The organism is Pseudogracilibacillus sp. SO10305 (assembly GCF_037072005.1).
Lineage (GTDB): Bacteria > Bacillota > Bacilli > Bacillales > Amphibacillaceae > Pseudogracilibacillus > Pseudogracilibacillus intestinigallinarum.
The window spans coordinates 173,015-230,685 of the sequence record NZ_JAXHDE010000001.1 but is presented as its reverse complement, the minus strand read 5'-3'; the positions used below and the strand labels follow the sequence as shown (position 1 = coordinate 230,685).

At 34.0% G+C, this 57,671-nt stretch carries 64 protein-coding genes and 1 pseudogene (1 of these 65 cut by a window edge); 64 read left to right on the top strand and 1 reads right to left on the bottom strand.

All coding sequences use genetic code 11. The features are described from left to right. The first annotated feature begins 43 nt into the window (after positions 1–43). From smc to codY, 23 genes are all read left to right on the top strand, one after another. Positions 44–3,598, top strand: a complete 3,555-nt coding sequence (smc, locus tag SPD45_RS01235) for a chromosome segregation protein SMC (RefSeq protein WP_336265760.1) — start codon at positions 44–46, stop codon at positions 3,596–3,598. A 17-nt stretch (positions 3,599–3,615) separates the two neighbouring features. Further along, positions 3,616–4,602, top strand: coding sequence for a signal recognition particle-docking protein FtsY (ftsY, locus tag SPD45_RS01230; RefSeq protein WP_336265759.1), 987 nt, complete (start codon positions 3,616–3,618; stop codon positions 4,600–4,602). Next, the gene (locus tag SPD45_RS01225) at positions 4,602–4,928 is read left to right on the top strand and encodes a putative DNA-binding protein (protein ID WP_336265758.1); all 327 of its coding nucleotides are present in this window, start codon (positions 4,602–4,604) and stop codon (positions 4,926–4,928) included. Before ftsY ends, SPD45_RS01225 begins: the two co-directional genes overlap by 1 nt. A 13-nt stretch (positions 4,929–4,941) precedes the next feature. Further along, positions 4,942–6,285, top strand: a complete 1,344-nt coding sequence (gene ffh / locus SPD45_RS01220; protein WP_336265757.1) for a signal recognition particle protein — start codon at positions 4,942–4,944, stop codon at positions 6,283–6,285. 83 nt (positions 6,286–6,368) lie between these two features. Further along, on the top strand, positions 6,369–6,641 hold the full coding sequence (rpsP, locus tag SPD45_RS01215; protein ID WP_336265756.1) for a 30S ribosomal protein S16: 273 nt from the start codon (positions 6,369–6,371) through the stop codon (positions 6,639–6,641). Between the two features lie 14 nt (positions 6,642–6,655). Continuing rightward, the gene (locus tag SPD45_RS01210) at positions 6,656–6,883 is read left to right on the top strand and encodes a KH domain-containing protein (RefSeq protein ID WP_336265755.1); all 228 of its coding nucleotides are present in this window, start codon (positions 6,656–6,658) and stop codon (positions 6,881–6,883) included. A 205-nt stretch (positions 6,884–7,088) separates the two neighbouring features. Then, positions 7,089–7,478: a YlqD family protein gene (locus SPD45_RS01205; protein WP_336265754.1), complete on the top strand. Its 390-nt coding sequence runs from the start codon at positions 7,089–7,091 to the stop codon at positions 7,476–7,478. Positions 7,479–7,482: 4 nt separating this feature from the next. Next, positions 7,483–7,992, top strand: a complete 510-nt coding sequence (rimM, locus tag SPD45_RS01200) for a ribosome maturation factor RimM (RefSeq protein WP_336265753.1) — start codon at positions 7,483–7,485, stop codon at positions 7,990–7,992. Beyond that, a complete protein-coding gene (trmD, locus tag SPD45_RS01195) occupies positions 7,992–8,732 on the top strand; it encodes a tRNA (guanosine(37)-N1)-methyltransferase TrmD (RefSeq protein WP_336265752.1) in 741 nt (246 codons plus the stop codon). The genes rimM and trmD overlap by 1 nt, the downstream gene beginning before the upstream one ends. Positions 8,733–8,864: 132 nt before the next feature. Continuing rightward, positions 8,865–9,209, top strand: a complete 345-nt coding sequence (rplS, locus tag SPD45_RS01190) for a 50S ribosomal protein L19 (RefSeq protein WP_336265751.1) — start codon at positions 8,865–8,867, stop codon at positions 9,207–9,209. Positions 9,210–9,338: 129 nt separating this feature from the next. Continuing rightward, the gene (gene lepB / locus SPD45_RS01185) at positions 9,339–9,899 is read left to right on the top strand and encodes a signal peptidase I (RefSeq protein ID WP_336265750.1); all 561 of its coding nucleotides are present in this window, start codon (positions 9,339–9,341) and stop codon (positions 9,897–9,899) included. Positions 9,900–9,912: 13 nt separating this feature from the next. Further along, positions 9,913–10,749 (top strand): ribosome biogenesis GTPase YlqF, encoded by an 837-nt coding sequence (gene ylqF, locus SPD45_RS01180; RefSeq protein ID WP_336265749.1) that lies wholly within the window; start codon positions 9,913–9,915, stop codon positions 10,747–10,749. Between the two features lie 202 nt (positions 10,750–10,951). After that, on the top strand, positions 10,952–11,722 hold the full coding sequence (locus tag SPD45_RS01175; protein ID WP_336265748.1) for a ribonuclease HII: 771 nt from the start codon (positions 10,952–10,954) through the stop codon (positions 11,720–11,722). A 16-nt stretch (positions 11,723–11,738) separates the two neighbouring features. Then, positions 11,739–13,556: a hypothetical protein gene (locus SPD45_RS01170; protein ID WP_336265747.1), complete on the top strand. Its 1,818-nt coding sequence runs from the start codon at positions 11,739–11,741 to the stop codon at positions 13,554–13,556. Then, entirely contained in the window at positions 13,553–13,816 is a 264-nt protein-coding gene (locus SPD45_RS01165; protein WP_336265746.1) for an EscU/YscU/HrcU family type III secretion system export apparatus switch protein, read from the top strand. Before SPD45_RS01170 ends, SPD45_RS01165 begins: the two co-directional genes overlap by 4 nt. A 110-nt stretch (positions 13,817–13,926) precedes the next feature. Continuing rightward, a complete protein-coding gene (gene sucC, locus SPD45_RS01160; RefSeq protein ID WP_336265745.1) occupies positions 13,927–15,087 on the top strand; it encodes an ADP-forming succinate--CoA ligase subunit beta in 1,161 nt (386 codons plus the stop codon). A 56-nt stretch (positions 15,088–15,143) separates the two neighbouring features. Beyond that, positions 15,144–16,046: a succinate--CoA ligase subunit alpha gene (gene sucD / locus SPD45_RS01155; RefSeq protein WP_336265744.1), complete on the top strand. Its 903-nt coding sequence runs from the start codon at positions 15,144–15,146 to the stop codon at positions 16,044–16,046. Positions 16,047–16,265: 219 nt separating this feature from the next. Continuing rightward, complete coding sequence (gene dprA / locus SPD45_RS01150; protein ID WP_336265743.1) at positions 16,266–17,135, top strand: DNA-processing protein DprA; 870 nt, start codon at positions 16,266–16,268, stop codon at positions 17,133–17,135. Between the two features lie 183 nt (positions 17,136–17,318). Next, positions 17,319–19,394 carry a type I DNA topoisomerase gene (topA, locus tag SPD45_RS01145; RefSeq protein ID WP_336265742.1) on the top strand — a complete coding sequence of 692 codons (2,076 nt, stop codon included), beginning with the start codon at positions 17,319–17,321 and terminating at the stop codon, positions 19,392–19,394. A gap of 207 nt (positions 19,395–19,601) precedes the next feature. Further along, positions 19,602–20,525: a tyrosine recombinase XerC gene (gene xerC, locus SPD45_RS01140; protein WP_336265741.1), complete on the top strand. Its 924-nt coding sequence runs from the start codon at positions 19,602–19,604 to the stop codon at positions 20,523–20,525. A 40-nt stretch (positions 20,526–20,565) separates the two neighbouring features. Continuing rightward, on the top strand, positions 20,566–21,111 hold the full coding sequence (gene hslV, locus SPD45_RS01135; RefSeq protein WP_336265740.1) for an ATP-dependent protease subunit HslV: 546 nt from the start codon (positions 20,566–20,568) through the stop codon (positions 21,109–21,111). Between the two features lie 22 nt (positions 21,112–21,133). Further along, positions 21,134–22,516, top strand: a complete 1,383-nt coding sequence (gene hslU / locus SPD45_RS01130) for an HslU--HslV peptidase ATPase subunit (RefSeq protein ID WP_336265739.1) — start codon at positions 21,134–21,136, stop codon at positions 22,514–22,516. Between the two features lie 34 nt (positions 22,517–22,550). Next, positions 22,551–23,330, top strand: a complete 780-nt coding sequence (codY, locus tag SPD45_RS01125) for a GTP-sensing pleiotropic transcriptional regulator CodY (RefSeq protein WP_336265738.1) — start codon at positions 22,551–22,553, stop codon at positions 23,328–23,330. Positions 23,331–23,633: 303 nt separating this feature from the next. Here codY and SPD45_RS14365 read toward each other — a convergent pair. Continuing rightward, positions 23,634–23,832: pseudogene (locus SPD45_RS14365) on the bottom strand (transposase); the annotation flags it as partial. 413 nt (positions 23,833–24,245) lie between these two features. On the opposite strand from SPD45_RS14365, the gene flgB reads away from it, so the two are divergent. From flgB to SPD45_RS00915, 41 genes are all read left to right on the top strand, one after another. Then, positions 24,246–24,626 carry a flagellar basal body rod protein FlgB gene (gene flgB / locus SPD45_RS01115; RefSeq protein ID WP_336265737.1) on the top strand — a complete coding sequence of 127 codons (381 nt, stop codon included), beginning with the start codon at positions 24,246–24,248 and terminating at the stop codon, positions 24,624–24,626. Beyond that, positions 24,626–25,084: a flagellar basal body rod protein FlgC gene (gene flgC, locus SPD45_RS01110; protein ID WP_336265736.1), complete on the top strand. Its 459-nt coding sequence runs from the start codon at positions 24,626–24,628 to the stop codon at positions 25,082–25,084. Before flgB ends, flgC begins: the two co-directional genes overlap by 1 nt. A gap of 16 nt (positions 25,085–25,100) precedes the next feature. Continuing rightward, positions 25,101–25,400, top strand: a complete 300-nt coding sequence (gene fliE / locus SPD45_RS01105; RefSeq protein ID WP_336265735.1) for a flagellar hook-basal body complex protein FliE — start codon at positions 25,101–25,103, stop codon at positions 25,398–25,400. A 35-nt stretch (positions 25,401–25,435) separates the two neighbouring features. Then, positions 25,436–27,031 carry a flagellar basal-body MS-ring/collar protein FliF gene (gene fliF, locus SPD45_RS01100; RefSeq protein ID WP_336265734.1) on the top strand — a complete coding sequence of 532 codons (1,596 nt, stop codon included), beginning with the start codon at positions 25,436–25,438 and terminating at the stop codon, positions 27,029–27,031. A 12-nt stretch (positions 27,032–27,043) separates the two neighbouring features. Next, on the top strand, positions 27,044–28,057 hold the full coding sequence (gene fliG / locus SPD45_RS01095) for a flagellar motor switch protein FliG (protein ID WP_336265733.1): 1,014 nt from the start codon (positions 27,044–27,046) through the stop codon (positions 28,055–28,057). Further along, positions 28,050–28,796: a flagellar assembly protein FliH gene (fliH, locus tag SPD45_RS01090; protein ID WP_336265732.1), complete on the top strand. Its 747-nt coding sequence runs from the start codon at positions 28,050–28,052 to the stop codon at positions 28,794–28,796. The genes fliG and fliH overlap by 8 nt, the downstream gene beginning before the upstream one ends. A 1-nt stretch (position 28,797) precedes the next feature. Further along, positions 28,798–30,114: a flagellar protein export ATPase FliI gene (gene fliI / locus SPD45_RS01085; protein WP_336265731.1), complete on the top strand. Its 1,317-nt coding sequence runs from the start codon at positions 28,798–28,800 to the stop codon at positions 30,112–30,114. Next, complete coding sequence (gene fliJ, locus SPD45_RS01080) at positions 30,114–30,563, top strand: flagellar export protein FliJ (protein ID WP_336265730.1); 450 nt, start codon at positions 30,114–30,116, stop codon at positions 30,561–30,563. Before fliI ends, fliJ begins: the two co-directional genes overlap by 1 nt. A 4-nt stretch (positions 30,564–30,567) precedes the next feature. Next, on the top strand, positions 30,568–31,125 hold the full coding sequence (locus SPD45_RS01075) for a MotE family protein (RefSeq protein ID WP_336265729.1): 558 nt from the start codon (positions 30,568–30,570) through the stop codon (positions 31,123–31,125). Positions 31,126–31,159: 34 nt separating this feature from the next. Further along, complete coding sequence (locus tag SPD45_RS01070) at positions 31,160–32,419, top strand: flagellar hook-length control protein FliK (RefSeq protein ID WP_336265728.1); 1,260 nt, start codon at positions 31,160–31,162, stop codon at positions 32,417–32,419. Beyond that, on the top strand, positions 32,406–32,852 hold the full coding sequence (gene flgD, locus SPD45_RS01065; RefSeq protein ID WP_336265727.1) for a flagellar hook assembly protein FlgD: 447 nt from the start codon (positions 32,406–32,408) through the stop codon (positions 32,850–32,852). The genes SPD45_RS01070 and flgD overlap by 14 nt, the downstream gene beginning before the upstream one ends. Beyond that, positions 32,845–33,204, top strand: a complete 360-nt coding sequence (locus SPD45_RS01060) for a TIGR02530 family flagellar biosynthesis protein (protein WP_336265726.1) — start codon at positions 32,845–32,847, stop codon at positions 33,202–33,204. Before flgD ends, SPD45_RS01060 begins: the two co-directional genes overlap by 8 nt. Before the next feature lie 73 nt (positions 33,205–33,277). Then, on the top strand, positions 33,278–34,069 hold the full coding sequence (flgG, locus tag SPD45_RS01055; protein ID WP_336265725.1) for a flagellar basal body rod protein FlgG: 792 nt from the start codon (positions 33,278–33,280) through the stop codon (positions 34,067–34,069). A gap of 65 nt (positions 34,070–34,134) precedes the next feature. Further along, a complete protein-coding gene (locus SPD45_RS01050) occupies positions 34,135–34,353 on the top strand; it encodes a flagellar FlbD family protein (protein ID WP_336265724.1) in 219 nt (72 codons plus the stop codon). Continuing rightward, on the top strand, positions 34,346–34,765 hold the full coding sequence (locus tag SPD45_RS01045; protein ID WP_336265723.1) for a flagellar basal body-associated FliL family protein: 420 nt from the start codon (positions 34,346–34,348) through the stop codon (positions 34,763–34,765). The genes SPD45_RS01050 and SPD45_RS01045 overlap by 8 nt, the downstream gene beginning before the upstream one ends. A 30-nt stretch (positions 34,766–34,795) precedes the next feature. Beyond that, positions 34,796–35,788, top strand: a complete 993-nt coding sequence (gene fliM / locus SPD45_RS01040) for a flagellar motor switch protein FliM (RefSeq protein ID WP_336265722.1) — start codon at positions 34,796–34,798, stop codon at positions 35,786–35,788. Next, positions 35,788–36,945, top strand: a complete 1,158-nt coding sequence (gene fliY, locus SPD45_RS01035) for a flagellar motor switch phosphatase FliY (RefSeq protein WP_336266058.1) — start codon at positions 35,788–35,790, stop codon at positions 36,943–36,945. Before fliM ends, fliY begins: the two co-directional genes overlap by 1 nt. 21 nt (positions 36,946–36,966) lie before the next feature. Next, positions 36,967–37,329, top strand: coding sequence for a response regulator (locus tag SPD45_RS01030; RefSeq protein ID WP_336265721.1), 363 nt, complete (start codon positions 36,967–36,969; stop codon positions 37,327–37,329). 13 nt (positions 37,330–37,342) lie between these two features. Beyond that, positions 37,343–37,975, top strand: a complete 633-nt coding sequence (locus SPD45_RS01025) for a flagellar biosynthetic protein FliO (protein ID WP_336265720.1) — start codon at positions 37,343–37,345, stop codon at positions 37,973–37,975. Beyond that, positions 37,968–38,633, top strand: coding sequence for a flagellar type III secretion system pore protein FliP (gene fliP, locus SPD45_RS01020; RefSeq protein WP_336265719.1), 666 nt, complete (start codon positions 37,968–37,970; stop codon positions 38,631–38,633). Before SPD45_RS01025 ends, fliP begins: the two co-directional genes overlap by 8 nt. A 28-nt stretch (positions 38,634–38,661) precedes the next feature. After that, entirely contained in the window at positions 38,662–38,931 is a 270-nt protein-coding gene (gene fliQ, locus SPD45_RS01015; RefSeq protein ID WP_336265718.1) for a flagellar biosynthesis protein FliQ, read from the top strand. A 4-nt stretch (positions 38,932–38,935) separates the two neighbouring features. Next, positions 38,936–39,709 (top strand): flagellar biosynthetic protein FliR, encoded by a 774-nt coding sequence (fliR, locus tag SPD45_RS01010; RefSeq protein ID WP_336265717.1) that lies wholly within the window; start codon positions 38,936–38,938, stop codon positions 39,707–39,709. Between the two features lies 1 nt (position 39,710). Beyond that, positions 39,711–40,796, top strand: a complete 1,086-nt coding sequence (flhB, locus tag SPD45_RS01005; RefSeq protein WP_336265716.1) for a flagellar biosynthesis protein FlhB — start codon at positions 39,711–39,713, stop codon at positions 40,794–40,796. Between the two features lie 12 nt (positions 40,797–40,808). Continuing rightward, positions 40,809–42,839, top strand: coding sequence for a flagellar biosynthesis protein FlhA (flhA, locus tag SPD45_RS01000; protein ID WP_336265715.1), 2,031 nt, complete (start codon positions 40,809–40,811; stop codon positions 42,837–42,839). Continuing rightward, entirely contained in the window at positions 42,836–43,951 is a 1,116-nt protein-coding gene (gene flhF / locus SPD45_RS00995) for a flagellar biosynthesis protein FlhF (protein ID WP_336265714.1), read from the top strand. The genes flhA and flhF overlap by 4 nt, the downstream gene beginning before the upstream one ends. Beyond that, positions 43,944–44,804 (top strand): MinD/ParA family protein, encoded by an 861-nt coding sequence (locus SPD45_RS00990; protein WP_336265713.1) that lies wholly within the window; start codon positions 43,944–43,946, stop codon positions 44,802–44,804. The genes flhF and SPD45_RS00990 overlap by 8 nt, the downstream gene beginning before the upstream one ends. A gap of 6 nt (positions 44,805–44,810) precedes the next feature. Then, positions 44,811–45,869 (top strand): CheB methylesterase domain-containing protein, encoded by a 1,059-nt coding sequence (locus SPD45_RS00985; RefSeq protein WP_336265712.1) that lies wholly within the window; start codon positions 44,811–44,813, stop codon positions 45,867–45,869. A gap of 128 nt (positions 45,870–45,997) precedes the next feature. Continuing rightward, the gene (locus SPD45_RS00980) at positions 45,998–48,016 is read left to right on the top strand and encodes a chemotaxis protein CheA (RefSeq protein ID WP_336265711.1); all 2,019 of its coding nucleotides are present in this window, start codon (positions 45,998–46,000) and stop codon (positions 48,014–48,016) included. Positions 48,017–48,027: 11 nt separating this feature from the next. Further along, entirely contained in the window at positions 48,028–48,501 is a 474-nt protein-coding gene (locus tag SPD45_RS00975) for a chemotaxis protein CheW (protein ID WP_336265710.1), read from the top strand. 5 nt (positions 48,502–48,506) lie between these two features. After that, positions 48,507–49,148 (top strand): chemotaxis protein CheC, encoded by a 642-nt coding sequence (locus tag SPD45_RS00970; protein ID WP_336265709.1) that lies wholly within the window; start codon positions 48,507–48,509, stop codon positions 49,146–49,148. Further along, the gene (locus SPD45_RS00965) at positions 49,135–49,632 is read left to right on the top strand and encodes a chemotaxis protein CheD (protein WP_336265708.1); all 498 of its coding nucleotides are present in this window, start codon (positions 49,135–49,137) and stop codon (positions 49,630–49,632) included. The genes SPD45_RS00970 and SPD45_RS00965 overlap by 14 nt, the downstream gene beginning before the upstream one ends. Positions 49,633–49,651: 19 nt before the next feature. Continuing rightward, a complete protein-coding gene (locus SPD45_RS00960; RefSeq protein ID WP_336265707.1) occupies positions 49,652–50,422 on the top strand; it encodes a FliA/WhiG family RNA polymerase sigma factor in 771 nt (256 codons plus the stop codon). Positions 50,423–50,452: 30 nt separating this feature from the next. Continuing rightward, positions 50,453–51,790 carry a DUF342 domain-containing protein gene (locus tag SPD45_RS00955; protein ID WP_336265706.1) on the top strand — a complete coding sequence of 446 codons (1,338 nt, stop codon included), beginning with the start codon at positions 50,453–50,455 and terminating at the stop codon, positions 51,788–51,790. A gap of 99 nt (positions 51,791–51,889) precedes the next feature. Further along, positions 51,890–52,198 (top strand): hypothetical protein, encoded by a 309-nt coding sequence (locus SPD45_RS00950; RefSeq protein WP_336265705.1) that lies wholly within the window; start codon positions 51,890–51,892, stop codon positions 52,196–52,198. Between the two features lie 41 nt (positions 52,199–52,239). Continuing rightward, complete coding sequence (locus SPD45_RS00945) at positions 52,240–52,713, top strand: DUF6115 domain-containing protein (RefSeq protein WP_336265704.1); 474 nt, start codon at positions 52,240–52,242, stop codon at positions 52,711–52,713. A 156-nt stretch (positions 52,714–52,869) separates the two neighbouring features. Continuing rightward, positions 52,870–53,616 carry a 30S ribosomal protein S2 gene (gene rpsB, locus SPD45_RS00940; protein ID WP_336265703.1) on the top strand — a complete coding sequence of 249 codons (747 nt, stop codon included), beginning with the start codon at positions 52,870–52,872 and terminating at the stop codon, positions 53,614–53,616. Between the two features lie 106 nt (positions 53,617–53,722). Further along, a complete protein-coding gene (tsf, locus tag SPD45_RS00935; RefSeq protein ID WP_336265702.1) occupies positions 53,723–54,607 on the top strand; it encodes a translation elongation factor Ts in 885 nt (294 codons plus the stop codon). 159 nt (positions 54,608–54,766) lie between these two features. Then, the gene (gene pyrH / locus SPD45_RS00930) at positions 54,767–55,486 is read left to right on the top strand and encodes a UMP kinase (RefSeq protein ID WP_336265701.1); all 720 of its coding nucleotides are present in this window, start codon (positions 54,767–54,769) and stop codon (positions 55,484–55,486) included. Between the two features lie 2 nt (positions 55,487–55,488). Further along, complete coding sequence (gene frr, locus SPD45_RS00925) at positions 55,489–56,046, top strand: ribosome recycling factor (RefSeq protein ID WP_336265700.1); 558 nt, start codon at positions 55,489–55,491, stop codon at positions 56,044–56,046. A 190-nt stretch (positions 56,047–56,236) separates the two neighbouring features. Then, on the top strand, positions 56,237–56,995 hold the full coding sequence (locus SPD45_RS00920; RefSeq protein WP_336265699.1) for an isoprenyl transferase: 759 nt from the start codon (positions 56,237–56,239) through the stop codon (positions 56,993–56,995). A gap of 15 nt (positions 56,996–57,010) precedes the next feature. Then, positions 57,011–57,671 carry the 5' portion of a phosphatidate cytidylyltransferase gene (locus SPD45_RS00915; RefSeq protein ID WP_336265698.1) on the top strand. The gene runs 107 nt beyond the window's last position, so only the first 661 of its 768 coding nucleotides appear in the window; the start codon lies at positions 57,011–57,013; the stop codon falls past the right edge of the window.

Below are 57,671 nucleotides of genomic sequence, written 5' to 3'. Positions count from 1 at the left end.
CGAAAAAATGAATAGTAGATTCATTTAAATGAGGAGTAGATCTATGTTTTTAAAACGAATTGAAACGGTAGGATTTAAATCATTTGCGGATCGAACAACGGTTGAATTTGTGCCTGGAATTACGGCGGTTGTTGGGCCAAATGGTAGTGGAAAGAGTAATGTTATCGATGCTGTCCGTTGGGTATTAGGAGAACAATCGGCGAAATCACTACGAGGAAGTAAAATGGAAGATATTATTTTCCAAGGTAGTGATTCGAGAAAAGCATTAAACTTTGCAGAAGTAACATTAGTATTAAATAACGAAAAGAAAGAACTACCGATAGAATATAATGAAGTTAGTATTACGAGGCGTGTTTATCGTTCAGGAGATAGTGAGTTTTATGTCAATAAACAACCATGCCGTTTAAAAGATATTGTCGATTTATTTATGGATACGGGCCTAGGGCGTGAATCTTTTTCTATTATTGGACAAGGGAAAATTGATGAAATTTTAAGTTCCAAAGCAGAGGATCGTCGTGCAATTTTTGAAGAAGCTGCAGGGGTCCTAAAATATAAACAACGAAAACAAAAAGCCGAGGTGAAATTAGAGGAAACATCACAAAATTTAGCACGTGTAGAAGACATCATGTACGAAATGAAAGACCAAATAGAACCTTTAAAAGAACAAGCAGAAAAGGCACATATTTTTAATGAGAAAAAAGAAACATTACGTGAAGTGGAAGTATCACTGTTAGTAACAGAGATTCACGGTTTACATGAAGAGTGGCAATTACTGTTGAAGCAAATAGAACAAGAGAAAAATGATGAGCTACAACAGAAAACAACGATTCAACAACGTGAATCCAAGCTCGTTGAAGTGCGGGAACAATTGGAATCATTAGAAAATAAATTAGAAATTTTACAAGAAAAGCAATTAGTGAAGACAGAGCGAATTGAACAGCTAGAGGGCAAAAAAAGCGTGCTTCATGAGCGAGTAAAACATGTATCGGAAAATAGAAAGAAATTAGAGGAAGAAAAAAAGACACAAGAAGAAAAACGTTCCCAAGCACAGAACCGTATCGAAGAAGAACAAATTCATCTTAATGAAGTGAATGAATCGCTTGAAGATATACGACGAAAAATAAACTCATTACAAACAGATAATAATCAAGCGACAGACACAAAGAAAGATGCAATTGAACGTTTAAAGTCAGAATATATAGATGCATTGAATGAACAAGCTGCATTACGTAATGAAGAAAGCTCTATTACACATCAACTTGAACAAGTGAAACAACGGATAACAACACAGCAAACATCATCCAAACAATATATTGACCAAAGAAAGAAAAATAATGAAGCCGAAACAACACTTCTACAAGCTTTACAAGAGAAAAAGCTAGCAGTTGATGAAAATGAACAACGGATTATACAAATAAATGAAACGAAGCAGCGATTAGAATCGACTTATGATGACATGCAACGAAAACTTTATGAAGGAAATGAACGTATTGCGACGATTGCCTCTCGTAAAGAAATGTTAGAAGAAATGAAAAATAGTTTTCAAGGTTATTTTTACGGAGTAAAGGAAATTTTACAAGCAGTACAAAAAGGGAAAATCGATTCAATCGAAGGTGTTGTCATCGATTTAATGGACGTACCGACGATATATATGACGGCAATAGATACGATCTTAGGTGCACAAGCACAACATGTCGTTGTAAAAACAGATGCAGTTGCACGTAATATTATTCAATGGTTAAAAAAGGAAAATAAAGGTCGAGCGACTTTTCTTCCGTTAGGCTCTATTGAAAAAAGAGGCATCCCTTCTACTGTTATCCAAAAAATAGAAACAGAAGAAGGTTATGTTGGGATTGCATCTAATTTAGTTAAAGTACATGATCATTATCGGATCGTTGTCGACCATTTAATGGGTAATGCAATTGTGACGAAAGATTTAAAGAGTGCAACAACGATTGCAGCGAAAACAAACCGACGTTTTAGAATTGTTACTTTGGATGGGGATGTTGTGTATCCAGGTGGTTCCATGTCAGGTGGGGCGAAAAAGCAACAAAATGTCTCTTTATTTACACGTGAAAAAGAGTTGAAATCTTTAGAAGGAAAATTAGTTCAATTTACAAATAGAAAAAATAAATTTTTAGAAAATATGTCTGAAGTGAAACGTGAATTAGAATGCCAAGTTGCTGAATTGCAAAAAATAACTGAAGAACAACAAAAATTGGACTATTCATATGGACAAGTTCAAATGCAATTAAATGATTTGAATGTCAAAGTTGCACAAACAGAAGATCAATTGGTTAGCTATGAATTGTATATGAAGCAATATGCCGAAGAGAAAGAGGCGCTAGTAAACAAACATAAAGAGACGACAGAAAGATTGTTACTCGTTTCTAATAAAATTACTGAAACGGAGCAACTTATTGACCAATATACAAAAGAATTACAATCGTTAGAGGAAGCAGCTAAAACGACAGAAGATACGGTTCATGAACTGGAAAAAACAGAAATTGAATTAAAAGAACGTCATAATCATTTTCTAGAACGTCAACGTCATCATAGAACCGAATTGATAGAGATAGAAAAAACGTTAGACAATATAGTTGTTTCTCTAAATGAAATGGAACAAGTAGAGCAATTGTCTGAAGATACAAATTCTATTGAAAAAGAAATAATAACTTTTAAAAATGAATTAGAGATTTTAGCGAATGAGATTGAAGAAAGTCGGAAAAATAGAACTGAACAGTATGAATGGATTCAGGATGAACAAAAGGAAATTCGAGGTCTAGATTTGGTACATCAAAAAGCAGTTAAAACGATCCAACAATTAGAAGTTCAAGCTAACCGTTTAGATGTCACGTTAGAAAATCGTTTGCAATTTTTACAAACAGAATATGTGATGACTTATGAATATGCAAAAGAACATTTTAATTTCGTCGAAGATTTGGAACAAGCAGGACGACGCGTAAAGGAAATTAAACGTGCAATTCAATCTTTAGGTACAGTGAATTTAGGTGCGATTGAAGAATATGAACGAATAAAAACTAGGTATGAATTTTTAGCAGAACAACAAGCAGATTTAATCGATGCGAAGGAAACATTGTACACGGTTATTAAAGAGATGGATAAAGAAATGACCGAGCGATTTGAAGCAGTGTTTTTCGATATTCAACAGGCATTTATGAATGTTTTTACACAACTTTTTGGTGGGGGCCGAGCTTCTCTTACATTAACAGATCCAGAAAATATGCTTATGACAGGGATCGATATTGTGGCACAACCACCAGGGAAAAAGTTGCAATCACTAGACTTATTGTCTGGTGGAGAACGTGCATTAACTGCAATTGCACTGTTGTTTGCTATTTTACGTACACGGCCAGTTCCATTTGTGATTTTAGATGAGGTAGATGCTGCATTAGATGAAGCGAATGTGATTCGTTTTAGCCAATATTTAAAAAAATATCGAGAAGAGACACAATTTATCGTTATTACACACCGAAATGGTACAATGGAAGAGGCAGATGTACTGTACGGTGTAACGATGCAGGAATCTGGTGTGTCCAAACTCGTATCTGTCAGGTTAGAAGAGGCGATGAATTAGGAATAGGAGAGAATAGAATGAGCTTTTTTAAAAACTTAAAAAGTAAATTTATAAAAAAAGAAGAAGATACAGAAACATATAAAGAAGGCATGAAAAAAACGCGTCAATCGTTTACGAGTAAAATAAATGATATTATTGCACGATACCGACAAGTTGATGAAGAGTTTTTTGAAGAACTGGAAGAAGCTTTAATTATGGCGGATGTTGGTGTTACGACTGTCATGGATGTCATAGAAGACTTACGCTTTGAAGTGCAACGTCGTAATATTAAAGATACGAATGAAGTAAAAGACGTTATATCAGAAAAATTAGTTGAAATTTATTACAATGAAGATGATTCAACTATTGAAGAGATTAACTATCAAACAGATGATTTAACAGTTATTTTAGTTGTTGGGGTAAACGGCGTCGGTAAAACAACTTCGATTGGTAAATTAGCTGCACAATTAAAACAGGAAGGGAAAAATGTCGTTTTAGCAGCTGGTGATACGTTTAGAGCTGGAGCGATTGATCAATTAGAAGAATGGGGAAAACGTTCTGAAGTAGAAGTAATTAAGCAATCAGAAGGTAGTGATCCAGCAGCGGTAATTTTTGATGCTATTAAAGCTGCGAAATCACGTAAAGCAGATGTGTTAATCTGTGATACAGCAGGGCGTTTGCAAAATAAAGTAAACTTAATGAATGAACTGGAAAAAATTAATCGCATAATTGAGCGTGAAATTCCAGGTGCACCACATGAAGTATTACTTGTTTTAGATGCAACAACTGGACAAAACGCTTTAAGCCAGGCTAAAACATTTTCAGAAGCGACAAACGTATCTGGGATTGTATTAACGAAATTAGATGGTACTGCTAAAGGTGGAATTGTCTTAGCGATACGTAATGAATTAAACATCCCGGTGAAATTAGTCGGCTTTGGTGAAGGGGTTCATGACTTAAAAGAGTTTGATGCACATGCATTCGTATATGGACTTTTTGCTGATTTAATGGAAGAGGAAGCATAATGTTAGAAAAAACAACAAAAATGAATATGTTGTATGACTTTTATCAAACATTGTTAACAGATAAGCAAAGGGAATATATGGAACTTTATTATTATGAAGACTATTCCTTAGGAGAAATCGCAACAGAAACGAATGTGTCAAGACAAGCAATTTATGATAACATTAAACGGACGGAACAAATATTAATGAATTATGAAGAAAAGCTACAATTGTATGAAAAGTTTTTGCAAAGGGAAGCATTGTTGGTAGAATTAGCACAACAATTAACCGAAGCAAATGTAGCACAACTACAATCATATATTCAACAAATAAAGAACATAGACTAGGAGGTTACCTTCTATGGCATTTGAAGGACTTTCAAATCGTTTGCAAGAGACGATTAAAAAGATAACTGGTAAAGGTAAAGTAAGTGAACAAGATGTAAATACGATGGCAAGAGAAGTACGACTTGCATTATTAGAAGCTGACGTTAACTTTAAAGTAGTGCGTAATTTTATAAAAGATATAAAAGAACGTGCAGTTGGACAAGAGGTAATGGAAAGTCTAACACCAGGTCAGCAAGTCATAAAAATTGTACAAGAAGAATTAACAGAATTAATGGGGGGCGAACAGAAGAAAATTGCTGTTGCTGATCGTCCACCGACAGTTATTATGATGGCAGGATTGCAAGGTGCTGGTAAAACGACGACTACTGGTAAATTAGCAAATTTATTACGTAAACAATACAACCGTAAACCATTACTTGTTGCTTGTGACGTATATCGTCCAGCAGCCATTCAACAATTACAAACATTAGGTAAACAATTAGATATGCCTGTTTTTGAAATGGGTACAGAAGTTAGTCCAGTTGAAATTACAAAAAAAGCATTGGAATATGCAAAAGAAGAACATTTAGATTATGTATTAATCGATACAGCTGGTCGTTTGCACGTAGATGAAAATTTAATGCAGGAGTTACAAGACGTAAAAGAAGTAGCACAACCTGATGAAATATTCCTCGTTGTCGATGCGATGACAGGACAAGACGCGGTAAACGTTGCAGAAAACTTTAATGATCAACTCGATATATCAGGAGTCGTTTTAACAAAATTAGATGGTGATACACGCGGTGGGGCTGCATTATCGATTAAGGCTGTCACAGATAAACCAATAAAGTTTGTTGGGATGGGGGAAAAGTTAGATCAATTAGAAGAGTTTCATCCAGAAAGAATGGCATCCCGTATTTTAGGGATGGGGGATGTGTTATCTTTAATTGAAAAGGCACAAACGACAATTGATGAAAAACAAGCGAAAGAATTAGAAGAAAAAATGCGCACAATGTCGTTTACATTTGATGACTTCTTGGAACAAATGGGCCAAGTGAAACAAATGGGACCATTAGAAGATATTTTAGCGATGCTTCCGGGTGCCGGAAAAATGAAAGGGATGAAAAATATTCAAGTTGATGAGAAACAACTTACTCATATTGAAGCAATCATCCAATCAATGACGAAGGAAGAAAGAAACGACCCATCCGTCATTAATGCAAGTCGTAGAAAGCGTATTGCGACAGGTTCTGGAACAAACGTCGCACAAGTGAACAGACTTTTAAAGCAATTTAATGAGATGAAAAAAGTAATGAAACAAATGACAAATATGCAAAAAGGGAAAAAGGGAAGAGGCTTCCAATTGCCATTTATGTAACTGTCATGTAAAAACACTTTACAGATATAAAAATAAGTGTTATACTTCTAAAAGTGTGAAAAAAGTAATGGAGGTGTACAAAGATGGCAGTTAAAATTCGTTTAAAAAGAATGGGTGCTAAGAGAAACCCTTTTTACCGTATTGTTGTAGCTGATTCACGTTCTCCACGTGATGGTCGTTTCATCGATCAAGTTGGAACATATAACCCAGTTGCTGAACAAACTGAAGTGAAAATTGACGAAGAAAAAGCACTTGACTGGATGCACAAAGGTGCGCAACCAAGTGATACAGTTCGTAATTTATTCTCGAAACAAGGTATTATGCAAAAGTTCCATGATGCAAAAAACCAAAAGTAAGGTAGTGTGATTGTATGAAAAAATTAATTGAATCAATCGTAACTCCTTTAGTTGACTTTCCAGATGATATCGTCATCGAAAAAAGGGAAGAAGAAAAAAAGATTGTCTATCATTTACAAGTAAATGAAGCAGACGTCGGAAAAGTAATTGGTAAAAATGGTAGAATTGCTAAAGCAATCCGAACGATTGTATATTCTACAAAACCAAATATTGATAAGCGAGTATACCTCGATATTATGTAATAGAATGAAAACGTAAGATTGGACATAGGTTCGTACTATTCCAATCTTTCTTCATTCTTACCTTCAAAAAATGTCATATATAATAATATGATCCATGTAAAATGGAATATCCCCACATTCATACATCTTCAATTTTGAACAATATATATCTTCTATAAAAATGGAATCATTCGTGTCATAATAAGGTTTAAAGGTGGAGATTTCATTGCAAATTATTCAAAAAGTTATCGTAAAGCAAATGATTACGGAAAATAGTAAATATACATTGCAAAAAAAATTTGAGCGAGAAAAAAAGCAACTTGAATTAGAATGTCAACAACTATTATTCGAACAGAGAAAGTTGATGAATAAGTTAACACAATCAAAGACAGAAGTAGAGGAAAGATTTGAGCGTGAAATCAATTTTCGTAAAGATAAAATGCTTATGATTGATTTTAAAATAGAACAATTAGAAGTATTAGAAATCGGTAGTGAAATTATCGAAAGAGAAATGGAAGCTATCGTCCCTGTAGAGGTTGGGAAGGATTGGGAAACAATCATGAAAGAACGAATAATCGTAGTGAAAGATAATATTATCGTTAGAATAGATGAATAAGGTGATGGAATTGTTTAAAATAGGCAAAATAATTAATACTCATGGCATAAAAGGAGAAGTAAAAGTACAACAGCATACAGATTTTATGGAACGTTTTGATAAAGGAAACATCGTATTCATTCAGAAAGACGGAACAGATTGGAAACCATTAACGATCCGTTCATCTCGCACACATAAAAATAATATTTTATTACAGTTTGAGTCCTATGAAACTCTACATGATGTTGAACCATTAAAAAATGAACTTTTGTATATAAAAGAAGAACAATTAACTCCGTTAGAGGAAGATGAATTTTATTATTTTGAAATTATCGGTTTAGAAGTAGAAACGACAGATGGAGAATATATTGGGAGGATAGATCATATTTTATCTCCCGGCGCAAACGACGTATGGGTTGTAAAAACGAAAAACAACAAAGAAATACTAATACCTTATATCGAACCTGTCGTAAAAGAAGTACATATAGAAGAGAAGAAAGTCATTATTGAACCGATGGAAGGATTGTTTGATTAATGCAAATTGATATTTTAACATTGTTTCCAAAAATATTAGAAGGTGCGTTTGAAAGTTCTATTTTAAAACGGGCAATTGAAGCGAATAAATTCCAGTATGATTTAATTGATTTTAGGGAGTTTGCACATAATAAACATAAGAAAGTGGATGATTATCCATATGGTGGTGGCGCAGGTATGGTGTTAGCAGCCCAACCTATTTTTGATGCAGTACAATATGCAACAGAACGTAAACAGTCGAAACCGAGGGTCGTCCTAATGTGTCCTCAAGGAGAGCGTTATACTCAACAAAAAGCAGAAGAATTTGCAAAAGAAGATCATTTAATTATTATTTGTGGCCATTATGAAGGATATGATGAACGGATTCGAGAACATTTAGTAACAGATGAAATCTCCATTGGTGATTATGTTTTAACTGGTGGTGAAATAGGTGCTCTAACAGTTGTAGATAGTGTTGTTCGTCTTTTACCAGATGTGCTAGGGAATGAAACATCTGCGAAAGAAGATTCATTTTCAACTGGTCTTTTAGAACATCCACAATATACGAGACCTGCTGATTTTCGTGGTTGGCAAGTACCGAACATTTTATTAGAAGGTCATCATGCGAAAATAGATCGTTGGAGAAAAAAAGAATCTCTTCGTCGTACATTAGAACGTAGACCCGACTTATTAGATACTTATCTTTTAGATGAAGAAGAACAACAAATTTTACAAGAAATAAAAGCTGAAAAAAATGTATAAATATAGTTGTATATGATATGAATATATGCTATATTATATGGTGTGCTTATGAACATAAGCAGGAAAACGATGTTCCGCTATGAAGGGATTAGCCCATTTGTAAGAGCATTAGTTTGGAAGGAGTGAAGGCAAATGCAAAAATTAATTGCTGACTTAACAAAGGATCAATTACGTACAGATCACCCAGAGTTCCGTGCAGGAGATACAGTTCGTGTTCACGCGAAAGTTGTTGAGGGAACTCGTGAAAGAATCCAAGTATTCGAAGGTGTTGTCATTAAGAGACAAAATGGTGGTATTCACGAAACATTCACAGTAAGAAAAATCTCTTACGGTGTAGGTGTTGAGCGTACTTTCCCATTACACTCACCAAGAATCGATAAAATTGAAGTTGTTAGAAAAGGTATCGTACGTCGTTCTAAACTTTATTACATGCGAAAATTACGTGGTAAAGCTGCACGTATTAAAGAGAGAATGTAATGATACTAGAAAAACCTCTGAACAAACTGTTTGGAGGTTTTTTTATATGAATAGTGACAATCATTGTAAAAAAATGATTCATCTTATACAATAAAAACGTAATGATACATAGAATTCGGAGGGGAAGCAATGGGGAAAAAAGCAGTGAAAGAGAGCGCAAGTCTTTTCAAAATTGTTATTATTGCATTATTAATTGCAATTCTCGTTCGACAATTTATCTTCTCTCCGATTATTGTGGATGGACCATCGATGCAACCAACATTATTGGACCGTGATCAAATGATTGTGAATAAGTTTATTTATTATTTAAAAGATCCAGATCGGTTTGACATCGTTATTTTTCATGCAACAGAAGATAAAGATTTTATTAAACGTGTTATTGGCTTACCGGGAGAGCATGTTGAAGTAAAAGATAATATTCTTTATATTGACGGAGAGAAAGTAGATCAAACATTTATGGAACATAATGATGATCACACACCAGTATATCCGATTATTACAAATGACTTTATATTAGAAGATTTGCCTGGTAATTATACATCAATTCCAGAAGGGAAAGTATTAGTTTTAGGAGATAATCGAAGCAATTCAACAGATAGTCGTTCTTTCGGATTAGTGTCAATGGAAGAAATAATTGGTAAAACGAGTGTTGTATATTGGCCATTCGAACGAATACAATTGGTAAAGTAATCGAGGTGAGAACATGATACAGTGGTTTCCAGGCCATATGGCTAAAGCGAGACGGGAAATCGAAGAAAAACTGAAATTAGTTGATGTCGTTATAGAACTTGTAGATGCCCGTGCACCATTATCTACACAAAATCCGATGTTACAAGAGGTAATCCATCAAAAAGAAAAAATTATCGTATTAATGAAAAGAGATTTAGCTGATGCGATTCAAACGGATAAATGGTTACAACATTTCGAAGCACAAGGTACAACTGCGATTGCATTAGATGTGAACAATAAAAAGGATATCCAACAATTTATTGAACTTGTGACAGAAAAGGGAATCGAAAAACAGCGTAAATTAATTGAAAAAGGTGTACAACAACGAGCAGTACGAGCACTAATAGTAGGAATTCCAAATGTTGGAAAGTCCACTTTAATCAATCGATTAGCGAATAAGAAGATTGCCAAAATTGGAGACAGACCAGGTGTGACAAAAATGCAACAGTGGATCAAAGTAAAACAAAAGTTTGAACTACTAGATACACCAGGTATTTTATGGCCGAAATTCGAAGATGAATTGATTGGTTTACGTGTTGCGGCAATTGGCTCAATTAAGGATGAAATTTTACCTTTGCAAGATGTAGTTGCGTTTTTATTACAATATATTTATGAAACTTATCCTAATTTATTAAAAAAAAGATATGGTTTAACGGATGTAGATGATATGTGGGAAGTTTTTGAATTGATTGGAAAAAAACGTGGTGCACTTGAAAGTGGTGGTCAAGTAAATTTTGACAAAGTTGCGGATGTTGTTTTACAAGATTTCCGTCAAGCAAAATTAGGGGAAATAACATTAGAAACACCATAAAAGACATCCGTACAATGTGTAAGGAAGATTCTTTACATTGTACGGATGTCTTTTTTTTATTGTACACTATATATGTACGAGCATCGTCACACGCTTCTAAAATTAATTACAATGTTTGGAAACGATGACGATATATTATATAGAGGAATACACATAGAAAATTATATATATTGATATCCTCATTATTTAGGAGTTGGGAAAAATGAAGAAGGAATCTATCGCAAATTTGAAAACAATGTTACAATCCCAAAATATGACGAACGAACAAATAAAAGAATTAAAGCAAGACGAACGTCTTGGTGTAAAAAAGTTAATAAAACAATACGAAAATAAGTTGGAAAAAGAACGAATAAAAAGACAAACATATCGAACGATGAAAGAGTTTGATAAGAAGTTTTTACATCATGATATGAAGTGGATTGCAGGTGTAGATGAAGCGGGGAGAGGACCACTAGCAGGACCAGTTGTCGCAGCTGCAGTTATTTTACCAAAAGATGTTGACTTTAATGGTCTGACAGATTCCAAACAGTTAACTGAATTAGAAAGAAATATGTATTATGAACAAATTAAAAAAAATGCCATTGCCTATCATATTGAAATAATATCTGCGGAAGAAATTGATCGGTTAAACATTTTAGAAGCAACAAAACTAGCGATGACAAATGCATTGTTGCAATTAGAGAAATATCCAGATATTGCCTTAATAGATGCAGTACAATTAACTGATTTACCATTTCAACAAGCGGCAATTATAAAAGGGGATGACAAAAGTTTATCAATCGCAGCTGCAAGTGTATTAGCGAAAGTGACGAGAGATAAATGGATGGAAAAATATGATGAATTATATCCACAATATGGATTTAAAAAACATAAAGGATATGGAACGAAAGAACATATGGATGCAATGAAACGATATGGTGTTTGTCCAATTCATCGAACATCTTTTCGACCTGTACAACTATGTATGAAATAAAATGGGGGAATTGCGGATGAATCATCTGTTACGAATAAAAAATGAATTCATTCCATCGATAAATCGTGTTCCAAAAAACGAATTAACGTTACGAGATGGACAAATTGTTCAAGGGAAAATTTTAAAACTATTTCCAAATAATCGAGCCGAAATTCAAATTGGTAACCATAAACTGGTAGCCGAAATAACGACAAGTTTACAAATAAATAAGCAATATTTTTTTCAAGTACAAGCAGATGATTCACTTATTCATTTAAAAGTGCTAAGTGAACAAGTGACAAAAGCTCCAACTCAGAATGTCGCACAGTTATTGCAACAGTTGCAAATGAAACCGACTAAACAGCATATTGATTTTATTCAACAACTTATTGCGGAACGTGTTCCTTTTCAAATTACTGATATACAGCAAGCAATTAAATTGATGGAAAATCGTTCGAATATAGAAGCTTCACAGTTTGACATTTTAAAAAAGATGATTGAAGCACGTTTACCAATGACCAATCATGTGTTTGAGGCACTTGTAGCTTCTAGAAATCAAACATTTTCATTACATATAGAACAAATGGTTCGATCATTGGAATATGCGACAAGTTTGTCGGAAAAGGAACAAACATTATTACAGTTATTAAAACAACTACGAGGAATGAAAGAAACATTTCCGACTAGTTTAGCGAAAAATATCCAACAAAAAGAGCTGCCCATCGGTAGTTTATTGCAATATATAAATACGTTAGAAAGAGAAAAAGATACCTTAATGGAAGATTCGAAAAAAAACGTATCTTTGTCCACGCTTTTACAACAAGGATTTTCCCAAACATCAAAGAGCCATTCGCAATTAATAACAATGTCAAACTTATTACAAGAAACTAAAGAGATATTAAATGTACTTATAAAAAGTCAATCACAAATTACGAACGTGGCAAATAAATTATTACAAATATTTTCTAATATATATATGGGGAAATTATCAGATGAGCAATTTGTTTTATTAAAACATATGATACAGCAACAATTATATAAGGTATTGCCAATGCAATTACAACAAACATTTGATAGGTTTCTAAATGAAAATCGCCATGAAAATGTTCAGCATCTACACCAATTGCTACAAATATTACATAATGAATATTTGTATCGCGATATGCAAACGTTTGTACAATTACCTATGCAACATGGGGATGATGGAACTGATAATATGCAACAAAGGTTTCTCACTCATCTACACCAATATATGAATATTGTTGGATTACAAGATGAGCAACAAATAAGAACGGTTTTATCAGGGGAAGATAGTCATTCTACTATACATATCCAACGGTCGATTAAAATGATTTTGTTACAAATGATGCATGAACCAAATATGGTTGGAAGGAATAAAATAGAACAATTTGTGCATTTTATTCATGGAATGCAATTACAATCTGTGCAAGAAACGAATCATTTTTTGCATAGTGTTCTACAATTACCTGGAGAAAATATTGGATTAAATAACGATCTATTTATGCATTTTGAAGGAAAGAAAAGCGAGGATGGGAATATAGACCCAGATCATTGTCGAATATTATTCGTGCTCGATTTAAAAAATATGAAGGAAACAATGATTGACTTAACTATCCAAAAGCGCATCATATCATTAATAATATATAATGAACAAATGATGAAAACGGAAAAATATGACCATTTAGAAAAAATGTTAGAAGAAGCATTGAAGAAAAATAAATATACATTATCCCAAATAACGTATAAACCATTGTTTGAAATAAAAAAACAAGAGCAACATCATCCATATAATCGAACGATGAATGATATAGAAGGGTATGACTTTCGAATATGAGTGAACGAAGAAAGAAAGCTGTTGCATTATCTTACGATCAAATGAAAGATATATCTCCGAAGGTTAGTGCATTAGGAAGTGGAAAAGTAGCAGATCATATTATTGAGCTAGCAGCAGAACATGATATACCGATTGTACAAGACCAATCATTAGTGGAAATACTTGCACAATTGGAAATAAATGAAACAATCCCTCCAGAATTATTTGAAATTGTTGCGGAAGTATTTGCATTTATTTATCACTTAGATGAAGAATATTGAATTGTGATTCGAAATACTTATATAGTTAGATAAATAATAGTTATTCTTTGAGAATTATAAATGCTTATCTTACAATGGGTGTATACCAAATAATAAATGGAGGCATTTGAATGAATATCCATGAGTATCAAAGTAAGAATATTTTAAGGCAGTACGGCGTGAATGTACCAAACGGCCATGTTGCATATTCGATTGATGAAGCAGTAGAGTATGCGAAGGGTCTTCAAACGGATGTAAAAGTCGTTAAAGCACAAATTCATGCTGGTGGCCGTGGGAAAGCTGGCGGTGTTAAAGTAGCACATAATTTAGATGAAGTACGTGAGTACGCGAAACAAATTTTAGGAAAAGTGCTTGTAACACCACAAACAGGACCAGAAGGTAAAAAAGTAAAAAGACTCCTTATTGAAGAGGGTTGTAATATTGATAAGGAATACTATATTGGTCTTGTGTTAGACCGAAAAACTTCAAAAGTTGTGTTAATGGGTTCTGAAGAAGGTGGAATGGAAATTGAGGAAGTTGCAGCAGCAACACCTGAAAAGATTTTCAAAGAAGAAATTGATCCATCTATCGGTTTAACAGGATTCCAAGCAAGAAGAATGGCATTTAATTTAAATTTTCCGAACAATGTCATTAATAAAGTAGCGACATTATTATTAAATTTATATAAAGTTTTCATTGAAAAAGATTGTATGACTGCTGAGATTAACCCTCTTGTTACGACGAAAGAAGGGGATGTATTAGCATTAGACGCTAAAATGAACTTTGATGGAAATGCGTTATACCGTCAAAAAGACGTTTTAGAATTACGGGATTTAGATGAAGAAGATCGTAATGAAATCGAAGCTTCAAAATACGACCTTAGCTACATTCAATTAGATGGAGATATCGGTTGTATGGTAAATGGTGCAGGTCTTGCAATGGCAACAATGGATATTATTAAATATGAAGGTGGAAACCCAGCGAACTTTTTAGATGTTGGGGGAGATGCAACACCGGAAAAAGTAACAGAAGCATTTAAAATTATTTTAAAAGACCCAAAAGTAAAAGGGATTCTTGTAAATGTATTTGGTGGAATTATGAAATGTGATTACATCGCACAAGGGATTATTTCTGCGACAGAACAATTAGGGTTAGAAATTCCATTAGTTGTTCGTTTAGAAGGAACGAATGTAGAAAAAGGGAAGAAAATGTTACAAGACTCTGGTTTAAATATCGTTGCAGCAGATTCAATGGGTGATGGTGCAAAGAAAATCGTTGAATTAGTAAAATAAAAACAGCTGATTACAAACACGCATAACATTTAATATAAGAAAGGACGTTTACAAGAATGAGTATTTATGTAGATAAAGATACAAAAGTAATTGTTCAAGGGATTACTGGTTCAGCTGGTATGGACCATACAGAACAGATGTTAAAATACGGAACGAAGATCGTTGCAGGAGTGACACCAGGAAAAGGTGGTACGAAAACACTTGGAGTTCCTGTATATAATACGGTAGAAGATGCTGTAAAAGCTACAGGAGCAACAGTTTCAATTATTTATGTTCCTGCTCCATTTGCAGCAGATGCAATTATGGAAGCGACAGATGCCGGATTAGAATTAACGATTTGCATTACAGAACATATTCCAATTAATGATATGACTAAAGTGAAAAACTTTATGAAAGGGAAAAAGACCCGTTTAATTGGACCAAACTGTCCAGGAGTAATTACAGCAGATGAGTGTAAAATTGGTATTATGCCAGGATACATTCATACAAAAGGACATATTGGGGTTGTATCCCGTTCAGGAACTTTAACATATGAGGCAGTTCACCAACTATCTCAAGCTGGATATGGTCAAACAACGGCAGTAGGAATTGGTGGGGACCCCGTTAATGGTACATCGTTTATTGATGTATTAAAAGAATTTAATGAAGACCCTGAAACTTATGCAGTTATGATGATTGGTGAGATTGGTGGTACGGCTGAAGAAGAAGCAGCTGAATGGGTGAAAGCAAATATGAAAAAACCTGTTGCAGGCTTTATCGGTGGAGCGACAGCACCTCCAGGAAAACGTATGGGACATGCTGGTGCAATCATTTCGGGTGGTGAAGGAACAGCCGAATCGAAAAAACGTGTCATGGAAGCATGCGGTATTAAAGTAGCGGATTCCCCTGCTAAAATGGGTGAAACAATGATCAGTTTATTAGAAGAAACAGATTTACTTGAAAAATGTAAAACACATTAATACTTTACAAGCATAAAGAAACTTGATACATTAAACGAAAAGATAGAACCATATTGAACAATCTGGAAAGGTGCGATGAGGAGGAAATATAAGTGTATTCTATTTTGGTGCAAAAATAGAGCACTTATGGCTCCTCATTTCTAGGTTGTTTTTTTGTTGGAAAAAATAACGAGTAGATGTATACTACTTTTCCCATAACTTAAGAGAGGGAGAGTATAAATGAAAAAGAAACGAAATAGATTAATTAAATTAAGCTTATTATTGACAAGGAAAAAGCTATATCGCTTATTACAATATGATGTAACATTAGAAAAAGTTAACACATTCACTTCTACACAACTAGAACATTTATTACATATATCCCCAGAAAAAGCTTCATCCATCATACATTCTCTTCAATGTGATAATGATGATGCAACTATACAATATACACATAAAAACTACTATATTGTAACGATATTTGATTCAATGTATCCACCGAGTTTGAAAGGTATTCCAGATGCACCACTCGTATTATATTGTTTAGGTGATCTAACATTGCTCCAACAAAATAAATTACTTAGTGTAATCGGTACGAGAAAACCGACAGCAACAGCACCACAAAAGCTATTAAAAGTTGTTAGTCCCTTAATTGAGCAAAACTGGGCTATTGTAAGTGGAATGGCTTATGGCATTGATAGCCTTGCACATCAATTAGCATTGCATATGCAGGGTAAAACGATAGCTATTTTAGGTAGTGGGTTTCATCATATTTACCCGAAAGAAAATATGACGCTTTTTTGGAATATTGTTGAAAATGGTTTAGTTTTATCAGAATATCCACCATATGTGAGGCCAAAAAAATATCAATTTCCAGAGAGGAATCGAATCATTAGCGGTCTTTCATATGGAACGTTAGTAATTGAGGCAAAAGAAAAAAGTGGTACGCTCATTACAGTAGACCAAGCACTAGAGCAAGGAAAAGAAGTTTTCGCTATTCCAGATTCTTTATTTGTAGAGGAAGCGGCAGGTTGTTTAAAATTAATTGATCAAGGTGCAAAATTGGTTACGAATGCAGAAGATATTATCGAAAACTTGCCCGGAAAATAATCCTATTTTGTAAAAAATAAGGCTCTTTATTTCATTTTGATAGTCGCAATATTTGACAAATGAAAATGTTGTCCTTACTATTAGTGGGAATTCTATTTATTTAAAAACAGAAATAAAAATTTAAAAAAAGCAGGAATAAAAGTTAAAAAATTGAATAACCTCAATGAAATAGGAGGAAAAATAATGGCAAATTATTTAGTAATTGTGGAATCACCAGCAAAAGCAAAAACAATTGAACGTTATTTAGGGAAAAAATATAAAGTAAAAGCGTCGATGGGACATGTTATTGATTTACCGAAAAGTCAAATGGGAGTCGATGTTGATAATGACTATGCCCTAAAATATATTACGATTCGTGGTAAAGGTGATATATTAAAAGAATTACGAAAAGAAGCGAAAAAAGCAGATAAAATTTATCTCGCGGCCGACCCCGATAGAGAGGGAGAGGCCATTGCTTGGCATTTAGCACATGCATTAAAAGTGGATGAAAATTCGGACTGTCGTGTCGTGTTTAACGAAATAACGAAAGATGCAATCAAAGAGTCATTCAAAAATCCGCGAAAAATTGATCATGATTTAGTAAATGCACAACAAGCTAGAAGAGTATTGGACCGACTAGTTGGATACAATATAAGTCCACTATTATGGAAGAAAGTAAAAAAAGGTTTAAGTGCTGGTCGAGTTCAATCGGTTGCAGTGAAATTAATTATCGATCGTGAAAACGAAATAAAGAATTTTATTCCAGAAGAATACTGGTCTATTGAAAGTACATTTTTTAAAGAGAAAGAATCGTTTACTGGTAAATTTTATGGCATTGATGGGAAAAAGTTAGAGCTCAAAGATGATGCAGCAGTAAAAGAAGTACTTGGAAAAATTGAAGGCAAACAGTTTCATATTGATAAAGTAAATAAACGTGAGCGTAAAAGAAATCCCGCGAAACCATTTATTACTTCGACATTGCAACAAGAAGCAGCGAGAAAATTAAACTTTCGTGCTCGTAAAACGATGATGGTTGCACAACAATTATATGAAGGAATTGACTTAGGACGTAAAGCAGGTGGAATTACTGGGTTAATTACTTATATGCGTACAGATTCTACTCGTATTTCTGAAAGTGCTAAACAAGAAGCACATCAATTAATTGAAGATAAGTTTGGTAAACAATATATTGGACCACGTAAAAAAGTGAAAAATCAAGAAGGGGCACAAGATGCACACGAGGCAATTCGTCCCACATCTGTCATGCGTGATCCACAATCATTGAAAGGTATTTTAAATAATGATCAATTTAAACTTTATAAATTAATTTACGAACGATTTTTAGCGAGTGAAATGGCGCCAGCCGTGATGGATACGATGACTGTTCATTTATTAAATAACGGAGTGGAATTCCGTGCAACTGGTTCAAAAGTAAAATTTGATGGGTTTATGAAAGTATATATTGAAGGAACAGATTCAAATAAAAAAGAAGAAGAGAAATACTTACCTGAGTTAAATGAAGGGGAACAAGTTCGCTTCGAAAAAATGGAACCAAATCAACATTTTACACAACCACCACCGAGATATACAGAAGCGACATTAGTTGGTACATTGGAGAAACAAGGAATTGGTCGTCCATCAACCTATGCTCCCACTTTAGAGACTATTCAAAATCGAGGCTATGTTCGTTTAGATAACCGTCGTTTCATCCCAACAGAATTAGGGGAGATTGTTGTGGATATTTTAAAAGAATATTTCCCTGAAATAACGAACGTCGACTTTACTGCTGGAATGGAAGCGAACTTAGACTTAATTGAAGAAGGTAAAGAAGAGTGGATTCGTGTCATTGATGAATTTTATAAAGATTTCGAAGTGAGATTAGTAAAAGCCGAAAAAGAAATGGAATCTATTGAAATAAAAGATGAGCCTGTTGGAATTGATTGTGAGAAGTGCGGACATCCAATGGTATATAAGTTAGGTCGTTATGGAAAATTCATGGCTTGTTCTAACTTTCCGGACTGTCGAAATGCAAAACCTATTTTGAAAAAAATCGGTGTAACATGTCCGACATGTAAAAAAGGTGAAATTGTTGAAAGAAAGTCAAAGAAAAATCGAGTATTTTATGGATGTGAAACATATCCAACATGTGAATTTGTTTCTTGGGATAAACCTATTGCTAGAAATTGTCCAAAATGTGACAGTTATTTAGTAGAAAAACGCTCGAAAAAACAAGTTCAAATCAAATGTAGTAGTTGTGATTATGAAGAAGAAGCACAATAATTAGATATCAAACATTTGATTTGACTATTAGAACATATAAGCGTAATATACTTGTTTGGAACATTGGAAATGTATTTTTAATGTTCCAAACATATTTGTAAGCACAATTCAGAATTTTGTTACAATTGTGTTAAATCGATTGCGGGGAATATAGTAGTATGGTATGCTAGGTTTGTTTAAAAAAACTAGCATTTTTGGAGTGGAATTATGTCTACGTTTCAAACGTATTATGAACAATTTATCCAGTTTTTAGAAGTAGAAAAAAATGCTTCGCCATATACAGTGCAATTTTACAGTAATGATTTACGTATGTTTGAACAAATAATGAGAAAAGAAGGAATCGAGGATGTTACAGATGTAACACCGGTTTTTGTGCGGGTATTTTTAACGGATTTGTATGATCGACGATTAAGTCGAAAATCTGTCGCACGGACGATATCTTGTTTACGATCTTTTTATTTCTTTTTAGAAAAAATAGAAGTCGTGGAACATAATCCGTTTATGTATGTTCCGCTACCGCGACAAGATAAACGAATTCCGACGTTTTTATACGAGGAAGAATTACGGCCTCTTTTTGAAGTGAGTGATTTAACAACACCATTAGGCCAACGAAATCAGGCATTATTAGAACTTATGTATGCTACTGGTATAAGAGTCAGTGAATGTGCGGGCTTAACTTTATCCCAAATTGATTTTTCTATCGGAATGATTAACGTAATTGGTAAAGGAAGAAAAGAACGTTATATTCCATTTGGACAATTTGCACATGAAGCATTGCATACATATATTAGAGATGGAAGAGACCAGTTGTTACAGGTATCGAGAGAAACGATAGATACGATTTTTTTGAACGCACGTGGCCAACCGATTACGGAAAGAGGCATCCGATACGTATTCAATCAAATGGTAAAGGAAACTTCTCTAACTGTACATCTTCATCCACACAAATTACGTCATACTTTTGCGACACATTTATTAAATGAAGGGGCTGACTTACGTTCAGTACAAGAGTTGTTAGGACATGAAAATCTTTCATCCACTCAAATTTATACACATGTAACAAAGGATCGTTTAAGGAATGTTTATATGCACCATCATCCAAGAGCGAAACAAAAACCGGATGAACAATAAAAGTGTTAGTTTTGGAAATGAAGTAAAGGAGTTGTGATGCATGTCAAATGAACTTCATGCAACAACGATATTTGCAATTCAACATAATGGGGAATGTGCGATGAGTGGCGACGGCCAAGTAACATTAGGGAATACGGTCGTGATGAAACATAAAGCACAAAAAGTTCGTAAATTATTTCATGGGGAAGTTATAGCTGGTTTTGCTGGTTCAGTAGCGGATGCTTTTTCTTTATTTGAGAAGTTTGAAGGAAAGTTGGAAGAATATAATGGGAATATTACCCGAGCTTCCGTAGAACTAGCAAAGGAATGGCGTAGCGACAAAGTATTACGCCAATTAGAAGCGATGTTAATCGTCATGAATAAAGAAAGTATGTATTTAGTTTCAGGTACAGGCGAAGTCATCGAGCCAGATGATGGCATATTAGCTATTGGTTCGGGTGGTAATTTTGCCTTAAGTGCTGGCCGTGCACTTGCAAAATATTCAGCAGAACTGAGTGCGAAGGAAATTGCACAAGCGGCATTAACCATTGCTAGTGAAATTTGTGTTTATACAAATGATCATATAACGACAATGTCTTTAGAATAATGTAAAGGGTGTGTAATAATTAATGGATTATACTCCTAAGCAAATATTAGAAAAGTTAGACCATTATATTATTGGGCAAAAAGAAGCGAAAAAATCTGTTGCTGTTGCTTTACGTAACAGATATCGTAGAATGCTTTTAGATGAACAATTACGGGAAGAAGTAGTTCCGAAAAATATTTTAATGATTGGACCAACAGGGGTTGGGAAAACAGAAGTAGCCCGCCGATTAGCTAAATTAGTAAATGCACCATTTATAAAAGTGGAAGCAACAAAATTTACAGAGGTCGGTTATGTTGGCCGAGATGTAGAGTCTATGATTCGGGACCTTGTTGAAAATGCACTTCGTATCGTGAAAGAAGAAAAGATGGAAGCAGTAAAAGACGAAGCAGAAAAAGAAGCTAATGAAAAAATTATTTCTTTACTTGCTCCACGTAAAAAACGCGAGAAGAAAATGCAAAACCCATTTGAAATGCTTTTTCCCAATGTGGAAGAAGAGGAAGAAGTAGACGAATCAGAAGTAGATAATATTTCACAAAAAAGAAATCAACTAAAACAGTTATTAGCTCTAGGTGAACTTGAAGATAAAACGGTAGTAGTAGATATCGAAGAACAATCACCTTCTATGTTTGACATGTTACAAGGTTCTGGCATGGAACAAATGGGAATGAATATGCAAGATGCGTTTTCAAATTTAATGCCGACGAAAACGAAAAAACGTAAGTTATCTGTTCGGGATGCACGCAAAGTATTAACGCAACAAGCAGCGCAAAAATTGATTGATATGGATGAGGCGCAACAAGAAGCAATTGAGCGAGCAGAACAGGCTGGTATCGTGTTTATTGATGAAATCGATAAAATAGCTGGCGCTGATACGAATAGTCCGAGTGTATCTCGTGATGGGGTGCAAAGAGATATTCTACCCATTGTGGAAGGTTCAACTGTTATGACGAAATACGGACCTGTAAAAACAGACCATATTTTATTTTTTGCGGCTGGTGCATTTCATATTGCGAAGCCTTCTGATATGATCCCAGAATTACAAGGAAGATTTCCTGTTCGCGTAGAATTCAACAAACTTACGACAGATGACTTTGTGAAAATTTTAACAGAACCTTCTAATGCATTGCTGAAGCAATATAGTGCATTAATACAGACAGAAGGTATAGAAGTGAAGTTTACGGACGAAGCTGTTAAAAGAATTGCTGAAATAGCGTATGAGGTAAATCAAGAAACAGATAATATTGGTGCAAGAAGATTGCACACTATTTTAGAAAAATTATTAGAAGATTTATCATTTGAGGCACCAGAGATCAATCTAGAAGTGGTGGAAATTACCGCGCAATATGTCGATGAAAAATTAAATGATATCGTCAAAGATCGTAATTTAAGTCAATTTATACTATAAAATGAAATCGTAACTTTGAAAGGATGAACAAAATATGGAATTATTAGAGAGAACAAGAAAAATCAATGCATTATTACAAAAATCTGCAGGAAAGCCGGTAAATTTTAATGACATGTCACGTACACTATCAGAGGTAATAAACGGAAACGTGTTCGTATTAAGTAGAAGAGGTCGTTTATTAGGCGTTGCAATTAACCAAGAAGTTGAAAATGATCGAATTAAACAAATGTTAGAAGAAAGACAATTCCCAGAGGAATATACGAGAGAACTTTTTCATATTTCAGAAACGACACCTAATATCGATATTGAACAGCCGTTATCTGTTTTCCCGTACGAAAATCGAGAATTATTTAAAGATGGATTAACGACAATTGTGCCGATTATTGGTGGAGGAGAACGTTTAGGAACGTTAATTTTAGGACGTTTAAGCGGTAGTTTCCATGATGATGACTTATTATTAGCAGAATATGGTGCTACAGTTGTAGGAATGGAAATTTTACAAGGAAAAGCAGAAGAAATCGAAATGGAAGCTCGAAGTAAAGCAGTCGTGCAAATGGCAATTAATTCATTATCATTTAGTGAGTTAGAAGCGATTGAACATATTTTCGAAGAATTAAATGGAACAGAAGGTTTATTGGTAGCGAGTAAAATAGCTGACAGAGTTGGTATTACACGTTCGGTTATCGTGAATGCACTTCGTAAATTAGAAAGTGCTGGTGTGATTGAATCACGTTCATTAGGAATGAAAGGTACGTACATCAAAGTTCTAAATGAAAGATTTTTACAAGAATTAGAAAAGTTAAGTACGAACTAAATGAAACATAAAGGCCACTAGAAGATGGCATGTTCTACATGAGCATATGTTTGGAATCAACACCTTTAAAGTTAGAGTGAAAATTCTATCTTTAAAGGTGTTTTTTGTGCTTTTTGTCAAATGGTGTTGGTGACCCTCTTAAAGTCATCTAATATTAATTGTGTGGAGCCAATAAGAACAGCATGAATATGTCACTTTGAAAATGTACTCCGCTTTCCGCGTGCGGCTGCTAAGCCAAGCTCAGGCTTTGCCTTTTCTTGTCTTATCTAGGCCCTTTTTCACGCAGGAGCCTACGTACATTTCCTACGTTTCATCTGGCTGTTTACATGCTAGTTTCCTCTTCCTTTGTAGCTTAAGCTGCAAAGGAGTTTTGTTACTTTGTATGATTGATCTCCATTTAAAGTGTAAAATAATTCTTTTTAAAATTATGAAAGTTTCGATATCCATATGCAACGCGATTCAATACCTTTATTTTGTTATTAATCCCTTCGATACGACCATTATTGTATAAATACATCAAGCTATGCTTGAGATACGATATATGTTTTTCAATGTCTTAATGCATGTCTTCATATATCGGAAGCATGTAAATTAGGCCGTATGTCATTATTTCTAAGAAGAAAACAGGCGAAATTTTGCATTACATTTTGCCTATATAACTTCAGAATAATGAAAAAAATGGCTAATACATAATACTTCTAGTGTAATATATTATTTGTATTTGAATATATTTAGGACTTTTCGTTGTATTTAATTGGTTAAAATTGAAAAAACCTTAAAAAAATTTGAACATACAGTGATAATCATGAAAAATTAGTTAAAAATGATGAAATATTAGTGGACTTTAGTCGCAACATCATCTAAAATAATGATGGTATGAAAAATTTCAGAAAAAATTTATATTGAGGGATTCAGTTGAAACTATTTAATCAAACATTTCAAAACTTAGAACAATCATTGCATTATGCATCAAAGAAAAATTCTGTTATCTCAAATAATCTTGCAAATGTCGATACACCTAATTATAAGGCGCAAAAGGTAACATTCAAAAGCATGTTAGAAGGAGAACTTCAATTACATGTGACGGAAGACAAGCATATTCGTTCAAATGGAATACATACACCTTATAAAGTAATGAATCAAAACCACACATCCTATAACCACAGTGGAAATAATGTGGATGTTGACAAAGAAATGGCAGAATTAGCAAAAAACCAAATTTATTATCGTGGCGCTGTTGACCGTTTAAATGGTAAATTTGGCTTATTGAATACGGTGATAAGAGGTGGGAAGTAATGTCAGTTTTTCATGGATTAAACATAAGCGCTGGTGCTTTAACAGCTCAGAGACTGCGAATGGATGTAGCCTCCTCCAATATTGCTAACCAACAATCAACAAGAGCGACAATGTTACCAGATGGTCAATTTGAACCATATCGCAGAAAAATGGTCGTGCTACAACCAGAAAATCATTCATTTAAATCGTATATGAGTAAAGCACAAATGAATCAAAAAGCAACTTCACAAGGAGTTAAAGTGAGTGGGCTTGTACAAGATCAAGAGCCATTTAAAGCGATTTTTGACCCAACTCATCCAGATGCAAATGATGAAGGCTATGTGCTTTATCCGAATGTAGACCCATTAAAAGAAATGGTAGATTTAATGGGAGCAACTCGTTCTTATGAGGCGAATATTACTGCATTAAACGCAACGAAAGATATGTTATTAAAAGCATTAGAAATTGGTAGGTCGTAAGAAAGGACGAATGATGATGACGAAACTAATCGCTCTGTCTGCTACATCACCAAAAGAGCAAATAGCAAAACAAACACCACAGAAAATACAAAATGAAGCAAATTTTCAACATATATTTAAACAAGCATTAGAAAAAGTTAGTGCAGTGGAACATGAATCAGATGTAAAGACAAATGCCTTTTTGAGTGGAGAAACAACAGATCTTCATGACGTCATGTTAACGGCGCAAAAAGCAAAAATTACTGTAGAAGCGACAGTCCAAATTCAGCAAAAAGTAATCGACGCTTATAATGATGTGATGAGAATGCAAATCTAGTACATAGAAAATATAAACAAAGTCCGGTGTGATAAATGAAGGAAAAATTAAATCAATTTATGGAACAAATTAAATTATTTTGGAATAAAACTTCCATTTTTAAAAGAGTATTATACATAAGTATGACAATTTTACTTATAGTAGGAATTGTCGTTATCACTGTTTTAACCAATAAGAATAGCTTCGTTCCTTTATATTCGAACCTATCTATACAAGAGGTAGGTCAAATTAAAGAGGAACTTGATACAAGAAATATTCAGTATGAAATAGTCGATAATGGGACGACGATTAAAGTACCTGAAGAGCATTCACAAACTTTAATTGTTGAATTAGCGAATGAAGGTATTCCGAATAGTGGGAATATCGATTATTCGTTTTTTAGTGAGAACTCTTCATGGGGAATTACCGATAATGAATTTAATATTATGAAGTTAGATGCGATGCAAACAGAGCTCAGTAACTTGATGAAAGGTATGGAAGGAATTGAAGATGCAAATGTGATGATTAACTTACCAGAACAATCGGTATTTGTATCTGACATGACAGAAAATGCTAGTGTATCCATTGTACTTCAAACAGAATACGGTTATGAATTTCAGCCGAATCAAATGAAAGGTTTATACCATCTCGTTTCAAAAGCGATTCCGAATTTACCAGAGGAAAATATCGTCATTATGAATCAGAACTTTGAATACTTCGATCAATATGCATCAAATCAAGCAGACCATATTGGAGCAACACAAGATGTAAAAACAGAAATTGAAAATGATATTCAAAAACGAGTACAACAAATGCTAAGTGCTATTGTTGGGGTCGATAAAGTAATAACATCTGTAACAGCAGATATTGATTTCACAAATGAAAATCGTGTAGAAGACCTAGTAGAACCTGTTGATATTGATGCGATGGAAGGAATTCCAGTAAGTATTGAAACGATTCAAGAAACATTTGAAGGAACGGATGAAATTGGTGGAGTTGCTGGTACTGGGGAAGAAGATATTGCCAATTATCCTGGAGTTATGCAAGGAGAAGGTGGCGATTATGATTTAGCAAAAGAAACCGTTAATTATGAGTTTAATAATATTAAGAAAGAAATTGCAGAAGCACCATATAAAATTCGTGACTTAGGTATTCAAGTGATGGTTGATAATACGAGAGTAATTGACGGAGAAGTAGTGGAATTAACGCAGCAAGAATTGAACGCAGTAGAAGAGGGAATGGCTTCTATTCTAGAATCGATGATTACAACTTCTATTGATAAAACTTATGGGGAAATAGAAACAGATGATAAAATCTCTATCGTCTTTCAAACGTTCCATGGCCGTGATCAATTAACTGCTGATATGTCTGAAGAAGGGTCATCCACAATTTGGCCATATATCGTAGTGGCAATCATTATTGTAACGATTATTATTATTTTCTTTGTAATGCGTAGGAAACGTACAGAAGATATAGTGGAAGAAAATGTAACGGTGTCTGACATAACAACTGAAGATTCAGCAGTTGTATCAGATTTAGAAGAACAACCAAAAACAGACCAAGACATTCAAAAAGAACAACTTGAAAAAATGGCGAAAGACAAACCGGAAGACTTTGCGAAATTATTACGTAGTTGGATTTCGGAAGATTAGGAGGAAAGGAGTATGAGTATTAAACAGAAAAGATTAACTGGAAAACAGAAGGCAGCCATTTTGCTTATCTCACTAGGACCAGATGTGTCGGCCGAAGTATACAAACATTTATCGGAAGAAGAAGTAGAACGTTTAAGCCTGGAAATATCAACTATTCAAAAGGTAGATTCAGATTTGAAAGAATCTATAGTGGAACAATTTCATCAGATTGCCATTGCTCAACAATATATTTCTCAAGGTGGAGTAGGATATGCAAAAACAGTGCTTGAAAAAGCTTTTGGCACTCAAGAGGCAACAAATATTATTAATCGTTTAACATCTTCTTTACAAGTAAGACCTTTTGATTTTGCGCGGAAAGCAGACCCGAATCAAGTGCTTAATTTTATACAAAATGAACATCCACAAACGATCGCACTTGTCCTATCTTATTTAGAACCTGAACAAGCTGGACAAATATTATCTTCTTTAGAGGAAGAAGTGCAAGCGGATATTGCAAGCAGAATTGCAACGATGGACTCCACACCACCAGATATTATTACGGAAATTGAACATGTACTTGAAAAGAATATTTCGACATCCTTAACAGAAGACTATACACAAACAGGTGGTATTCAATCAGTTGTTGAAGTGTTAAATGAAGTGGATCGAAGTACAGAAAGGACTATTTTAGATACGTTAGAAATTCAAAATCCTGAATTAGCGGAAGAAATTAAAAAACGTATGTTTATCTTTGACGATATTGTTATTTTAGACAATCGCGCTATCCAACGCATTATTCGCGAAGTGGATAATGAAGACTTGAAATTATCGTTACGTGTCGCAAGTGAAGAAGTAAAGGATGTAATTTTCCAAAATATGTCACAACGTATGGTGGAAACATTTAAAGAAGAAATGGAATTTATGGGACCTGTACGATTACGTGATGTTGAAGAAGCACAAACACGTATTGTAGGAACGATTCGCCGCTTAGATGAAATTGGGGAAATCGTAATTGCCCGTGGTGGAGGAGACGATATTATTGTCTAATCTAAAGGGGAATTTAGAAAACAAAAAAGTAATTTCTATTAAAAAGATTCAAGCGGATATTCCACAAGATAAAGAGATACGTCGTCAGAGCCGATCAAAAGATGACATCGTAAATGAAATTAAAGTGTTGGAACAAACTTTAGCTACCTTAGAACAGCAAAAGGAAACGTCTATCCAAGAGTTAGAAACCTATATTGCCACGGAAAAAGAAAAGATTGCCAATGAAAAAATCACTGTATTTGAACAGGCAAAACAGCAAGGGTATAAAGAAGGATATATCGATGGTGAAAACGAAGCGAAAACCGATTACCAAACTTATTTGGATGAGGCGAATGACATTGTTCGAAAAAGTGAGCTAGATTACATAGCAACGATTGAAAAACACTCTAATACAATTGTTCAGTTAGCCATGCATGTGGCGAAAAAGATCATTGATACTGAAATTAAAACGGATGAACATGTAATGAAAGGCATAGTAGAAAAAGCAGTGCGACATTTAAAAGATACTTCGACTATATCTATATATGTTCACCCGATGCATTACGCTTCCTTACATGCTCAAAAAGAAGAGTTAGAACAATTGTTAGATGAAGATGAATTGCTTTATTTACATGTAGATTCGAATTTACAAGAAAATGATTGTATGATCCGTCATCCATTTGGACAAATAGATGCTAGTGTAGATACACAGTTGAAACAAATTAAACGTGCGTTAGAAGAAAAGATAATGGAGAATTAATATGGATTTTGATACGTGCATTCAGACGATTGAAGAGACAGATACATACAAATATTATGGAAAAATTACTCGTGTTGTCGGTATTATGATTGAATCATTAGGACCCGCAGCGAATATTGGAGAAGTTTGTATCATTCATCCTGAAAATAAAAGCCAATCACCGATATTAGCGGAAGTTGTTGGATTTCATCATGAAAAAATCATTTTAATGCCTTATACGGAAGTATCTGAAATTGGTCCTGGTTGTCTAGTTGAAGCTACCAATCAACCTTTAACAATAAAGATTGGTCATAGTTTAATTGGCCATGTCGTAGATGCTTTAGGGTTACCATTGAACCATAGCATTTTACCGAAAGGATTAAAAAAAGTTTTCACTGAAAATGAACCACCAAATCCAATGAGTCGGCCACCGATTGATCAACCAATTCAAGTGGGAATTCGAGCAATTGATTCTATGCTGACGGTAGGAGAAGGACAACGTATAGGTATTTTTGCAGGTAGTGGGGTTGGAAAAAGTACATTATTAGGAATGATTGCCAGAAATAGTGCCGCAGATATAAATGTTATTGCATTAATTGGAGAACGTGGTCGTGAAGTAAGGGAATTTATTGAAAAAGACCTTGGTGAAGCAGGATTGAAAAAATCAATTATTATTGTTGCGACATCCGATCAACCAGCATTAATGCGAATTAAAGGTGCGTATACTGCAACGGCAATCAGTGAATACTTTCGTGATCAAGGATATAAGGTGAATTTAATGATGGACTCTGTTACGAGAGTTGCAATGGCACAACGGGAAATAGGGCTAGCAGTAGGCGAGCCACCGACGTCTAAAGGATATACACCATCGGTCTTTGCCATATTACCTAAATTGTTAGAGAGAACAGGCACGAATGAACAAGGAACAATTACAGCGTTTTATACCGTACTAGTAGATGGTGATGATATGAATGAACCGATTGCAGATGCGGTTCGTGGTATATTGGATGGCCATTTTGTTCTAGAGAGAAGATTAGCTGAAATGGGGCAATTTCCAGCAATTAATATACTGAAGTCTGTTAGTAGGGTGATGCATGATATCGTTTCACCAGCACATCGTACAACCGTACAAAAAATAAGAACGTTGATGGCAACATATGAAGAAAATGTAGAATTAATACAGATTGGTGCATATCGTCACGGTACAGACCCTAAAATTGATGAAGCAATAAAATATTATCCGATTATTATTGATTATTTAAAACAAGGAATTTATGAACAAGAAACTTTCGAACAATCAATTGAAAAATTACATCTTATTTTGGCAGGTGGACAGTAATGGATAATGTGGCAGTATTGCAAAAGGTTTTACAAATACGGGAGCAAGAAAAAACGATTGCTCAAAAAGAAAAAAATGAAGCGACTGTAATATTTGAAAAACAGGCAACAGCATTATATGAATTATTAAAGAAGAAAGAACATGCGGAAGTATTGATGAATCAATATATGCAAACATATACTTCGATTGAAAAAATTAAAGAACAATCGATGTTCATACAATCTATGACGAGAAAAGCGTCTACATTACAACAAAATGTGCAACAGGCAAGAAAAAAAATGCTAGAAAAACAAGCATATTTAACAGAAACACATATTGAAATGAAAAAAATAGAAAAACTTATTGAACGAAAAAAACAGGCAAGACAGGAAGAACTGATACGAGAAGAAAATATATTAATGGATGAACTGTCCATCCGACAGTTTACAAGTTCGATCCAAAATAGGTGAAAATATGACAAAAGAAAAAAAGAAATCTCCAATTCTATTAATCATATTTGCAATTATCATCCCGTTAATGCTAACAGTGGGGATTGTGTACATCGGATTAACTTTAGTTGGCATTGATGTGAAGGATAAATTAGCTGATGTACCGGTTGTTTCTTCTTTTATTAAGAGTAATGAAGTCGAACAATTAGAAGAAACAATTAAAAAACAAGAGGATTTAATTGCATCAAAAGATGAAGAAATCAATGATCTATCGAAAGATGTAGAAAGTTTACGGGCAATTGCAGATGATTTAGAGTTAGATTTAAAAAAGAAAGAAAAAAGTGAGCAGAAAAACGAAAAAGAAAACATAGAGGATGAAGAAGACGGAAATGAAGCATTAAAAAGAGCTGCATCCTCTTACAGGAAAATGGAACCAGAAAATGCTGCTGCAATTATAACGCAAATGAATGACCAAGACGCCATTCAAATTCTATCCAACATCCCGAGTGATGTGAGAGGAAATATTTTAGCTGAAATGGAATCAAAAAGAGCTGCCACATTGACAAAGTTAATGATGAAATAATTGCCATTTTATAATTTGGAAGGGGGTGAATGGAATGGAAATTATGCAAGTATTCACACGAACAAATGCGAATATGCAGCAAAATGAATTGGATATAAATGAGCAGGATACTAGTTTCAAAACATTTCTTATAGCCAATGAAAAAGAGGATGTAAATGCATTATCTACAAACGAAAAAGAACCAATGGTAGAAAATGACGAAGAAGAAACAACCGATCATTCTATCGGTGAGCATGATGAAACATATGAGCTAGACAGCTTGGTTAAGGAAGACGTACATGAAAATATCGATAATAGCATGTTTCAACCTACTATTCATACGTTTTTAACAAATAGTGATACAACCATTGATTTCGACGTACAACAAAATATGTATGCTTCAAAGAATACATTTGAAGATGTTGGACAAACATTTTCAAAAATGACAAAAGAAGAAGTGATGCAACTGTCTAATGAGATTATTCGATACATGCATACAGAGACAGTACATGAGCCTTCATCTTTGCAACAGCTACTCGTCGTATTAAAAAAAGTGAATCAATTATCAACGAAAGATAAAGAAGCACTATTTAATCAATTAGAGGAATTAGAAGAAGAAAAAATTTCAGAGACTTTTAAACTTTTGGTGAAAACATTTGAAAAACGTACAGAGATGACAACACAAAATATGTATCAAAATGATGCGATAATTACAAAATCTACTATCGCAAATTGGTTGGAGCAAGCTTTTCAGCGATATGATACCGTACAAAGTAGTCAACAAATAAACGATACAGTAATGTCAACTCAAATGAGTAATCCAACGAATCTACCAATAGATGAAGTACAGCAATACGATATACATATTCGTCAAACAGGAAAAGTAGAAGAAATATCAGAACAACTCGTATCAAAATTAACGACTGTTATCCAAAAAAGTTCTATTTTTAAACAAGATGGCATGATGCAACTACAGTTACAAATTAATCCAACACAATTAGGCCATATTACGGTAAGAATGGCTGAGGTAAACGGAGAAATGCGAGTGGAATTATTTGTTACAACCAATGCAACGAAGAAAATTTTAGAGAGCAACATACATCAATTAAAACATCTTTTTTCTCCGCATCAAGTAATTATTGAAAAGGATCCAACTATTTCTGATGAGGAATTCTTTTCAAACAATGAAGAGGAATTAAATGAAGAAGAACCAAAACAAGATAAAGACGAACGGAAAGATAAAAAAACTCCGTCCATCGATTTTGAACAATTGTTGCAACAATTAGGGGAGGAGGAAGAAAATGACAAAAATTGATTCAGATTTATATATATCAAACGTACCGAGAGATCGTGCACCTAGTTCCGAGTTAGGAAAAGATGAATTTATAAAAATTTTAATGACACAACTACAAAACCAAGATCCATTAAATCCGATGGAAGATCGCGATTTTATTGCACAGATGGCGACATTTTCATCTTTAGAGCAAATGATGAATATGGCGAGTTCTATAGATACATTAGTGCAAAATCAATTAGTATCTCCTGTTATTCAATATAGTCATATGATCGGAAAAGAAGTGACATATGAATCTATTGATGAAGAGACGAATGAAAAAACGATTGTCACAAGTGTTGTCAATGCAGTTAGTTCCCAAGAAGGCTGGGCTATTTTAGAATTAGAAAATGGTCAAAAAGTTTTTGCTGATGGAATTCTAAAAGTAAATGAAGCAGGTAAAAAGGATGCATAAATACATACATCCAATACAGCAACATTATGTGAATCATTCGGCAACTAAAAAACAGCCAACAGCTAGTACAAGCTTTAAAGCAATTTTTGAACAAGCATCTGAATTAAAAGTGAGTAAACATGCGAAACTCCGTATGCAAGAAAGAAATATTCATATAACAGATCAAACGTGGGAAAAAATTGGAACGAAACTTAATGAAGCGAAGAACAAAGGTGTCACAGATGCTCTCGTCGTTGTGAATGATGCGGCACTTATCGTTAGCGCAAAAAACAACACAGTCGTTACAGCATTACATAAAACAGAAGCGAATAATCGAATATTTACTAATATTAATGGAACGATTTTAATATAGCTGGACTCTGTTAGGAGAGGCTATCCACTATGGAATGATAGACATAGTGAATAATAATGAAAGAGGGAAAAATATGTTACGTTCAATGTATTCTGGAATTTCAGGTATGAGAGGATTTCAAACAAAATTAGATGTTATAGGGAATAATATTTCCAACGTGAACACGTCAGGGTTTAAAAAAGGACGAGTTACTTTCCAAGATATGATGTCACAAACGACAAGAGGAGCACAAGCCGCTGAGGCTGGACGAGGTGGAATTAACCCAATGCAAGTCGGTTTAGGATCCCAAGTTGGTTCGGTAGATAATATTCATACACAAGGATTCTTACAATCTACAGGACGCCCATTAGATGTTGCAATTGAAGGGGATGGCTTTTTTAAAGTATCTGATGGGGAAAATATTTATTACACACGTGCGGGTAATTTCTATCTAGATGATGCAGGAAACGTCGTAACAGCGGATGGATATTTTTTATTACAAGATGATAATAGTACAATCCAAATCGACCCTAGTACAACACAAAGCTTTAGTATTGCCAAAAATGGGGATGTAAATATCGTGACAGCAGATGGTACAAATAGTGATCAAAAAATTGGAATTACTATTTTTGCTAACCCTGAAGGCCTAGAGAAGGTCGGAGGTAGTTTATATATTGAGTCACAAAACTCTGGTGAAGCACAACATGGTGCTCCTGGAATTAATGGGGCAGGAGACCTTGCAGCAAGTTCGTTGGAAATGTCAAACGTTGATTTAGCAGAAGAGTTTACAGAAATGATCGTATCGCAACGAGGTTTCCAAGCGAATACAAGAATTATTACAACTTCAGATGAAATTTTACAAGAATTAGTAAACTTAAAACGATAAATTGAGGAGGTAGAGTTGTAGGAATACCGATATAAACAATCGTTATTCGCTACAACTCGCCAAATATGATTGAATTAACTAGATTAAACGGAGAAACATTTTATCTGAATCCATTTATGGTGGAGCAGGTACAATCATTACCAGATACGACGATTACATTATTAAATGGGAAAAAATTCGTCGTTCAAACGAATAAAGAAGAAGTTTTACGAAAAATATTAGAAATGTATCGACAAGTTGGAATGATTGGTTTTCTAACAAAGCAGGTGAATGAAGATGAGTAAAGTATTAAAAATAACCGCGATCTCTGTTGCATCATTACTTGCCATTGCAATGATTACCGTCGTAGTCGTTCTTTATTTCAACAATAATAATATTGAAAGTAAAGAATTATCTATTGATGAAATGAATGAATTTTCTTATGAAACTCCTGAAGTAACGACAGATTTAAAAGATGGTGTATTTGTCCGTATTCAATTCCAGTTAATAATGGATAGCAAAGCTAGTTTAAAAGAAATTGAAAAACGTGAATTCCAAATTAAAAATATTTTAATTAAAGAACTGGCAGTAATGACGGAAGAAGATTTTAATGCAGGTTTAGCCGATTTAGAAAAAGTGTTACAACAAAAACTAAATGAGATTATGACAGAGGGAACAATTAAAGACGTATATACAATAAGTAAAATTATGCAATAAATGATTGCTCCGTCATGGAGGTGATGAACATTGTCTGAAGAAATTTTGTCACAGACAGAAATAGATGCTTTATTATCAGCTATTTCATCTGGGGAAATGGATGCAGAAGAATTAAAGAAAGAAGAAGAAGATAAAAAAGTAAAAGTATATGATTTTAAGCGTGCATTGCGTTTTTCGAAAGATCAAATTCGAAGTATATCACGAATCCATGAAAATTATGCAAGGCTGTTAACGACATTTTTTTCTGGCCAATTAAGGACATATGTAAATATTTCTGTTGCCTCTGTAGATCAAATTCCGTATGAAGAATTTATCCGTTCCATACCGAAGATGACAATTTTAAATGTGATTAGTATGGAACCATTGGAAGGTAAAATTTTGATGGAAGTGAATCCAAATATTGCTTACAGTATGATGGATCGTTTGTTAGGCGGAAAAGGAAATAGTGATGTGCAGCCAGAGAGTTTAACGGAAATCGAGACGACTATAATGACACAGATGTTCGAAAAAGCTGTTGTAAATATTCAAGAAGCTTGGTCAACAATCGTAGAAATCGACCCAATGTTGGATGAATTTGAAGTGAATCCACAATTTTTACAAATGGTTTCGCCAAATGAAACAGTAGTAGTCGTTTCCTTTAATACACAAATTGGCGATGTATCAGGAATGATTAATATTTGTATTCCACATATAGTGTTAGAGCCAATTATACCTAAATTATCTGCTCACTATTGGATGGAGTCCGCAACAAAGGAACGTGACCCTGAAAAATATGCCATTTTATCGAAACATATGGAAAAAGTAGAATTAGAGGCAAAAGTTATTTTAGGTCAATCAAATATTACGGTGAATGAGTTATTACAATTATCGACAGAGGATATCATTAGTTTAAATCAAAAGATTCAAGACCCGTTAACATTAGAAGTGAATGGAGAGCCAAAGATGCATGTTCAAGTTGGAACTGTACATAAAAAAGTAGCGGTACAAGTGATGGATCATATCGAAAGGAGGAGTTTATCGTGATGGATAACAAATTAACACAAGAAGAAATTGATGCATTATTAAACGTAACAGATGATAGTACTTCGGAGATCATATATGAAGATGAGAGTAATACATATTTAACTCCTCTTGAAATGGATGCACTGGGGGAAATTGGTAATATTTCTTTTGGAAGTTCAGCAACGACATTGTCGACTTTATTGAATCAAAAAGTGGATATTACGACACCGACTGTTTCGTTTGTAAAGAAGACAGGGATTAAAGAGGAATTTCCCTATGAACACGTAAGTTTACAAGTAGATTATTGTGATGGTTTTGATGGGGAAAACATCTTTTTAATGAAAGCGAAAGATGCCGCAATTATTTCAGATATTATGCTTGGTGGTAATGGCTTACAACCAAATGAAGAGCTATCGGAAATTGAATTAAGTGCAGTACAAGAAGCAATGAATCAAATGATGGGATCTTCAGCAACGAGCATGTCTACAGTATTTAATAAACGTGTAGATATCTCACCACCACAAGTTGATTATAAAGACATTGATAAACTAGAGGAAGTGGCAAAAGGTAGTGACGAAGATGTATTAGTCCGGGTTGCTTTTAATTTAAAAATTGGTGACTTAATTGATTCGAATATTTTTCAATTGATACCACTAGATTTTGCAAAAGATTTAGTCAATCAATTACTTGAACCTACAGAAGAGCCAATTAATCAAGAGACAACTATGAAAGACATGAATATTGCTCAACAAAGTGACATAAGCGTCACACAAACAGAAGTTGAAACAGCACAAATGGAGCAGCCGACACCGACTCAATCGGAACCTCAACATATTGGTAACCATATTGCACCTGACTCAACGATTCAACATGCAGCGTTTGAAGCATTTGAACCAACACCTCTTAATCAAACGAATAAACGAAATTTAGATATGCTTTTAGATGTACCTCTTTCGGTAACAGTTGAATTAGGAAGAACAAAGCAAACAGTAGAGGATATTTTAGAGTTATCTCAAGGTGCAATTATTGAACTTGATAAACTGGCAGGTGAGCCTGTAGATGTTTTAGTGAATAATAAATTAATCGCTAAAGGAGAAGTCGTTGTAATTGATGAGAACTTTGGTGTAAGAGTGACAGATATTGTCAGTCCAAAAGATCGTTTAATGAAATTAAATTAATGGATAAAGGTGGAAATAATAATGGCACAAAAAGTATTAATTGTAGATGATGCAGCATTTATGAGAATGATGATTAAAGATATTTTAGAGAAGAATGGTTATAACGTTGTAGGTGAAGCTGAAAATGGTAGTGTGGCAGTAGAAAAATATAAAGAATTAACTCCAGATTTAGTGACAATGGACATTACAATGCCTGAAAAAGATGGCATTCAAGCTTTAAAGGAAATTAAAGAAATAGATCCGAGCGCTACAATTATTATGTGTTCCGCAATGGGGCAACAAGCGATGGTAATTGATGCTATTCAAGCCGGGGCAAAAGATTTTATCGTAAAACCTTTTCAAGCTGATCGAGTGATTGAAGCTGTTTCGAAAGCATTAGCATAAGAGTGTGATACAAATGAAAAAGATTGTTGTAGCAATGATGTTCATTTGTTTACTTTTTCCTGTTGCTACATATGCGGATAATGTATTACCGAATGTAAAAGATTGCATGGAGGAAAATGGCGATTGTGAGGAATTACAAAACCATACAAGTATAGAAATAGATGGATCAAACGATATGTTGTTACAAGATAGTGAGCAACGATCTTCTTCTTTTTTTATGAATATAATTAAAATGATCTTTGCACTGTTTTTAATTTTAGTATTATTGTACATTATTCTTCTATTTTTAAAACGGAAAAATTACACAAATGTTCAACATGGAAATATACAAAAAATAGGCGGATTCGTTTTAGGTACGAATAAATCCGTGCAGTTGATTAAAATTGGTGAAAAAGTTTATATGCTTGGTGTAGGCGATAATGTGCAATTATTGGAAGAAATTACAGATGAGCATACCATTCAACAATTGGAAAAAGCAGCAGAAGAAAAAATGGACCCATCCAATTATATTCCATCCTTTTTTAAAAGAGGGAAGGAAAAGGATGAATCGAATATGGCGGCAACTTTTAAAGAAGAATTAATGAATTGGTCTAAAAAAAGACAAGATTTTTTTAAAAAGAAAGTGAAGGATGATCGAGATGAATGATTTTATAAATATGTTCTCTAGTGCTGATCCTTCACAACTTTCAACATCGGTGAAATTAATTATTTTATTAACCATTTTATCTATTGCTCCAGGTATTTTAATATTAATGACGAGTTTTACGAGAATTATCGTTGTATTATCATTTGTACGAACATCTCTTGCAACCCAACAAATGCCACCGAATCAAGTGTTAATTGGTTTGGCATTATTTTTGACGTTTTTTATTATGGCACCAACGTTTAGTGAGGTATATGATGAGGCATTACAACCGTTATTCAACGAAGAGATTACACTTGATGAGGCATATGATCATGCAAGTATACCGATAAAAGAGTTTATGGCACAACATACTCGGCAAAAAGATTTAGCACTATTTTTAAATTATACGGGAACGGAAAATCCCGAAACATTAGAAGACATTCCGTTAATGACATTAGTACCAGCATTTGCAATTAGTGAATTGAAAACTGCATTTCAAATGGGGTTTATGATTTTTATTCCATTTTTAATAATTGATATGGCTGTCGCTAGTATTTTAATGTCGATGGGGATGATGATGTTACCACCTGTTATGATTTCTTTGCCATTTAAAATTTTATTGTTCGTTTTAGTAGATGGATGGTATTTAATTACGCATTCCATTTTACAAGGTTTTTGACCGTATGAAAAAAGAAGGTGTGTAAGGATTGAGTAGTGAATTTGTATTAACACTAGCAGAAAGAGGTATTATAACGATTTTACTAGTTGCAGGTCCGATACTGTTATTAGCATTGGCAGTTGGATTAGCAGTTAGTATTTTTCAAGCGACAACACAAATACAGGAACAAACATTAGCCTTTATTCCAAAAATAATTGCTGTGTTAGTTGGTGTCGTGTTTTTTGGTCCGTGGATGTTGACAAAACTAGTGCAATTTACGACTAATATATATGAAAATATGCACTTGTTTATAGGGTGAGCAAATGTTAGATTTATTACCTTTATCTCTTCTACCAACTTTTTTATTAGTATTTGCGCGGATAACGAGCTTTTTTTTAGTCATGCCGCTTTTTTCATATCGAACAATTCCGACTATGTTCAAAATTGGATTTGCCGTTTTTTTAAGTATGATTATTTCTATGCATATTGATGTTGTAATAGCAGATATTGATTTTACATATTATTTTTTAGTGATGAAAGAGGTCATTGTAGGGTTAATGATTGGTTTTATTGCTTTTATGATTTTATCTGCTGTGCAAATAGCCGGAGGATTTATTGATTTTCAGATGGGTTTTGCTGTAGCAAATGTTATTGACCCACAAACCGGTGCACAAAGTCCACTTATTGGCCAATATTTTTATGTTATTGCTTTGCTTTTTTTACTCACTGTTAATGGACATCATTTATTAATTGATGGGATGTACAATAGTTTTCAATTTATTCCGGTCGATGCATTCATTTCGTTTAAGGACATATTTGCATCGTTTACCATTCAAACATTCAATAAAATGTTTTTAATTGCATTTCAAATGTCCTTACCAATAGTAGGCTGTCTTTTTTTAGTAGATGTTGCTTTAGGGATTGTTGCAAGAACTGTTCCACAATTAAACGTTTTTGTAGTCGGTCTACCTTTAAAAATTACAGTTAGTTTTCTTGTTTTATCTTTTTTTATTGCTCTATATATAAATTTAACACGCTTTTTGTTTGAAACGATGTTTAAAACGATGCGTGATTTAATGATCATTCTCGGAGGATAACATGCGTCTACAATTAGATTTACAATATTTTGCTGGTGAAAAAACAGAAAAAGCAACTCCGAAAAAACGAGAAGACGAACGGAAAAAGGGACGAGTCGCTAAAAGTTCAGATGTGAATACGGCATTATTATTGTTAGGTTCATTCATTGTTTTATTTGCTTTTGGTGGATTTGTTAAAGACCATATGGAAAGTTTATATTTTACAACATTTACAAAATATGTCCATATGGAATTAGATATAAACACTTCGCAAATTATTTTAATCGATGTATTAAAAAGTTTTGCTTATATTGTTTTTCCAGTCATGCTAGTAGCAATTATTGTGTCAGTAGCTGCAAATTTATTACAAGTTGGTTTTTTGTTTACGACGGAACCGTTGAAGTTTGATTTGAAAAAAATTGATCCTATTAAAGGAGCGAAACGAATTTTTTCAGTTCGTGCCTTAGTGGAATTGTTGAAATCATTGCTAAAAATTACGTTAATTGGGGCAACAACATTTTTAATTATTTGGATATACAAGGACGACATGATGATGTTGGCCATGAAAGAACCAGAAAATGCTGTACAATTTTTTGGTCAAGTAACGATTGTTATGGGTGTTGCCGCGACAATATTATTACTTTTTTTAGCTGTACTTGATTATATGTATCAAAAATATGACTTCGAAAAAAACATTCGAATGTCGAAACAAGATATTAAGGACGAGCATAAGAATATTGAAGGGGACCCATTGATAAAATCTAAACTCAGAGAAAAACAACGACAAGCTGCAATGAGTCGGATGATGTCAGAAGTACCAAAAGCAGATGTTGTCATTACAAACCCTACGCATTATGCAATTGCATTAAAATATGATGAAGCAGTTGTTTCTGTTCCCTATGTCGTTGCAAAAGGGACAGATGATGTCGCTCAAAAAATAAAAGAAATTGCAAAAGAACATGATATTATGATGGTTGAAAATCGGCCTTTAGCTAGAGCATTATATGATGAAGTTGAAATAAATGATGTTATACCTGAACAATTTTATAAAATGGTTGCAGAAATATTGGCGTTCGTATTCCAGCAAGAAAATAGAATGAGCAAGTAAGGAGTATATTACATGAAATTACGAGATTTATCTGTCTTATTAGGAGTTATTTTAATTATTATAATGTTGGTCATTCCATTACCAGGATGGCTATTAAGTGTGCTTATTTTATGTAATATTTCCTTAGCATTAATTGTCATATTAGTATCAATGAATATACAAGAACCATTACAGTTCTCCATTTTTCCATCTTTATTATTATTACTAACATTATTTCGCCTCGGTTTGAACGTATCGACGACAAGATCCATCTTGGCAACTGCCGATGCAGGTGGAGTCGTTGATACTTTTGGATCTTTTGTTATTGGAAACAACCCCCTCGTAGGATTTGTAGTATTCATTATATTAGTCATTATTCAATTTATCGTTATTACAAAAGGTGCCGAAAGGGTTGCAGAAGTATCGGCACGTTTTACATTGGATGCGATGCCGGGAAAACAAATGAGTATCGATGCGGATTTGAATGCTGGATTAATATCAGAACATGAAGCGAAAGAACGTCGTGAAAAAGTAGAAAACGAAGCTGATTTCCATGGATCGATGGATGGAGCATCTAAGTTCGTAAAAGGAGATGCGATTGCAGGAATTATTATTGTGTTAATTAATATCATATTCGGGCTTATTATCGGTATGGTTCAAATGGATATGACATTTAATGAAGCAATTAATACATTTATGCGTTTAACGGTTGGAGATGGTTTAGTAAGTCAAATCCCAGCGTTATTGATTGCAACAGCAACAGGGATTGTCGTTACTCGTGTATCGACCGACGGGAATTTAGGCTCAGACGTAACAGAACAATTATTACGTTACCCAAAATTATTATTTATTGCGGCAGGAACTATTTTTCTATTAGGTTTAACCCCTATTAACTTTATGTTAACGACAACGATTGCTGCTGCACTTGCAATAAGTGCCTATATGATGTTACGGAATACGAAAGAAGATGAAGTGTTAGAAGAGCAATTAGATGAAGAAGATAGTGAAAATATGAAAGCACAAGAAAATGTCGTAAGTTTATTAAGTATGGATCCAATTGAATTTGAATTTGGTTATTCCCTTATTCCACTCGTAGATGCAGGTCAAGGTGGCGATTTATTAGATAGAATTGTAATGATACGTCGTCAGTTAGCAATTGATTTAGGCGTCGTTATTCCGGTAGTACGCATAAGGGATAATATTCAATTAGCACCGAATGAATATCGATTAAAAGTAAAAGGGAATATTGTCGCAGAAGGAGAACTATTACTGGATCATTATTTAGCAATGACACCTGGAATTGATGACGATATGGTAGAAGGGATAGAAACGAAGGAACCGGCATTTGGTTTACCAGCAAAATGGATAAGTGAAGAGAAGAAGGATGAAGCAGAAATGTTTGGGTATACAGTGGTAGATCCACCATCTGTCGTTTCCACTCATTTAACAGAAGTGTTAAAGAAAAACGCATATCAGTTATTAGGTCGACAAGAAACGAAGGAATTAATCGATCATTTAAAAGAAGAGTACGAAATTTTAGTGGAAGAAGTGACGCCAGATCCTTTATCTGTTGGCGAAATTCAAAAAGTATTATCCAAATTATTACGTGAAAATGTATCGATTCGAAATTTGCCGGTCATTTTTGAAACTTTGGCAGATTTTGCACCGATGACAAATGATACGGAATTGTTAGCTGAATATGTTCGCCAATCATTAGCAGTGCAAATAACGAAACAATATGTCGGAGATGGGAACACATTAAGTGTGATGACGATAGCCCCTGATGTAGAACAATTAATTAGTACTAATATTCAACAGACAGAACATGGCTCATACTTAGCGCTCGAACCTAATATGCAGGAATCAATTATACGAAATGTCGTTTCTGAATATGAACGTATCGCACATCAAATGGATCAAATTGTCATTTTATGTTCGCCTACCATTCGGATGTATGTGAAACAGTTAATCGAACGTTCTTTACCCCATGTTGCTGTTCTTTCCTATAATGAATTAGAATCGAACATCCAAATTCAAAGTGTAGGAGTAGTGAATGTATCATGAAAATAAAAAAATACGTTGCTCATACGTTGAAAGATGCAATGCAAAAAATACGAGAAGAATTAGGCACAGATGCAGTAATTTTAAGTAGTAAAGAAGTAAAAAAAGGTGGGTTTTTAGGTTTTTTTGAAAAAAAGCAATATGAAGTAATTGCCGCAGTTGAAAAACAACCGATACAACGTATACGTAAAGAACAACGAAGAGAAGTACCCAAGGTGACTGCTGATTCTAAGCAAACGATGGAACAAGCACATATTTTATCTGAACTAAAAGAAATGAAAAAATTGTTATCATCTCAAACATTTGAATCAAAAACATATCCACCATTATATCAATCTTTGTTTGCATATTTAGAGAAACAATATATTGAACGCTCAATTTGCGAGGAATTAGTGGCACATGTTTTGGAACAAACGAAAAATATACCTGACTTACATAAAGGTATATTGCACAAAGAATTACAATTATATATTGCGGACACGATTCAAACGAAAATACCATCTTCTATAGCTACAGACAAGAAAATAATTCAATTTGTTGGACCGACAGGAGTTGGAAAAACGACAACATTAGCAAAAATCGCTGCGATGTTCATGATGGAACATCAGAAAAAAATTGCTTTTATTACGACAGATACGTATCGAATTGCCGCAATTGAACAGTTAAAAACATATGCAAGAATTTTAAATGTACCTATTGAAGTTGCGTATTCGATGGAAGATTATCAACGTGCATTACAAAAGTTTGCCTCATACGATGCGATTTTTGTTGATACGGCAGGAAGAAACTTCCGTGACGAGAAATATGTACAACAATTAAAAACGATGCTTTCAGATCATAACGAGCGTGTCATTTCTTATTTAGTATTATCTTTAACAGCGAAAAATGAAGATGTGATGGATATATTTAAACAGTTTCAATTGTTCAATGTGAAAGATATTATTTTCACGAAAATGGATGAGACATCCACTTACGGTCCAATTATTAATTTATTGTGGACGGAAAATGTAAGGCTTGCGTATATGACAGATGGACAAGATGTTCCTGAAGATGTCATCATTCCATCCGTAGAACAAATAAGTGAATTGATCGTAAGTAGGGATAAATATGAGTGATCAAGCAAAGAAATTACGACAAATGTTGCATCATCATGATAAAAAAGCAAAGACAATTAGTGTGGTGAGTGGAAAAGGGGGCGTAGGAAAGTCCAATACGTCATTGAATTTCGCTTTACAACTATTACAACTAGATTTTAAAGTACTATTAATTGATTTGGATATCGGTATGGGAAATATCGATATTTTAGTTGGAAATGATGCTAATTATTCAATTGCTAATTTATTTAACGATTATTCACCAATTAATGATATAATAGAACTAGGTCCAAATAACCTGAATTATATAGCTGGTGGGACGAGTTTAGAAGAAATTGTACATTTGCGTAACGAACAGTTGCAATTTTTCTTCGACGAAATGGAAAAAGCGGTCCAATTATATGATTATATTCTATTTGATCTTGGTGCAGGGGTATCTGAAGCGGCACTCTCTTTTATTTTAGCTTCCGATGAATGTATTGTACTGACAACTCCAGAGCCAACAGCCATTACAGATGCGTATAGTATGATGAAGCATATTATACAGCGAAACAATGCTTTACCTATGAATGTTCTCATTAATCGTTGTAAAAATGAACGTGAAGGTAAGCAAACGATGATGAAATTTACAAAAGTAATCAAACATTTTTTGCAAAAAGAGGTAAAACCAATCGGTATATTACCAGAAGACTCTATTGTGACAACTGCAGTAATTAAACAAGTACCGTATACGATTTTGAATCAACATGCCTCCATATCAAAAGCGATGAAAACAATTGTCGAATCGTATGTTACTGGAGATAAAGTAGATTCCCTTTTGGAAGAACGAGGTTCCTTTATATTAAGATTGAAAAAAATGTTTGGTAAAGGATAAGAAAAGATGGATAAACTTACCGTTAGTCTCATAGGTACGAATGACAAAAAAGATATGAATGTAAAACAAGCGGTAGAGACGTGGGCAAATATTCATTCATTTATGAACATGAATGAAACGTCTGTATTAGAAGCATTAACTTCAAACACGCCAGATATAATTTTACTTTCTATTGATGTAAAAGACGAATTATTGCAAAAGGTTATTGAACAACATGGGACGAGAACCATATTAATAGCAAATGATGATATATATGAAACGAAAAGAATCGTTTATGCTATTCAATTAGGTATTGCTCAATATGTCAATATCCATCCATTTGAAGAAGTAGATAGCACTCTATTGCAAACGAAGATGAAACGAGTATACAGATATGAGAAATTAAGAAGAAGAAAAGTGAGTCGGGAAAAAGAGCCGTTCAAACAAGAAAAACAGATTGTACAGCCTATGATTGAAAATGTGCATACAACGATGGATAAGACAAATATTCAAACACTCATTGCAATCGGTACATCGACAGGTGGTCCACGTGCGTTAGAAGTTGTCATACGTAATCTGCCCCCAAAATTGAATGTACCAATTTTAATTGTGCAACATATGCCAGAAAAATTTACAAAATCGTTAGCTGATCGATTAAATCGAATTCATAATGAAATTCATGTAAAAGAAGCTGAACATTTAGAGACGTTAGAAAAAGGAATCGTCTATATTGCTCCGGGTAACTATCATATGGAAGTACGAAAAAAACAACGAACATTTTGTTTTCATATTCATCAAGAACATCATGATAGCCCACATCGCCCGTCTGTAGATGTTTTATTTCAATCGCTCGCATTGTTGACGAGTGTGAATAAAGTAGCTGTTATTTTAACAGGAATGGGAAAAGATGGTGCAGCAGGTATTAAACGAATGAAACAATATGACGTACACACTACTGTTATTGTGGAAGCGAAAGATACGGTTGTTGTAAATGGAATGCCTAGTGCAGCAATTGCAACGAATTTTGCTACAGAAGTTGTGCCAATTGAACTAGTTAGTCAAACGATTTTGAAATATATTGTATAAATGAGCAAATTTTTCTATAAAAATAGCATTTTTGTCTAAAGATTAATAGATGATTTGTCACGTAGAAGAAATATTAACTTGTATATTTATAATGGAATGGAGACGTTTGACAAAAAGGGGGAACATAAATGGATACATCGCAATACATAGGAATTTTTATTGATGAAAGTACAGAACATTTAGATACACTGTACGAGCAATTGCTTGAATTAGAAAAGAATCCAACCGAAAAACAATATATTGAAGAAATATTTCGAGCTGCACATACATTAAAAGGTATGTCAGCAACGATGGGTTTTGAAGACTTAGCAAAATTAACACATAAACTAGAAAATATTTTTGATGGTATTCGTTATGACCGTTTAACTGTGTACACTGAAATGATGGACTTTTTATTTACGACAGTTGATGCCTTAAATGAAATGGTTGAAGATGTTTCTAATGGTGGTGATGGAACAAAAGATGTAACCGAAATGATGGCACAATTAGATAAATTAGAAAAAGGAGAAAGGCTCTCCGATGAATCATCTGGAACAACTAATGTAGTAAATGCCGAAGTAGTTGAAGATACCAATATCCAGTTAGATGAATTCCAATTAACTATTTTACAAGAGTCAAAAGATAAAGGATTTCATAACTATGAATTGTACGTACGATTACGAGAAGATTGTTTATTAAAAGGTGCTCGTGTCTTTATGATTTTTGAAATTCTCGAAAAGAGTGGGGAAATCATTTATTCTAATCCTCCTGCAAATGAATTAGAAGAGGAAAATTTTGATTTAGAGTTTCGAGTTATTTTCGTATCGAAGGAAGTAGCTACTGAATTAGAAGATAAATTGAAAAAAGTGTCTGAAGTAGATGAAATTATGATTACTAATTTTACAATCGAACAATTAGAAGCGGGAGCAAAAGAAAAACAAATTTCCGTGGAAAAGGAAGAACAACCGAAGGCAGAAAAACAATCTGGAAAACCGAAACAACAAAACAAACAAGCACCAGCAAAAACCATTCGTGTCAATATTGATCGTTTAGACGTACTAATGAATTTATTTGAAGAATTAGTAATTGATCGCGGTCGTTTAGAACAAATTTCTTTAGATTTAAAAAATAATGAATTACAAGAAACGGTCGAAAGGATGTCTCGTGTTTCAAGTGATTTACAAAATATTATTTTAACGATGCGAATGGTCCCAATTGATACGGTATTTAATCGATTCCCACGAATGATACGACAATTAGCTCGTGATTTAAATAAAGAAGTCTCGATAGAAATTATCGGTGCGGAAACTGAATTAGATCGTACTGTTATTGATGAAATTGGGGATCCATTAGTACATTTAATTCGTAATGCGATAGATCATGGCATTGAAATGCCGGAGGAAAGAGAAAGAAAAGGAAAAGATCGTGAAGGAAAGATTACACTTAAAGCTTATCATAGTGGAAACCATGTATTCGTAGAAATCGTCGATAATGGTGCAGGGATAAATAAACAGAAAGTACTGCAAAAGGCATTAGAAAAAGGAGTTGTGTCACCACAAGAAGCCGAATCATTAACAGATCAACAAATATATGAACTTATTTTAGCTAGTGGATTTTCTACGAATGAAGAAATTTCAGACGTGTCTGGTCGCGGTGTTGGTTTAGACGTTGTTAAAACAACCATAGAATCGCTTGGTGGTGCTATATCCATCGATGCTGAAGAAAGTATCGGTTCTGTTTTTACTATTCAATTACCACTAACTTTATCCATTATTTCCGTTCTCCTCGTAGAAGTTGGAAAAGAAAAATATGCTATTCCATTATCATCTATTATTGAAACGGCTATTTTGAAGAAGTCTGATATTTATGATGCACACCATAATAAAGTGATTGATTTTCGTGGAAATGTTATACCATTAACCTTTTTAGAGAATGTTTTCCAAGTTCCGAATGAAGAACAAGAGGAAAGTGATTATGTATCTATTGTAATTATTCGAAAAGGAAATAAATTAACTGGACTTGTCGTAGATACATTTATCGGACAGCAAGAAGTAGTTTTAAAATCTTTAGGTGATTATTTAACGAGTGTATATGCGATTTCAGGTGCAACTATTTTAGGGAACGGTGAAGTAGCGTTAATTATAGATAGTAATGCACTTGTGAAATAGGAGGGGCAATCATGACAGAGCAAGCTTTATTAGAAAATAAATTAATTGTTTTTCAAATTGAACAGCGTGAATATGCGATTTCCGTTCAAATGGTTGGATCTATAGAGAAACTATTACCTATTACGAGAGTTCCATCTACAGTTGATTTTATTATAGGTGTTATAAATTTAAGAGGAGTAGTAACACCTGTTGTGGATTTGAAACAACGATTTTATGGGAAGGAAACCATTTTTACAAATGATACAAGAATTTTAGTCGTGCATATGGAAGAGCTAACGATCGGTGTCATCGTAGACGAAGCAAATGATGTAGTAGATATTGATCCGACATTCATTGAGCAACCTCCTGAAACGATTGATTCGACAGTCGATGCACCATTTATTGATGGAGTGGTTCGACATGAAGATCGTTTACTCATTTTAGTTGATTTAGAAAATGCTTTGGAAATGGATGCCCTTAAAGCGGGTGAACGTAAAAATGGTTGATACTGATGACTAAGAAATTAACGACGATACAAAAAGATGTGTTGCGTGAGATCGGGAACATCGGGGCAGGTAATGCAACGACTTCCATGTCGCAAATGATTCAAAAAGAAATAACGATGGAAGTTCCTTCGGTAAATATTGTTACGATTAATGAAATGATGGAGTTTATAGGGGGACCGGAAAAATTAATCGTCGCAATCTTTTTCCGTATTCAAGGTGAAATTACAGGAACGGTTTATTTCATATTAACGTTAGAAGAAGCACAGTTTTTTATTGATCAAATGACACAAATGAATCAGCTTAAACTAATGGATGCTAACAATCAATTGAATGAAATGGCCATATCAGTTTTACAAGAAATCGCGAACATTTTAACTGGATCTTACTTAACAGCCTTAGCAGATTTTACAAATTTGCGAATGCTACCAAGTGTACCATATATAAGTGTTGATATGGCTGCTGCGACATTAGTAACTGGTTTACTGGAACTTCAATCTGTAACAGACCATGCAATTATTATTAATACTAAAATACAGAGCATGACAACGGAAGATAGTATTAAAGGTCATTTCTTATTAGTCCCTGACCCAGATTCGATCCAAAAATTCTTCCATGCTTTAGGAATTGAATATGATGACACAAACTAAAAAGGTCATAAAGGTTGGAATTGCAGATTTAAATATTGCAAAGTCACCAGATGTTATAAGGACTTCGGGATTAGGTTCTTGTGTCGGGGTGGTTGTGTATGATTTAAACGAACAAATTGCAGGTATGTCACATATTATGTTGCCGGATTCACAGGTAACGAAACAGACGGTTATGAATGAATATAAGTATGCAGATACAGCAATTGATATCTTAATTGAAAAGTTATTAGCACAACATGCGAGAAAATTATTATTAAAGGCTAAAATAGCTGGTGGAGCACAAATGTTTCAAATGAATAGCTCCTCTGATGTCATGCGTATCGGGCCACGGAATGTTGATGCTGTAATTGATCGTTTAAAGCAACATCAAATACCAATTATTGCTTCAGATGTAGGTGGAAGTAATGGACGAACAATTGAATTTGATCCGTCTACAGGAGAATTACATATTCGTACTGTAAGTAAGGACGAGAAAATTATTTAAGTAGTAGGGAGGAGTTGACGTGGAAGTGAAAAACTCCCAATATATACATGATTTATGGCAGAGATGGACTGCAAATAAAGAAAATGATGTAGCAGATGCGTTAATTACTCATTATATGTACTTAGTGCAATATCATGTCGATAGAATTAGCAGTACATTACCTGATAATTTTGAAAAAAATGAAATAAAAAGTTTAGGGTTAATCGGTTTGTATGACGCACTTCATAAATTTGATATATCTAGACAATTAAAATTCGATACGTATGCAACAATTCGTATTCGAGGTGCGATTATGGATGGGCTACGAAAAGAAGATTGGTTGCCACGAGGCCTACGGGAGCAGACAAAACGTGTAGAAAAAGTTGCTGAAATATTAGAACAACAATTACATCACACACCGACACCAAGTGAAATTTCTGCAGAATTACAAATGCCTGTGGAGGAAGTAGAAGATATACTCCAACATGCACTACTTTCGAATGTTATTTCGATGGATCAAACCGTAGTGTCGAATAATCAAGAAGAAAAGGTATCACTCGGTGCGATGATCGAAGATGAAACACTTCACTCTCCTGATGAAGAGCTTTTAAAAGAAGAGTTGAAAGCACAATTGATGGAGAGTGTTCAACAACTTAATGAAAATGAACAGCTTGTCATCAGTTTATTTTATGAAGAAGAATTGACATTAACGGAAATAGGAGAAGTATTACAATTAACTACCTCAAGAATTAGTCAGATTCATAAGCGAGCGATTTTAAAATTAAGAAATATTATACAAAAAATCGCATAATACCACTCCTAACCATATGGAGGTATGTATATGAAAGTAAATAATGACTTTAAGATTCACATTTCAGAAAATAAGCTACAAGCCATTTTGTCATTGCCGGAACAAAAGGTTTCAAAAGAAAAGTGGACAAAAAAATCCATCCTACAATTATTGCATAAGTATCGTATTACATATGGTATATGCGAAAATGTATTAATAGCAATTGAGCAAAAGAAAGATGAATCAATATTTCCAGTTGTTATCGCAGAGGGGAAACATCCGGAAAATGGAAAAAATGCCTCTCTACAATTCCTTCATACAGATTCGGAACATATTGTACCAATGGATGCATTAAACCTTGCACAAATCCTCCATGTTCCGACTGTAAAAGAAGATAAACCGTTTGCGAAATTAGTGAAGGAAACAACTGGAATAGATGGGACAGATGTTTTTGGTCAACAAATCCAAGCTTCTCATGGTACGCCACTTCTTGTAAGAACAGGGGAAAATGTTGTATTCGATGAAACGAATCAGACGTATGTCGCCTTAAAGGAAGGGCGTATTTCTGTATTAGATAATATTGTATCAGTCTTAAAACAGTATGAATTAGACTTCTCGTACCTAAAAGTTAAAAAAGATATCCATTACGATGGCACAATCGTTATTCACGGGGATGTTCCAACAGGTTATACAATAAAAGCTAAAGGGGATATCATTGTCCATGGTATTGTAGAAGGTGCGGTATTAAAAGCAGAAAGATCTGTCTATGTTTATGATGGGTTAGTTAGTTTACGGCAAGGAAAAATAGAAGCGGTTGAAAATATTTATACGAAATATATGAATCAGGCAAATGTTAGTGCTGGTAAAGACATCATTGTACAACAGTCAATTCTACATACGATATGTAAAGCGGAGAGAAATATTATATGTGAACATGGACATATTATTGGTGGTGAAGTGTTTGCTCGCCGAAAAATAATGGCTTACGATATAGGTAATCGTATGCATACAGAAACAATTGTCGGAATATTAGGAGAAAGAAACGGTCCTATCCAAAAAGAGGATAAGAAAGATGAATTACTTGCAACCAAAAGAAAATTACATATTTTAATTCATAATATGGAGCAAAAGAAACAGAAATCTTCTGAAGATCGTGTCTTGTTACTTCGATTGAAACGTTCGATACAACTAACAGAAGAAAAAATTAATTTCATACAACAACGCAAACGACTGACAAATACAAATAGAGGTAATGTCGTGGTGAAAGGAACCATTTATCCAAATGTAATGCTCGTTTTTGGAAAATATAAAAAAACAATGCGAAAAGAAATTCGTCATGTTATATTAAGAAATGAAAAGAATGAAATAAAATATGAACTAAATATGTAATACCAATATGAATGAGCGAGTAAAAATCGGTTCACAATCATAAATTTATCTTTTTTAGTCAAACTGTTTAAGAAACTCATGTTGAAAAGAGGGATATATATGGGTTATAAATCAATCGATATGCAAATTGCAATCCCAAGATCACAAGATGCAAGTCGTATTCAAAATCAATTAATGAGGCAAGGACAACAGTTCCAAGAAACGTTGACAGAAAAGGAAATAAAACAGGCTAAATTAAATCAAGCGAAAGTAAATGAGTATGAGGAAGTTCAATGGAACGATACAGGCGAGAACGAACAACAAGGAAAAAGGCAAAGGGAGAAAAAAACACTAGAAAGCGAACGAGAGAAAAAATTTACTGAATTGTCACATCCATATTTAGGAAATCACATTGATTTTTCACGGTAAGTATCGGACGTTTAGCTAGTTATATATTTTGAGGTGAAAGAATGACATCATTTTTATGGATGATAAGTTTTTTGTTGCACATTATATTAATATATGCAGTTTATAGTTTGTTTAAACAAGTACAAGCGGAAAGGAACGCTAGAAAAGCAGAAATCGAGTCTTTATTAGCAGAATTTATGGATGTACTCCATGAAGAAAACAATCATCTTATTCAATTATTCAAACAAGAAGATGTGATGAAAGAAGCAAGAGAGAAACCAACTAATAAAACAGACACAGCACAGGAGAACCATCTATTATCTGATCAAAAAAAGGGAGAAGAGCTGCAAGAGGGTGCTCATTTTGGGCCCATATTACAAAGGATGATAGAAAAAGAACATGATAAAGTTGAAACCTCTCCAGAAGTTCGTATGATCCAAATGTATCAAGCTGGAAAATCAATTGAGGAAATTGCTCGAACGTTTGATCGTGGGAAAACAGAGGTAGAATTAATTGTGAAATTACAAAAGAATTAACGTAAATCACTTGCTTAATTTGTGTATATATGATAATTTAATCTATGGTAATAAAATAAACAATTACACACGTCTATTGATTTATATATAGGTGCCTTACAAAGGTCATATATGAAAATGATTTAGGCGGAGGAAAAACCAAAGGAGGAAATTACCATGTCAGTTATTTCAATGAAACAGCTTTTAGAAGCTGGAGTTCATTTCGGACACCAAACACGTCGTTGGAACCCGAAAATGAAAAAGTATATTTTTACAGAAAGAAACGGAATCTATATTATCGACTTACAAAAAACAGTGAAGAAAATTGAAGAAGCATACAATTTTGTAAGACAATTATCTGAAGACGGTGGAACAGTTCTTTTCGTAGGTACGAAAAAACAAGCACAAGAATCAGTAAAAGAAGAAGCAAACCGTTCAGGTATGTACTTCGTTAACCAACGTTGGTTAGGTGGTACATTAACAAACTTCCAAACAATTCGTAAACGTATTAACCGTTTAAAGCAAATTGAAACAATGGAAGAAGATGGTACGTTTGACGTATTACCGAAAAAAGAAACAGTAAATTTATTAAAAGAAAAAGAACGTCTAATTAAATTCTTAGGCGGAATTAAAGATATGAAGAAGCTTCCGGATGCATTATTCGTAATCGACCCTCGTAAAGAAGCGATTGCAATTGCAGAAGCTCGTAAATTAGGTATTCCTATTATCGGAATCGTTGATACAAACTGTGATCCGGACGAAATTGACTATGTTATTCCTGCAAACGATGATGCGATTCGTGCGGTGAAACTACTTTCGGGTAAAATCGCTGATGCAATCATCGAAGGAAGACAAGGTACAGAAATGGATGAAGCTGCTACAGAAGAGGTAGTAGAAACAGAAGAAGTAACTACAGAAGAATAATTGTAAACAGTAAGAGGTGATAAGGGGACAACCTTTTATCACCTTTTTTACAGAGAACTTTATACATGTATATTAAAACATAAAAATTTTTTAGGAGGACTGTACAATGGCAATTACTGCTAAAATGGTAAAAGAGTTACGTGAACAAACTGGTGCTGGAATGATGGATTGTAAGAAAGCATTACAAGAAACGAACGGAAATATGGAAGAGGCTATTGATTTCTTACGTAAAAGCGGTGCTGCAAAAGCAGCGAAAAAAGCAGGACGTATCGCTGCAGAAGGTACTACATCAATTGTTGTTAAAGGAAATGACGCAGTTTTATTAGAAGTAAACTGTGAAACAGACTTCGTTATGAAAAACGAAACTTTCCAAAAATTAGTTGCTGACTTAGGGGATCACCTAGTTGTAAATAAACCAGCTAACTTAGAGGAAGCTTTAGGACAAACAGTTGAATCTGAAGGGAAAACAGTTCAAGAGTATGTTGACTCAGCAATTGCGACAATTGGTGAAAAAATTACATTACGTCGTTTTGAAGTATTATCGAAAACAGATGCAGATGTGTTTGGTGAATATTTACACATGGGCGGACGTATCGGTGCGTTAGTATTGTTAGAAGGTACAACAGATGAAGCAGCAGCGAAAGATATCGCAATGCATGTTGCGGCTGTAAATCCGAAATATGTTTCACGTGATGAAGTACCTGTAGACGAAGTAAACCGTGAAAGAGCAGTATTAAAAGAGCAAGCATTAAACGAAGGAAAACCTGAAAACATCGTTGAGAAAATGGTAGAAGGTCGTTTAGGAAAATTCTTCGAAGAGATTTGTTTATTAGACCAAGCTTTCGTTAAAGATTCAGATATGAAAGTGAAAAAGTTTGTTGCTGATAAAGGTGCTGCAGTTAAAGGGTTTATTCGTTATGAAGTGGGCGAAGGAATCGAGAAAAAAGAAGAAGATTTCGCTGAGGAAGTAATGAGTCAAATTAAAAAGTAATTTGATGAACGAATAAGGAATTCATCGTAAAACACGAACAATTTCACAGAAATAATGGGAGTTTATTTCACTATTTGTCAGATTGTTCGTGTTTTGTTGTATAAAATAATGACTATAAACTAATTAGATTAAATATTTAACTGTTTTTGGAGGTATAAAATGACAACACGATATCGTAGAATCGTACTTAAATTAAGTGGCGAGGCTTTAAGTGGTGATCAAGGTTTTGGTATTGAACCGAAAATTATTCGTTCGATTGCAGAACAGGTAAAGGAAGTAGCACAATTAGGTGTAGAAGTTGCAGTAGTAGTAGGTGGCGGAAACATTTGGCGAGGTAAAATCGGTAGTGAAATGGGTATGGAACGTGCCAATGCCGATTATATGGGAATGTTAGCAACTGTGATGAACTCATTAGCGTTACAAGATAGTTTAGAACAAATTGGAATTCCAACTCGCGTTCAAACTTCTATCGAAATGAGACAAGTAGCAGAACCTTATATTAGAAGAAAAGCTGTACGTCATTTAGAAAAGAAACGTGTCGTCATTTTTGCAGCTGGTACAGGAAATCCATACTTCTCTACAGACACAACAGCAGCTTTACGTGCAGCAGAAATTGAAGCTGACGTTATTTTAATGGCTAAAAATAATGTTGATGGAGTGTATAGTGCAGATCCAAAGGTAAATAAAGATGCTGTGAAATATGAAGAATTAACATATTTAGATATGTTAAACGAAGGTTTAGAGGTAATGGACTCAACTGCATCTTCACTATGTATGGACAACGATATTCCATTAATCGTATTTTCTATTACAGAAGAAGGAAATATTAAACGAGTTGTACAAGGCGAAGTACTTGGAACAACAATTAGGGGGAAATAATAATGACGAAAGAAGTGTTTTCTACATTAGAAGAAAAAATGGAAACAGCAATCCAAGCATTTTCACGTAATTTAGCAACAGTTCGAGCTGGTAGAGCAAATCCTAGTTTATTAGACAATGTTTTTGTTGAATATTATGGTGCTCCTACGCCTTTAAACCAATTAGCGCAAATTGGTGCTCCTGAAGCTAGAATGTTAGTAATTACACCATTTGATAAAACAGCATTAGCTGATATTGAAAAAGCAATTCAAAAAGCAGATTTAGGATTAACACCTTCAAATGATGGGAATTTAATTCGTATTAACATTCCAGCATTAACAGAAGAACGTCGTAAAGATTTAACGAAAATTGTTGGAAAATATGCGGAGGAATCACGAGTACAAGTTCGTAATATTCGCCGAGATGCAAATGACCAATTAAAAAAACTTGAAAAAGACGCGGAAATTACAGAAGACGAATTACGCACATCTCAAGATAAAGTACAAAAAGAAACAGACCATTATATTGCTGAGATTGACCGTTTAGCTGCGGAAAAAGAAGCAGAAATTATGGAAGTTTAATATTTGTCGAAATATTTACAGTGATAACGATTGAGTCGTTGTCACTGTTTTTTTATGGTATAATACAATAGTTGTGGATTGTACTTTTCGTATGAAAAGATTCTTTTATGTCGCAATTCACCAATAGATTGAGTATAATTTGAATAAGTAAATAGTAATATATGCTAGTTTAAACTGTGGAGGGCGATGAATGTCTAAGTGGATGCCTTTTTTTAATAAAAACGAAAAAGAAATACAGACAGAAAAAATAGATAATGTACCAAATCATGTAGCCATTATTATGGATGGAAATGGAAGGTGGGCGAGTGAAAGGGGCCTTCCGAGAATTGCGGGTCATAAAGAAGGTATGGAAGTCGTTCGGAGAATTGTTAAAGAAGCCGTAGAACAAAATATTAAAGTATTAACATTGTATGCTTTTTCTACAGAGAATTGGAAACGCCCAAAAAGAGAAATTGATTTTTTAATGCGTCTACCAATCGAATTTTCTAATAAATATTTACCAGAAATGATTGAAAACAATGTACGCATCAAAACAATTGGAGAATTTGATTCGTTGCCAGCTCATACGAAACGTTCTATTTCACATGCGAAAGAAAAGACAAAACAGAACGATGGTTTATTATTAAATTTTGCATTAAACTATGGAAGCCGTGATGAAATAGTACGGGCAACTAAACAAGTAATACAAGATGTTCATGACGGAACAATTGCTGAAACAGATATTGATGAAGCGGTTATCGCTAAATATTTGTACACAGAAGATGTACCAGACCCTGATTTACTCATCCGAACAAGCGGAGAACATCGATTAAGTAATTTTTTATTATGGCAATTAGCTTATGCAGAGTTTTGGTTTACAGATGTAATGTGGCCGGATTTTAACGAACAAATTTTTCTTGATGCATTAAAAGATTATCAAAAACGTAAAAGACGTTATGGTGGAATTTAAGGAGTGGACAAGTAAATGCAGCAGCGAATCGTAACAGCAATCATCGCATTAATTATATTAATACCATTGATTATTTACGGAAACTGGCCGTTTATTGTCATGACGTATTTATTTGCTATTGTAGGGTTGTATGAACTAATGCGCATGTTAGATCCGAAAAAGGGAATATTATATACGGTTATAAGTGTAGGATTTTTAATGATTCTTCTGAATATTGAAGTGGAAAATGATATAAAATTAGAGACATTTGTAATATTTGCAATCATACTATTTATTATAACGGTTTTAACGAAAAATAAATTTACATTTCAGCAAGCAAGCTTTTTGTTTTTAGCGACATTTTATATTGGGATTTCTTTTCATATGTTAATTGAAATTCGTTTGCTCGGACTAAATTATTTATTGTTTATTTTGTTTACGATTTGGGCGACAGATTCGGGAGCATATTTTGTTGGAAAAAGTGTAGGGAAACGAAAATTATGGCCCGAAATTAGCCCGAATAAAACAATTGGTGGGGCAATCGGTGGTATCGTCATAGCTATGATTGTAGCTGTCATTTTTCAAGTGATATATCCTTTTGATATATCGTATACTATGGTAATAGTTATTGCATGTACGATTTCTATTTTTGGTCAGATGGGAGATTTAGTTGCCTCGGCAATTAAGCGTCAATATG

What these genes read in the sequence shown, in the direction of transcription:
- smc (WP_336265760.1), top strand. Translation starts at nt 44, where the DNA reads ATGTTTTTAAAACGAATTGAAACGGTAGGATTTAAATCATTTGCGGAT.
- ftsY (WP_336265759.1), top strand. Translation starts at nt 3,616, where the DNA reads ATGAGCTTTTTTAAAAACTTAAAAAGTAAATTTATAAAAAAAGAAGAA.
- SPD45_RS01225 (WP_336265758.1), top strand. Translation starts at nt 4,602, where the DNA reads ATGTTAGAAAAAACAACAAAAATGAATATGTTGTATGACTTTTATCAA.
- ffh (WP_336265757.1), top strand. Translation starts at nt 4,942, where the DNA reads ATGGCATTTGAAGGACTTTCAAATCGTTTGCAAGAGACGATTAAAAAG.
- rpsP (WP_336265756.1), top strand. Translation starts at nt 6,369, where the DNA reads ATGGCAGTTAAAATTCGTTTAAAAAGAATGGGTGCTAAGAGAAACCCT.
- SPD45_RS01210 (WP_336265755.1), top strand. Translation starts at nt 6,656, where the DNA reads ATGAAAAAATTAATTGAATCAATCGTAACTCCTTTAGTTGACTTTCCA.
- rimM (WP_336265753.1), top strand. Translation starts at nt 7,483, where the DNA reads ATGGAATTGTTTAAAATAGGCAAAATAATTAATACTCATGGCATAAAA.
- trmD (WP_336265752.1), top strand. Translation starts at nt 7,992, where the DNA reads ATGCAAATTGATATTTTAACATTGTTTCCAAAAATATTAGAAGGTGCG.
- rplS (WP_336265751.1), top strand. Translation starts at nt 8,865, where the DNA reads ATGCAAAAATTAATTGCTGACTTAACAAAGGATCAATTACGTACAGAT.
- lepB (WP_336265750.1), top strand. Translation starts at nt 9,339, where the DNA reads ATGGGGAAAAAAGCAGTGAAAGAGAGCGCAAGTCTTTTCAAAATTGTT.
- ylqF (WP_336265749.1), top strand. Translation starts at nt 9,913, where the DNA reads ATGATACAGTGGTTTCCAGGCCATATGGCTAAAGCGAGACGGGAAATC.
- SPD45_RS01175 (WP_336265748.1), top strand. Translation starts at nt 10,952, where the DNA reads ATGAAGAAGGAATCTATCGCAAATTTGAAAACAATGTTACAATCCCAA.
- SPD45_RS01170 (WP_336265747.1), top strand. Translation starts at nt 11,739, where the DNA reads ATGAATCATCTGTTACGAATAAAAAATGAATTCATTCCATCGATAAAT.
- SPD45_RS01165 (WP_336265746.1), top strand. Translation starts at nt 13,553, where the DNA reads ATGAGTGAACGAAGAAAGAAAGCTGTTGCATTATCTTACGATCAAATG.
- sucC (WP_336265745.1), top strand. Translation starts at nt 13,927, where the DNA reads ATGAATATCCATGAGTATCAAAGTAAGAATATTTTAAGGCAGTACGGC.
- sucD (WP_336265744.1), top strand. Translation starts at nt 15,144, where the DNA reads ATGAGTATTTATGTAGATAAAGATACAAAAGTAATTGTTCAAGGGATT.
- dprA (WP_336265743.1), top strand. Translation starts at nt 16,266, where the DNA reads ATGAAAAAGAAACGAAATAGATTAATTAAATTAAGCTTATTATTGACA.
- topA (WP_336265742.1), top strand. Translation starts at nt 17,319, where the DNA reads ATGGCAAATTATTTAGTAATTGTGGAATCACCAGCAAAAGCAAAAACA.
- xerC (WP_336265741.1), top strand. Translation starts at nt 19,602, where the DNA reads ATGTCTACGTTTCAAACGTATTATGAACAATTTATCCAGTTTTTAGAA.
- hslV (WP_336265740.1), top strand. Translation starts at nt 20,566, where the DNA reads ATGTCAAATGAACTTCATGCAACAACGATATTTGCAATTCAACATAAT.
- hslU (WP_336265739.1), top strand. Translation starts at nt 21,134, where the DNA reads ATGGATTATACTCCTAAGCAAATATTAGAAAAGTTAGACCATTATATT.
- codY (WP_336265738.1), top strand. Translation starts at nt 22,551, where the DNA reads ATGGAATTATTAGAGAGAACAAGAAAAATCAATGCATTATTACAAAAA.
- flgC (WP_336265736.1), top strand. Translation starts at nt 24,626, where the DNA reads ATGTCAGTTTTTCATGGATTAAACATAAGCGCTGGTGCTTTAACAGCT.
- fliE (WP_336265735.1), top strand. Translation starts at nt 25,101, where the DNA reads ATGACGAAACTAATCGCTCTGTCTGCTACATCACCAAAAGAGCAAATA.
- fliF (WP_336265734.1), top strand. Translation starts at nt 25,436, where the DNA reads ATGAAGGAAAAATTAAATCAATTTATGGAACAAATTAAATTATTTTGG.
- fliG (WP_336265733.1), top strand. Translation starts at nt 27,044, where the DNA reads ATGAGTATTAAACAGAAAAGATTAACTGGAAAACAGAAGGCAGCCATT.
- fliI (WP_336265731.1), top strand. Translation starts at nt 28,798, where the DNA reads ATGGATTTTGATACGTGCATTCAGACGATTGAAGAGACAGATACATAC.
- fliJ (WP_336265730.1), top strand. Translation starts at nt 30,114, where the DNA reads ATGGATAATGTGGCAGTATTGCAAAAGGTTTTACAAATACGGGAGCAA.
- SPD45_RS01075 (WP_336265729.1), top strand. Translation starts at nt 30,568, where the DNA reads ATGACAAAAGAAAAAAAGAAATCTCCAATTCTATTAATCATATTTGCA.
- SPD45_RS01070 (WP_336265728.1), top strand. Translation starts at nt 31,160, where the DNA reads ATGGAAATTATGCAAGTATTCACACGAACAAATGCGAATATGCAGCAA.
- flgD (WP_336265727.1), top strand. Translation starts at nt 32,406, where the DNA reads ATGACAAAAATTGATTCAGATTTATATATATCAAACGTACCGAGAGAT.
- SPD45_RS01060 (WP_336265726.1), top strand. Translation starts at nt 32,845, where the DNA reads ATGCATAAATACATACATCCAATACAGCAACATTATGTGAATCATTCG.
- flgG (WP_336265725.1), top strand. Translation starts at nt 33,278, where the DNA reads ATGTTACGTTCAATGTATTCTGGAATTTCAGGTATGAGAGGATTTCAA.
- SPD45_RS01050 (WP_336265724.1), top strand. Translation starts at nt 34,135, where the DNA reads ATGATTGAATTAACTAGATTAAACGGAGAAACATTTTATCTGAATCCA.
- SPD45_RS01045 (WP_336265723.1), top strand. Translation starts at nt 34,346, where the DNA reads ATGAGTAAAGTATTAAAAATAACCGCGATCTCTGTTGCATCATTACTT.
- fliY (WP_336266058.1), top strand. Translation starts at nt 35,788, where the DNA reads ATGGATAACAAATTAACACAAGAAGAAATTGATGCATTATTAAACGTA.
- SPD45_RS01030 (WP_336265721.1), top strand. Translation starts at nt 36,967, where the DNA reads ATGGCACAAAAAGTATTAATTGTAGATGATGCAGCATTTATGAGAATG.
- SPD45_RS01025 (WP_336265720.1), top strand. Translation starts at nt 37,343, where the DNA reads ATGAAAAAGATTGTTGTAGCAATGATGTTCATTTGTTTACTTTTTCCT.
- fliP (WP_336265719.1), top strand. Translation starts at nt 37,968, where the DNA reads ATGAATGATTTTATAAATATGTTCTCTAGTGCTGATCCTTCACAACTT.
- fliR (WP_336265717.1), top strand. Translation starts at nt 38,936, where the DNA reads ATGTTAGATTTATTACCTTTATCTCTTCTACCAACTTTTTTATTAGTA.
- flhB (WP_336265716.1), top strand. Translation starts at nt 39,711, where the DNA reads ATGCGTCTACAATTAGATTTACAATATTTTGCTGGTGAAAAAACAGAA.
- flhA (WP_336265715.1), top strand. Translation starts at nt 40,809, where the DNA reads ATGAAATTACGAGATTTATCTGTCTTATTAGGAGTTATTTTAATTATT.
- flhF (WP_336265714.1), top strand. Translation starts at nt 42,836, where the DNA reads ATGAAAATAAAAAAATACGTTGCTCATACGTTGAAAGATGCAATGCAA.
- SPD45_RS00990 (WP_336265713.1), top strand. Translation starts at nt 43,944, where the DNA reads ATGAGTGATCAAGCAAAGAAATTACGACAAATGTTGCATCATCATGAT.
- SPD45_RS00985 (WP_336265712.1), top strand. Translation starts at nt 44,811, where the DNA reads ATGGATAAACTTACCGTTAGTCTCATAGGTACGAATGACAAAAAAGAT.
- SPD45_RS00980 (WP_336265711.1), top strand. Translation starts at nt 45,998, where the DNA reads ATGGATACATCGCAATACATAGGAATTTTTATTGATGAAAGTACAGAA.
- SPD45_RS00975 (WP_336265710.1), top strand. Translation starts at nt 48,028, where the DNA reads ATGACAGAGCAAGCTTTATTAGAAAATAAATTAATTGTTTTTCAAATT.
- SPD45_RS00970 (WP_336265709.1), top strand. Translation starts at nt 48,507, where the DNA reads ATGACTAAGAAATTAACGACGATACAAAAAGATGTGTTGCGTGAGATC.
- SPD45_RS00965 (WP_336265708.1), top strand. Translation starts at nt 49,135, where the DNA reads ATGACACAAACTAAAAAGGTCATAAAGGTTGGAATTGCAGATTTAAAT.
- SPD45_RS00955 (WP_336265706.1), top strand. Translation starts at nt 50,453, where the DNA reads ATGAAAGTAAATAATGACTTTAAGATTCACATTTCAGAAAATAAGCTA.
- SPD45_RS00950 (WP_336265705.1), top strand. Translation starts at nt 51,890, where the DNA reads ATGGGTTATAAATCAATCGATATGCAAATTGCAATCCCAAGATCACAA.
- SPD45_RS00945 (WP_336265704.1), top strand. Translation starts at nt 52,240, where the DNA reads ATGACATCATTTTTATGGATGATAAGTTTTTTGTTGCACATTATATTA.
- rpsB (WP_336265703.1), top strand. Translation starts at nt 52,870, where the DNA reads ATGTCAGTTATTTCAATGAAACAGCTTTTAGAAGCTGGAGTTCATTTC.
- tsf (WP_336265702.1), top strand. Translation starts at nt 53,723, where the DNA reads ATGGCAATTACTGCTAAAATGGTAAAAGAGTTACGTGAACAAACTGGT.
- pyrH (WP_336265701.1), top strand. Translation starts at nt 54,767, where the DNA reads ATGACAACACGATATCGTAGAATCGTACTTAAATTAAGTGGCGAGGCT.
- frr (WP_336265700.1), top strand. Translation starts at nt 55,489, where the DNA reads ATGACGAAAGAAGTGTTTTCTACATTAGAAGAAAAAATGGAAACAGCA.
- SPD45_RS00920 (WP_336265699.1), top strand. Translation starts at nt 56,237, where the DNA reads ATGTCTAAGTGGATGCCTTTTTTTAATAAAAACGAAAAAGAAATACAG.